The sequence below is a fragment of the Streptococcus sp. HMSC065E03 genome (assembly GCF_001815045.1).
Lineage (GTDB): Bacteria > Bacillota > Bacilli > Lactobacillales > Streptococcaceae > Streptococcus > Streptococcus parasanguinis_AD.
On record NZ_KV818854.1, the window covers coordinates 75,029 to 121,832 of the forward strand.

At 42.4% G+C, this 46,804-nt stretch carries 59 protein-coding genes and 1 pseudogene; 51 read left to right on the forward strand and 9 right to left on the reverse strand.

Annotated features, from left to right (window positions below):
- Positions 1–176, forward strand: a 176-nt coding sequence (locus HMPREF3002_RS10235) for an SdpI family protein (protein ID WP_141754512.1), incomplete at its 5' end; no start/stop codon positions are given.
- A gap of 167 nt (positions 177–343) precedes the next feature.
- Here HMPREF3002_RS10235 and HMPREF3002_RS10240 read toward each other — a convergent pair.
- From HMPREF3002_RS10240 to HMPREF3002_RS10250, 3 genes are all read right to left on the reverse strand, one after another.
- The gene (locus HMPREF3002_RS10240) at positions 344–1,150 is read right to left on the reverse strand and encodes an Nmad3 family putative nucleotide modification protein (RefSeq protein WP_023920117.1); all 807 of its coding nucleotides are present in this window, start codon (positions 1,148–1,150) and stop codon (positions 344–346) included.
- Positions 1,147–1,836 (reverse strand): hypothetical protein, encoded by a 690-nt coding sequence (locus HMPREF3002_RS10245; protein ID WP_023920118.1) that lies wholly within the window; start codon positions 1,834–1,836, stop codon positions 1,147–1,149. The genes HMPREF3002_RS10240 and HMPREF3002_RS10245 overlap by 4 nt, the downstream gene beginning before the upstream one ends.
- Positions 1,837–1,944: 108 nt before the next feature.
- Positions 1,945–2,565, reverse strand: a complete 621-nt coding sequence (locus tag HMPREF3002_RS10250) for a 3'-5' exonuclease (RefSeq protein ID WP_023920119.1) — start codon at positions 2,563–2,565, stop codon at positions 1,945–1,947.
- A 193-nt stretch (positions 2,566–2,758) separates the two neighbouring features.
- Between HMPREF3002_RS10250 and HMPREF3002_RS10255 the strand changes: the two genes are divergently transcribed.
- A complete protein-coding gene (locus HMPREF3002_RS10255) occupies positions 2,759–3,712 on the forward strand; it encodes a helix-turn-helix transcriptional regulator (RefSeq protein WP_070666713.1) in 954 nt (317 codons plus the stop codon).
- 350 nt (positions 3,713–4,062) lie between these two features.
- On the opposite strand, the gene rpmG is transcribed toward HMPREF3002_RS10255, so the two are convergent.
- The 4 genes from rpmG to HMPREF3002_RS10280 form a co-directional block, all read right to left on the reverse strand.
- Complete coding sequence (rpmG, locus tag HMPREF3002_RS10265; protein WP_001265622.1) at positions 4,063–4,212, reverse strand: 50S ribosomal protein L33; 150 nt, start codon at positions 4,210–4,212, stop codon at positions 4,063–4,065.
- A 15-nt stretch (positions 4,213–4,227) separates the two neighbouring features.
- Positions 4,228–4,410: a 50S ribosomal protein L32 gene (gene rpmF, locus HMPREF3002_RS10270; RefSeq protein WP_003009516.1), complete on the reverse strand. Its 183-nt coding sequence runs from the start codon at positions 4,408–4,410 to the stop codon at positions 4,228–4,230.
- A gap of 150 nt (positions 4,411–4,560) precedes the next feature.
- The gene (locus HMPREF3002_RS10275; protein ID WP_003011522.1) at positions 4,561–4,761 is read right to left on the reverse strand and encodes a type II toxin-antitoxin system antitoxin; all 201 of its coding nucleotides are present in this window, start codon (positions 4,759–4,761) and stop codon (positions 4,561–4,563) included.
- A gap of 2 nt (positions 4,762–4,763) precedes the next feature.
- Complete coding sequence (locus tag HMPREF3002_RS10280; protein WP_070666718.1) at positions 4,764–5,786, reverse strand: SPFH domain-containing protein; 1,023 nt, start codon at positions 5,784–5,786, stop codon at positions 4,764–4,766.
- Between the two features lie 187 nt (positions 5,787–5,973).
- Between HMPREF3002_RS10280 and ilvD the strand changes: the two genes are divergently transcribed.
- Complete coding sequence (gene ilvD, locus HMPREF3002_RS10285) at positions 5,974–7,677, forward strand: dihydroxy-acid dehydratase (protein ID WP_070666721.1); 1,704 nt, start codon at positions 5,974–5,976, stop codon at positions 7,675–7,677.
- A gap of 585 nt (positions 7,678–8,262) precedes the next feature.
- Positions 8,263–9,537, forward strand: a complete 1,275-nt coding sequence (locus HMPREF3002_RS10290) for a uracil-xanthine permease family protein (protein WP_070666723.1) — start codon at positions 8,263–8,265, stop codon at positions 9,535–9,537.
- 158 nt (positions 9,538–9,695) lie between these two features.
- Here the strand turns inward: HMPREF3002_RS10290 and HMPREF3002_RS10295 are convergent, their stop codons facing one another.
- Positions 9,696–10,037 (reverse strand): metal-sulfur cluster assembly factor, encoded by a 342-nt coding sequence (locus tag HMPREF3002_RS10295; protein ID WP_013904437.1) that lies wholly within the window; start codon positions 10,035–10,037, stop codon positions 9,696–9,698.
- A gap of 170 nt (positions 10,038–10,207) precedes the next feature.
- On the opposite strand from HMPREF3002_RS10295, the gene hisS reads away from it, so the two are divergent.
- The 16 genes and pseudogenes from hisS to HMPREF3002_RS10370 all read left to right on the forward strand — a co-directional run bounded on the left by hisS (position 10,208) and on the right by HMPREF3002_RS10370 (position 28,035).
- Positions 10,208–11,491 carry a histidine--tRNA ligase gene (gene hisS, locus HMPREF3002_RS10300; RefSeq protein ID WP_070666754.1) on the forward strand — a complete coding sequence of 428 codons (1,284 nt, stop codon included), beginning with the start codon at positions 10,208–10,210 and terminating at the stop codon, positions 11,489–11,491.
- 180 nt (positions 11,492–11,671) lie between these two features.
- The gene (thrC, locus tag HMPREF3002_RS10305) at positions 11,672–13,156 is read left to right on the forward strand and encodes a threonine synthase (RefSeq protein WP_049472502.1); all 1,485 of its coding nucleotides are present in this window, start codon (positions 11,672–11,674) and stop codon (positions 13,154–13,156) included.
- A 50-nt stretch (positions 13,157–13,206) separates the two neighbouring features.
- Positions 13,207–14,484 carry an MATE family efflux transporter gene (locus HMPREF3002_RS10310; protein WP_070666725.1) on the forward strand — a complete coding sequence of 426 codons (1,278 nt, stop codon included), beginning with the start codon at positions 13,207–13,209 and terminating at the stop codon, positions 14,482–14,484.
- Positions 14,481–15,110 carry an HAD-IA family hydrolase gene (locus HMPREF3002_RS10315; RefSeq protein WP_049472504.1) on the forward strand — a complete coding sequence of 210 codons (630 nt, stop codon included), beginning with the start codon at positions 14,481–14,483 and terminating at the stop codon, positions 15,108–15,110. The genes HMPREF3002_RS10310 and HMPREF3002_RS10315 overlap by 4 nt, the downstream gene beginning before the upstream one ends.
- Positions 15,111–15,378: 268 nt before the next feature.
- Positions 15,379–15,807: a MarR family winged helix-turn-helix transcriptional regulator gene (locus HMPREF3002_RS10320; RefSeq protein WP_023920160.1), complete on the forward strand. Its 429-nt coding sequence runs from the start codon at positions 15,379–15,381 to the stop codon at positions 15,805–15,807.
- A 15-nt stretch (positions 15,808–15,822) separates the two neighbouring features.
- Complete coding sequence (locus tag HMPREF3002_RS10325) at positions 15,823–16,185, forward strand: DUF1304 domain-containing protein (RefSeq protein WP_023920162.1); 363 nt, start codon at positions 15,823–15,825, stop codon at positions 16,183–16,185.
- 514 nt (positions 16,186–16,699) lie between these two features.
- Positions 16,700–18,058 (forward strand): anthranilate synthase component I, encoded by a 1,359-nt coding sequence (gene trpE, locus HMPREF3002_RS10330; protein WP_070666727.1) that lies wholly within the window; start codon positions 16,700–16,702, stop codon positions 18,056–18,058.
- Positions 18,055–18,615: pseudogene (locus HMPREF3002_RS11375) on the forward strand (aminodeoxychorismate/anthranilate synthase component II); the annotation flags it as partial. The gene trpE and the pseudogene HMPREF3002_RS11375, both read left to right, overlap by 4 nt.
- Positions 18,616–18,624: 9 nt before the next feature.
- Positions 18,625–19,629, forward strand: a complete 1,005-nt coding sequence (gene trpD / locus HMPREF3002_RS11380; RefSeq protein ID WP_070666757.1) for an anthranilate phosphoribosyltransferase — start codon at positions 18,625–18,627, stop codon at positions 19,627–19,629.
- Positions 19,626–20,393 (forward strand): indole-3-glycerol phosphate synthase TrpC, encoded by a 768-nt coding sequence (trpC, locus tag HMPREF3002_RS10340; RefSeq protein ID WP_070666730.1) that lies wholly within the window; start codon positions 19,626–19,628, stop codon positions 20,391–20,393. Before trpD ends, trpC begins: the two co-directional genes overlap by 4 nt.
- Entirely contained in the window at positions 20,380–20,967 is a 588-nt protein-coding gene (locus HMPREF3002_RS10345) for a phosphoribosylanthranilate isomerase (RefSeq protein ID WP_049475265.1), read from the forward strand. The genes trpC and HMPREF3002_RS10345 overlap by 14 nt, the downstream gene beginning before the upstream one ends.
- Complete coding sequence (trpB, locus tag HMPREF3002_RS10350) at positions 20,957–22,162, forward strand: tryptophan synthase subunit beta (protein ID WP_049475266.1); 1,206 nt, start codon at positions 20,957–20,959, stop codon at positions 22,160–22,162. The genes HMPREF3002_RS10345 and trpB overlap by 11 nt, the downstream gene beginning before the upstream one ends.
- 1 nt (position 22,163) lies before the next feature.
- Positions 22,164–22,940: a tryptophan synthase subunit alpha gene (gene trpA, locus HMPREF3002_RS10355; RefSeq protein WP_070666733.1), complete on the forward strand. Its 777-nt coding sequence runs from the start codon at positions 22,164–22,166 to the stop codon at positions 22,938–22,940.
- Positions 22,941–23,081: 141 nt separating this feature from the next.
- On the forward strand, positions 23,082–24,545 hold the full coding sequence (locus HMPREF3002_RS10360; RefSeq protein ID WP_070666736.1) for an alpha-L-fucosidase: 1,464 nt from the start codon (positions 23,082–23,084) through the stop codon (positions 24,543–24,545).
- A 257-nt stretch (positions 24,546–24,802) separates the two neighbouring features.
- Complete coding sequence (gene polA / locus HMPREF3002_RS10365; RefSeq protein ID WP_070666739.1) at positions 24,803–27,448, forward strand: DNA polymerase I; 2,646 nt, start codon at positions 24,803–24,805, stop codon at positions 27,446–27,448.
- 134 nt (positions 27,449–27,582) lie between these two features.
- Positions 27,583–28,035 carry a CoA-binding protein gene (locus tag HMPREF3002_RS10370; protein ID WP_070666742.1) on the forward strand — a complete coding sequence of 151 codons (453 nt, stop codon included), beginning with the start codon at positions 27,583–27,585 and terminating at the stop codon, positions 28,033–28,035.
- 58 nt (positions 28,036–28,093) lie between these two features.
- On the opposite strand, the gene HMPREF3002_RS10375 is transcribed toward HMPREF3002_RS10370, so the two are convergent.
- Positions 28,094–28,963: a DUF975 family protein gene (locus HMPREF3002_RS10375; protein ID WP_070449173.1), complete on the reverse strand. Its 870-nt coding sequence runs from the start codon at positions 28,961–28,963 to the stop codon at positions 28,094–28,096.
- Positions 28,964–29,113: 150 nt separating this feature from the next.
- On the opposite strand from HMPREF3002_RS10375, the gene tgt reads away from it, so the two are divergent.
- From tgt to HMPREF3002_RS10525, 31 genes are all read left to right on the forward strand, one after another.
- Positions 29,114–30,256 (forward strand): tRNA guanosine(34) transglycosylase Tgt, encoded by a 1,143-nt coding sequence (gene tgt / locus HMPREF3002_RS10380; RefSeq protein WP_003010858.1) that lies wholly within the window; start codon positions 29,114–29,116, stop codon positions 30,254–30,256.
- A gap of 431 nt (positions 30,257–30,687) precedes the next feature.
- The gene (rpsJ, locus tag HMPREF3002_RS10385) at positions 30,688–30,996 is read left to right on the forward strand and encodes a 30S ribosomal protein S10 (RefSeq protein WP_003009585.1); all 309 of its coding nucleotides are present in this window, start codon (positions 30,688–30,690) and stop codon (positions 30,994–30,996) included.
- A gap of 81 nt (positions 30,997–31,077) precedes the next feature.
- Entirely contained in the window at positions 31,078–31,704 is a 627-nt protein-coding gene (rplC, locus tag HMPREF3002_RS10390; RefSeq protein ID WP_003010846.1) for a 50S ribosomal protein L3, read from the forward strand.
- A gap of 24 nt (positions 31,705–31,728) precedes the next feature.
- Entirely contained in the window at positions 31,729–32,352 is a 624-nt protein-coding gene (rplD, locus tag HMPREF3002_RS10395; RefSeq protein ID WP_003009591.1) for a 50S ribosomal protein L4, read from the forward strand.
- Positions 32,352–32,648, forward strand: a complete 297-nt coding sequence (locus tag HMPREF3002_RS10400; protein ID WP_003009593.1) for a 50S ribosomal protein L23 — start codon at positions 32,352–32,354, stop codon at positions 32,646–32,648. The genes rplD and HMPREF3002_RS10400 overlap by 1 nt, the downstream gene beginning before the upstream one ends.
- Positions 32,649–32,665: 17 nt before the next feature.
- Positions 32,666–33,499, forward strand: coding sequence for a 50S ribosomal protein L2 (rplB, locus tag HMPREF3002_RS10405; protein WP_000512900.1), 834 nt, complete (start codon positions 32,666–32,668; stop codon positions 33,497–33,499).
- Between the two features lie 96 nt (positions 33,500–33,595).
- Positions 33,596–33,877, forward strand: coding sequence for a 30S ribosomal protein S19 (gene rpsS / locus HMPREF3002_RS10410; RefSeq protein ID WP_000533766.1), 282 nt, complete (start codon positions 33,596–33,598; stop codon positions 33,875–33,877).
- Positions 33,878–33,888: 11 nt separating this feature from the next.
- Positions 33,889–34,233 carry a 50S ribosomal protein L22 gene (gene rplV / locus HMPREF3002_RS10415; RefSeq protein WP_000818139.1) on the forward strand — a complete coding sequence of 115 codons (345 nt, stop codon included), beginning with the start codon at positions 33,889–33,891 and terminating at the stop codon, positions 34,231–34,233.
- Between the two features lie 12 nt (positions 34,234–34,245).
- Positions 34,246–34,899, forward strand: coding sequence for a 30S ribosomal protein S3 (gene rpsC / locus HMPREF3002_RS10420; protein ID WP_003002336.1), 654 nt, complete (start codon positions 34,246–34,248; stop codon positions 34,897–34,899).
- Between the two features lie 3 nt (positions 34,900–34,902).
- Positions 34,903–35,316: a 50S ribosomal protein L16 gene (rplP, locus tag HMPREF3002_RS10425; protein ID WP_000960947.1), complete on the forward strand. Its 414-nt coding sequence runs from the start codon at positions 34,903–34,905 to the stop codon at positions 35,314–35,316.
- A gap of 9 nt (positions 35,317–35,325) precedes the next feature.
- Positions 35,326–35,532 (forward strand): 50S ribosomal protein L29, encoded by a 207-nt coding sequence (gene rpmC, locus HMPREF3002_RS10430; RefSeq protein WP_003002350.1) that lies wholly within the window; start codon positions 35,326–35,328, stop codon positions 35,530–35,532.
- Between the two features lie 23 nt (positions 35,533–35,555).
- A complete protein-coding gene (rpsQ, locus tag HMPREF3002_RS10435; protein WP_003009600.1) occupies positions 35,556–35,816 on the forward strand; it encodes a 30S ribosomal protein S17 in 261 nt (86 codons plus the stop codon).
- A 25-nt stretch (positions 35,817–35,841) separates the two neighbouring features.
- Positions 35,842–36,210, forward strand: a complete 369-nt coding sequence (gene rplN / locus HMPREF3002_RS10440) for a 50S ribosomal protein L14 (protein WP_003002384.1) — start codon at positions 35,842–35,844, stop codon at positions 36,208–36,210.
- A gap of 73 nt (positions 36,211–36,283) precedes the next feature.
- The gene (rplX, locus tag HMPREF3002_RS10445) at positions 36,284–36,589 is read left to right on the forward strand and encodes a 50S ribosomal protein L24 (protein ID WP_003002315.1); all 306 of its coding nucleotides are present in this window, start codon (positions 36,284–36,286) and stop codon (positions 36,587–36,589) included.
- Positions 36,590–36,612: 23 nt separating this feature from the next.
- The gene (gene rplE / locus HMPREF3002_RS10450; RefSeq protein ID WP_003009606.1) at positions 36,613–37,155 is read left to right on the forward strand and encodes a 50S ribosomal protein L5; all 543 of its coding nucleotides are present in this window, start codon (positions 36,613–36,615) and stop codon (positions 37,153–37,155) included.
- A 17-nt stretch (positions 37,156–37,172) separates the two neighbouring features.
- Positions 37,173–37,358, forward strand: a complete 186-nt coding sequence (locus tag HMPREF3002_RS10455; RefSeq protein WP_001085699.1) for a type Z 30S ribosomal protein S14 — start codon at positions 37,173–37,175, stop codon at positions 37,356–37,358.
- A gap of 283 nt (positions 37,359–37,641) precedes the next feature.
- Entirely contained in the window at positions 37,642–38,040 is a 399-nt protein-coding gene (gene rpsH, locus HMPREF3002_RS10460) for a 30S ribosomal protein S8 (protein ID WP_003010897.1), read from the forward strand.
- 190 nt (positions 38,041–38,230) lie between these two features.
- Positions 38,231–38,767, forward strand: a complete 537-nt coding sequence (gene rplF / locus HMPREF3002_RS10465) for a 50S ribosomal protein L6 (RefSeq protein WP_003010839.1) — start codon at positions 38,231–38,233, stop codon at positions 38,765–38,767.
- Positions 38,768–38,850: 83 nt separating this feature from the next.
- Entirely contained in the window at positions 38,851–39,207 is a 357-nt protein-coding gene (gene rplR / locus HMPREF3002_RS10470; protein WP_003010871.1) for a 50S ribosomal protein L18, read from the forward strand.
- Positions 39,208–39,224: 17 nt separating this feature from the next.
- Entirely contained in the window at positions 39,225–39,719 is a 495-nt protein-coding gene (gene rpsE / locus HMPREF3002_RS10475) for a 30S ribosomal protein S5 (RefSeq protein ID WP_003009617.1), read from the forward strand.
- A gap of 14 nt (positions 39,720–39,733) precedes the next feature.
- Positions 39,734–39,916 (forward strand): 50S ribosomal protein L30, encoded by a 183-nt coding sequence (rpmD, locus tag HMPREF3002_RS10480; protein ID WP_002894509.1) that lies wholly within the window; start codon positions 39,734–39,736, stop codon positions 39,914–39,916.
- 145 nt (positions 39,917–40,061) lie between these two features.
- Positions 40,062–40,502 (forward strand): 50S ribosomal protein L15, encoded by a 441-nt coding sequence (rplO, locus tag HMPREF3002_RS10485; RefSeq protein ID WP_003002405.1) that lies wholly within the window; start codon positions 40,062–40,064, stop codon positions 40,500–40,502.
- A 12-nt stretch (positions 40,503–40,514) separates the two neighbouring features.
- On the forward strand, positions 40,515–41,825 hold the full coding sequence (gene secY, locus HMPREF3002_RS10490; RefSeq protein ID WP_023920186.1) for a preprotein translocase subunit SecY: 1,311 nt from the start codon (positions 40,515–40,517) through the stop codon (positions 41,823–41,825).
- Between the two features lie 96 nt (positions 41,826–41,921).
- On the forward strand, positions 41,922–42,560 hold the full coding sequence (locus HMPREF3002_RS10495; RefSeq protein WP_003009627.1) for an adenylate kinase: 639 nt from the start codon (positions 41,922–41,924) through the stop codon (positions 42,558–42,560).
- Positions 42,561–42,676: 116 nt separating this feature from the next.
- A complete protein-coding gene (gene infA, locus HMPREF3002_RS10500) occupies positions 42,677–42,895 on the forward strand; it encodes a translation initiation factor IF-1 (RefSeq protein ID WP_001029883.1) in 219 nt (72 codons plus the stop codon).
- A gap of 23 nt (positions 42,896–42,918) precedes the next feature.
- The gene (gene rpmJ, locus HMPREF3002_RS10770; RefSeq protein ID WP_001808836.1) at positions 42,919–43,035 is read left to right on the forward strand and encodes a 50S ribosomal protein L36; all 117 of its coding nucleotides are present in this window, start codon (positions 42,919–42,921) and stop codon (positions 43,033–43,035) included.
- Positions 43,036–43,052: 17 nt separating this feature from the next.
- Entirely contained in the window at positions 43,053–43,418 is a 366-nt protein-coding gene (gene rpsM, locus HMPREF3002_RS10505; RefSeq protein WP_003009631.1) for a 30S ribosomal protein S13, read from the forward strand.
- A 23-nt stretch (positions 43,419–43,441) separates the two neighbouring features.
- Positions 43,442–43,825 (forward strand): 30S ribosomal protein S11, encoded by a 384-nt coding sequence (rpsK, locus tag HMPREF3002_RS10510; RefSeq protein ID WP_003002390.1) that lies wholly within the window; start codon positions 43,442–43,444, stop codon positions 43,823–43,825.
- 45 nt (positions 43,826–43,870) lie between these two features.
- Positions 43,871–44,809: a DNA-directed RNA polymerase subunit alpha gene (locus HMPREF3002_RS10515; protein WP_003009635.1), complete on the forward strand. Its 939-nt coding sequence runs from the start codon at positions 43,871–43,873 to the stop codon at positions 44,807–44,809.
- Between the two features lie 11 nt (positions 44,810–44,820).
- Positions 44,821–45,207 (forward strand): 50S ribosomal protein L17, encoded by a 387-nt coding sequence (rplQ, locus tag HMPREF3002_RS10520; RefSeq protein WP_003002399.1) that lies wholly within the window; start codon positions 44,821–44,823, stop codon positions 45,205–45,207.
- Between the two features lie 253 nt (positions 45,208–45,460).
- Positions 45,461–46,732, forward strand: a complete 1,272-nt coding sequence (locus tag HMPREF3002_RS10525; protein WP_070666745.1) for a glutamate-cysteine ligase family protein — start codon at positions 45,461–45,463, stop codon at positions 46,730–46,732.
- Positions 46,733–46,804: the final 72 nt, after the last annotated feature.

The window sequence follows — 46,804 nt, forward strand, 5'->3', positions numbered from 1 at the left end:
ATAACTGGCACAAAACCCATCGCTTGGCAGGGAAGTTGTGGGTCCTCGGAGGTTTGATTCTTCTACTTGAAGCAGGCCTTCAATTCGCGCTTTCTTATGTATTGGTGCTGGTCATCCTCGCCATTGTGTTTATCCCTGTGATGTACTCTTATCAATTAAGTCGGAAAAATCGTTAGTATGAAAAACAACCAGAGAAGAACTAGTTGGGAACTGTTTCTTTTCCGGTTGTTTTTGCTTGTTTTCATAAGAATACGCTCTTATGCCGATAGCAATTCAGGTCAACAGTTTGGTAGATGTTTCCTCTTGCTGGAATGTCTAGAATATGCATTAATTTGCCTTCCAATTACGAAAATAGACTTTTTGCCCAATTAGTTGAGATTTTGTTCTCCACTAATACTTTTTCCTGCCATATTCCAGAATATTGTATTCCCTCGTTTTTAGCAGAATTTCTATGATTACCACATAGATTTTCAGGCCTTAATGCAGGGATTTCTTTCCAAACACTCCGGCTTTTTCCTCTCAAGGTTAATACCCTCTTCTCATCAAAATCAAATGTTCCATAACCTTTATAATTAGATGAAAATGCTAATTTATCACTGGGCATATACAACATATTTGATTTAGCATTGATCAGATGATTGTTAGAGTGAGGATGAAAAGAATAACTTTTTTTCAATATATCTTGATTATTTGTTAGATCACCAATTTGCAAATAACCATAAATAATATTTAAATCAGGTGAACCTTTTTTAAAATGTAGTGTTCCATTCTGAATATCTCCTTCGGTTTGTCTAAACCAACCAAAAAATAGGAAAAGATCCCCAACCGCAACATTTTGGTTTCGTAGTAAACCTTGCGAACTATTAATCTGTCCAAATGCAGGTTTCCAGTCAGAGACAGGCACATTTCTCAGACCTTCTCTTATATCAGGGTCAAGATGGCAGTTATAATGATTAGTCTTATCTTCAGTTCCTCTCAATTGTCTTAAAATATTTGAGAAACTAACCCCGTTATAGTTTAAGTCATCAAAAGATAAGTTATCAAACTTCCCAGGTATTGGTAATGATAATAAGGTTCCGTCAGGTAAGATTGGGCTTGGAATTCCTCCATTAGATGAATCAAACCCTTTTCTAGATAAAATAATTTTCATAGTTTATTTCCTTTTATGTAGAATGGATGGTATGGTAAATCAATAATTTTGTTTTGTGATCCTAGTAAATTCTCAGCAAAATTTGCTAACTCTAGAGTATCCATAAATCGATCATTTGAATTATAAAAACCATTTTTTGCATTCCATCGCGGAAATGGTTTGCCATTTAGTCTAGCTCGGCTTCCCATAGGAAAAAAGGAAAGGATTTCCTTAGGTATTTCAAGAGGAGATTTTCCAAAATAGCTAAAACGGTCTGCGAGAATAACCACCTCATTCATAAAATGAGTATTATGCAATCCATCATGCTCAATCATCCATTGATAAGTATACGAATCCCGCCGATTTTCTGACTTTGGAGATCTTAAATATTCTCCCATAGTCATAATTTCACTAATTTTAGCCACAAAAATTAAATGATTGTATTTGGGGGTAATAAAGGTGCCTTGGTCATCTTTCCACTGTTGACCATCTTTCGAATGGCCAGCTATCGCCATTATGTATGCATCCACTTCATTATTATTAATTTTATCGGCCCAGTTCTTCTTAATGTTTCTTCTTAACTGCTGCATACAACCACCTTCACTTAGAAGCTGAGGTGTTTTATCATAATTTTCAGTAAAAACACAAGGATTTATACCATAATCATGGGTCATCCTATAACAATAAACAATAGTTTGTTTTTTCATAATAATCTATTTTCTCCTAAATAAAATCTATAATTTACCTAGTGCAAGTATTGTCAATGTAGGGAATTTTTCAAAGACAAAAGATAAAAAACTCTAGAATTACATTTTTTATATAGATAGATTTTTTACGGGTAAATCATTTAGTTGTTCAATTTCTTTAAAATTATATTTGGCTAGGGTTTCGTTTAACATGATAGGAAACAGTTTGCAAAGCGCGTTTACACCTGCCAAACAACCTTGGCCACTATAGTCTTCACTGTTCAAAAAATCTCGGATCAGTGACACAAGCCCATACCTTTTTCTATCTGGATAAATACGGTGAGCGAGTTCCAGAGAATCGATATACGTATTTTCTAATGGCAGGTAATGAAAATTTTTTAGTTTTTCTTGAAGAAACTTCATTTCAAAAGTTATATTGTGAGCAATAAGTACACTATCTTGAACAAAATCTAAAAAGTCTTGTAGTACTTCTGGTAATGATTTTGAATTCATTATATCTTCATCTGTAATATTGGTAATTTTTTTTATAAAATCACTGAGAGGTTGAGAAGGAGTAATATACTCATTGAAACTATCAATTTTCTCTCCCTTTTCAATTTTTACGGCGCTAATTTGAATAAGTTCATCTTTAGTGGCATTTAATCCGGTTGTTTCTATATCGAATACAATATATGATAAAGATTCAAAAGATTGATGTTGTCCTTGATAAACAATTTGCATTTCTTCCATGATCCAAACTCCTTAAGTAAAGGTAAAATATTAATTAAATTTTTTCTAAAAGCATTAGTGAGAAACTCACTATGTGTTAATTATATCAGATCAGATAGACAATATTTGTCCTTTTTAATTGTCAAGATTGTAAAAAACAAATTTTGTAAGGTTTGTTAGTATGTTATAATTTTTAATATGTGGGGTAATCAATATGAATGATCAAGGAAGAATTCTTAATATATTTTTACGTTTGTTTTTTGGAGAGAAATTACAAAAGAAATCTCTAGCAGATGAATTTGAAGTTAATGAACGAACAATACAAAGAGATTTATCATTTTTGAGATATTTTGTGTCTGTTCATTCAAGTATTTTAGGTAATCTTGTTTACAATAGAGATATAAAAAAATATTCAATAGATCGACCATCAACTATAGAAAAGCAAGAAGTACTGTTTATATCTAAAATATTGTTGGAAAACAGAGCATTAAATAAAAATGAATTTAATAGAGTGATAAATAGTTTATTAAACACACTCTCAATAGATGATAAAAAATTAATCGAATCAGTTATAGCTAGCGAAAAATTAAATTACGAGCCAATCTCTGACAAGCAAGATCGTATAGTTAAAACATGGGAGCTCTCAGAAAAGATTATTTATGAACAAGTAATTGAATTAGAATATAAAAGTCCCTATACGGATGTTGTAAAAAAGCACATCGTTTTCCCAGTCTCAATGTATTATGATTTTCACTATTTCTATTTAGTTGCATATCACCTTAAGCATGAGACATATACAACGTTTAAAATTGATCGTATCAAAAGATGGAAATTAAGCGATAGTAAGAAACCAAACATACCCCATCGCAATAAGTTTCGTGATGGAGATGTGAGAAACATGAAAGTTGATGCATTTTCAGGATCTCTCATAAAAATCAGGCTCAAGTTTAATAATGATCCCTCTATTGTTCTGGATCAATTTCCCAATACAAAAATTTTAAGTCAAGAAGAAAATCAGACAGTTATGGAGATTGAAACGCAATATACTCCAGGTCTCAAAAGGTGGCTACTAAGTCAGGGAGATAGTTTGGTGATCACTAAACCTCAAAAATTAGTAGATGATTTAAAACAAACAATCAACAATATGTTAGATCAGTATAGAAAGTGAACTAATCATTAATATATATTAGATTTTTAAAAGAGTCATCCGGTTCTCTTTTTAGGAAAGTTTATTTTATGTATGATTTATAAAAAACAACCAGAGAAGAACTAGTTGGGAACTGTTTCTTTTCCGGTTGTTTTTGCATGTTCATCGTTTCAAATTCCAAATTTTCAGGGAAAGATTTATTTTCGGAAAGTCATAGGTCTCCATGTTCTTTCCATAATGTAGCTAGTATTTTCATTGAAACTTTTCCAAAAAAGGTAGAGAAAAAGGTAGTGATTGAGCTGAAATATACTGCATTTGGAAAAAAGAAAAAAGCCTTTGAAACGTTGATTTCAAAGGCTTTTTAAACTCAATTATTTAACTTCTGTAAACACAACGTGTTTGCGAAGTTTTGGTGAGTATTTCTTCAATTGAAGACGGTCTGGAGTGTTACGTTTGTTTTTAGAAGTAAGGTACAAGCGTTCACCAGATTCTTTGTGTTCAAGTGTAATATTTACGCGCATGGTATCTCCCTTCTATTATTCAGCTGATGCAGCTTTAGCGATCTTACGTCCTTTGTAGTATCCTTTAAGTGATACACGGTGTGAACGTGAGTAATCTCCAGTTGCTTCGTCAAAGTTTACAGATGGAGCTGTTACTTTGTAGTGCGTACGACGTTTGTTTTTCTTCGCTTTTGATGTGCGACGTGCAGGTACTGCCATTTCGTTTTTCTCCTTTTAAGATATAAATTCAATTAGGTTTGATTTTCATCAACTTTAACAGTATAACAAAACTTTTTTGTAAAGTAAAGTTACTTGACAAAAAATTGTTAAAAAAATCTCCCGCCCCATCAAATGGGACAGGAGTTCTCCTTAAAGGTCTATTTCAAATGGCTCATCAATCGTTTCCGAAACGTATTTGCCATCCTTTTTTCGTTGTTTGACACATTCTGTCAGCAGGTACTCGATCTGCCCATTGACCGATCGAAAGTCATCTTCTGCCCATGATGCGATAGCAGCATATAACTTGGCTGACAATCTAAGTGGAATCTGTTTTTTCTTTTGGTCAGCCATTCTTAATAGAGACTTCCCGTATTAACAATTGGTTGTGCATCATGATTGCCACAGAGAACGACAAGAAGGTTCGAAACCATGGCAGCCTTCCGTTCTTCGTCTAGCTCTACAATCTCTCCTTCGCTCAGGCGTTCAAGGGCCATTTCAACCATCCCAACTGCTCCGTCGACAATCATCTTCCGCGCATCGATAATGGCAGAAGCTTGTTGGCGTTGAAGCATGACAGCTGCGATTTCTGGAGCATAGGCCAAGTAGGTAATACGAGCTTCAAGAATTTCGAGCCCAGCTTCTTTTACACGTGCTTGAATCTCTTCTCGAATACGACTGGCCACAATTTCACTGGAACCTCTTAGACTACCCTCATCTGCCTGGCCGTCTCCTGTCGTATCGACATTAGGAGCTACATCATAAGGATAGATGCGGACAATATTACGAAGAGCACTATCACACTGCAATGAGAGATATTCTTTGTAGTTATCCACATTGAAGACTGCTTTAGCCGTATCCACTACACGCCAAGTGACTGCAATACCGATTTCTACAGGATTTCCCAAACAGTCATTAATCTTCTGACGAGAGTTATTCAAGGTCATCACTTTTAAGGAAATATTCTTTTTACCTGTCTCGATAGAAATATTGTTACCTTCTGCTGTTTTACTGACAGACATGGATGACTTGGTGGTGACATCACCACTTTGGCCCAAGCGGGTGTTATTGGCAGGATTGACAGCGACACAGAAGGGATTGACAAAGTAAATACCCGCTTCTCGAATGGTTCCAATATAGTTCCCAAACAAGGTCAAAACCAAGGCCTCTTGCGGTTTAATAATTTTGATCCCCGCATAGCACACCAGACTAGCAATAAAGAGAAAAATACAGGTAATAACTGCAATCGCAAGTGGAAAACCTTCTGGTAGACTAGCAATCGCACTAATAAAGGCTAAAACTAAGACAAGATCCCCAACTAGCAAGCCTATAAGGGCAGCTAAGCCGTTTTTCTTTTGGGTTAAAATTTTTTCTTCCATGGGACGAACCCTTCTTTCTTTGTGATATCTAAATGATATCACTTTGCTAACAAAAGTCAAGATATAACTGTAAATTATTTTAGCAAGAAAGCGAGCAAGCTGAATTGTCTGAAAATTCAAGAATTTTCTTCTGTCTTTGGGCCTTCTTTTATGCTATAATGGTAAAAAATGAAACGAGAGGAATGACATGACAGAATTAGACAAACGCCATCGTAGTAGTGTCTACGATAGCATGGTAAAATCTCCCAACCGTGCCATGCTTCGCGCGACGGGAATGACCGATGAAAGTTTTGAGAAACCGATTGTTGGAGTGATTTCGACATGGGCGGAAAATACCCCTTGTAACATCCACCTCCACGATTTTGGAAAATTGGCCAAAGATGGCGTGAAAGATGCAGGTGCTTGGCCAGTCCAATTTGGCACTATTACGGTTGCGGACGGGATCGCTATGGGGACTCCAGGAATGCGCTTCTCCTTAACTTCTCGCGATATCATTGCGGATTCTATCGAAGCGGCTATGGGCGGTCACAACGTCGACGCCTTTGTAGCCATCGGGGGCTGTGATAAGAACATGCCTGGTTCGATGATTGCCATTGCAAATATGGATATTCCAGCGATCTTTGCTTATGGTGGGACTATTGCTCCAGGGAATCTCGATGGGAAAGATATCGACTTGGTTTCTGTTTTCGAAGGAATTGGGAAATGGAATCACGGTGATATGACGGCTGAAGAAGTGAAGCAACTGGAATGTAACGCCTGCCCTGGCCCTGGTGGCTGTGGTGGGATGTATACGGCCAACACCATGGCGACAGCGATCGAGGTCCTTGGGATGAGCTTGCCAGGTTCGTCTTCTCACCCTGCTGAATCAGCGGATAAGAAGGCCGATATCGAAGAAGCAGGTCGTGCTGTTGTCAAGATGCTGGAAATGGGACTGAAACCATCTGACATCTTGACCCGTGAAGCCTTTGAAGATGCTATTACCGTGACCATGGCGCTAGGTGGTTCCACCAATGCCACTCTTCACTTGCTCGCGATTGCTCACGCAGCCAATGTGGACTTGACCCTTGAAGACTTCAATGATTTCCAAGAGCGCGTGCCTCACTTGGCAGACTTAAAACCTTCTGGTCAATACGTCTTCCAAGACCTTTACAATGTCGGTGGTGTGCCAGCCGTTATGAAATACCTTCTTAAGAATGGGTTCCTTCATGGGGATCGCATCACATGTACTGGTAAAACAGTAGCTGAAAACTTAGAAGCCTTTGCTGATTTGACACCAGGTCAAAAAGTTATCATGCCACTTGAAAATCCAAAACGTGCGGATGGTCCATTGATCATCTTGAAAGGGAACTTGGCTCCAGAAGGGGCAGTCGCCAAAGTATCAGGTGTGAAAGTTCGTAACATCACGGGTCCTGCTAAGGTCTTTGACTCCGAAGAAGCTGCCATTGAAGCGGTTCTTTCGGATGAAATCGTGGATGGCGACGTTGTTGTTGTTCGTTTTGTAGGACCTAAGGGTGGTCCTGGTATGCCGGAAATGCTGTCCTTGTCATCTATGATCGTTGGGAAAGGCCAAGGGGACAAGGTGGCCCTCTTGACAGACGGTCGTTTCTCAGGTGGGACTTACGGTCTCGTTGTTGGACATATCGCGCCTGAAGCTCAGGTCGGCGGTCCAATCGCCTACCTCCATACAGGGGATTTGGTAACAGTTGACCAAGATACTAAAGAAATCACCATGCACGTCTCAGACGAAGAGTTGGCGAAACGCAAGGCTGAAACAACCTTGCCACCACTGTATAGCCGTGGGGTTCTCGGTAAATACGCCCATATCGTTTCTTCCGCATCACGTGGTGCTGTGACCGACTTCTGGAATATGGAACAGTCTGGTAAACAGTAATTACAAGGACGACTTTGTCCAAAGAGAGAGTGGGACAGAAATCGGTAATTCGTTAGAATTCGATTTCATCGTCCCACATCCGCACAGTTGAGTAGGGCTGTAAAAGCTGATGAAATCAGCGTATTAGAGCCCACTCAACCACTGCATCTTGCTCGACATCCAAAAACAATTGAGAGGCTAGGACTTTTGTCCCAGCCCCTTTTTTGGCTCAAAGTCGCTATTTTTAACCCTGTCGCTGAAGCGTATGAATATTACTTTTTGGGGGATTTGAGTGTATCATCTGTCATTTTTCTTGTAAATCCGTCTATAATTTGCTATAATTGTGGCTAATCGAATCAATCCTTTAATACTGTCCAGAGAGGCAGGCAAGGAGCTATGGAAATGAAAGGCCTGGGAAGACCAGCCTATATTTTGTGTATCTCCTTGTTGTGGGGGATTTTTTTGTATATTGAAAAGTGGTTTGATAAAAAAGAAATCGTCGATGATGGAAGCAGGGAGTCCATCCTTACGATTTGGTCATCGAAGGTACACGTTTTTGTTCAGCCATAGCTTGTCGCATCTTAATTTTAGGAGGTTTTTACGATCGTGAATGACGTTAAATATGATGTGAATGATATGCCAAAACCTGGTTTATTGATTGGTTTATCTTTCCAGCATTTGTTTGCCATGTTTGGGGCGACAGTGCTGGTGCCGATTTTGGTTGGGATTGATCCTGCCATTGCTTTGTTCTCATCTGGTTTGGGGACCTTGGCTCACTTAACCGTGACCAAGTATAAGATTCCAGCCTACATGGGATCTAGTTTTGCTTATATTGCTGCTATGCAGATGTTGATGAAGACAGATGGAATCGCAGCGGTTGCCCAAGGTGCCATGGCGGGCGGTTTGGTCTACTTGTTTGTAGCTCTGATTGTTAAGCATGCGGGTAAAGATTGGATTAATAAGGTCCTTCCACCAATCGTGGTTGGTCCCATTATCATGGTAATTGGTTTGAGTCTTGCGAAGAATGCCGTCACTGATGCGACAACCTTAAATAATAGCTACAGCGGCTATGCTCTATTGATTTCGATGGTGACCCTCTTTGCGGTTATCCTATTTAACATGTATGGCAAGAAGATTGTCGGTGTCGTCCCAATTTTACTTGGATTAATTGTGGGCTATATTTTCTCATTGGCTCTTGGTTTGCTGACAGGACATAGTTTTGTCAATTTCTCAGAGGTAAGTGCGGCGCATTGGATTCAAGTTCCAAACTTTGACATTCCATTTGTAGATTATAGCTTTAAACTCTATCCAAGTGCGATTTTGACCATGGCTCCGATTGCCTTTGTGACCATGACGGAACATTTTGGTCACCTCATGGTTTTAAATAGTTTGACTGAGCGTGATTACTTCAAGGATCCAGGGCTTGACCATACGCTTACTGGAGATGGCTTGGCACAGATTATTGCTGGATTCTTTGGAGCTCCTCCGGTAACCTCTTATGGGGAAAACATTGGGGTTATGGCCCTTAGTAAGGTCTACTCAGTTTACGTTATTTCAGGCGCAGCAGTGATTGCGGTTGTCATGAGCTTTATTGGGAAGCTATCAGCACTCTTGCACTCCATTCCAACTCCTGTATTGGGAGGCTTGTCTATTGCCCTCTTTGGGGTTATCGCTGCTAGCGGTTTGAAAATTTTAGTTGAACATAAGATTGATTTTGATAATAAAAAGAATCTCTTGATTGCAAGTGTGATCCTAGTATCAGGGATCGGTGGTTTGATGATTGACCTCGGTGGTCTTCAAATCACGGGTGTGGCAACGTCAACCATTCTTGGAATTGTGTTGTATCAAATCCTTCCAGAACCAAAAGTTGACGAGGCTTAGTCCATTCTGGCAGTGAAAAAGTTTGAATGGATTCAAACATTATAAAAACGAGGAACAAACTCTGATGGCAGAGTTTGTTCCTCGTTTTTATTGTGGATCGGATTTCCAAAGAGGCCTTCCTTTATTAGTTGAATGCATTTTTTAAAAGGTAATGCTTATTATCGTGGTGGAAGACCAAGGGCGATGCGCCCGTATCGGCTGATTCGTGTAATTTTCCAAGCGGGTGACCAAGTCACTTCAACCTTGACATCTTCGATCCCCTCGATTTCTTTTAGGCGAGCGACGATTTCGATCGGAAGGCTCTCAGCACAGCTGCAAGCCGTATCGGTAAAGGTCATAACCACCTTGCAAGTGCCGGCTTCATCTAGATGGATCTCGTAGATCAGTCCCAGATTATAAACATCTAACTCGACATCGGTATCAAATACAAGCTCCAATTTTTCGATTAACGACTTCTCTAGTGCCAGGGCGCGGTCATTGATTTTGATATCCTCTCTCATCGCAAGATCCTTTCAGTGTAGTATGGCTTCCATTTTCTCATAATTCGGCTGATAAGGCAAGAAGAGAAAGAGGTTTTGAACGTGTCGAACGAATGAAATTCGGTCCAGTCTCCATTTCTCTTCGAATTTGTGGTAAAATAGAGGCAAAAGTAAGACAAAGGATGAAAGCTATGAAATTACAAAAACCAAAAGGGACCCAGGATATCCTTCCTGGCGATTCGGCGAAATGGCAATATGTAGAAGGCTTTGCACGCAAGGTCTTTGCGCGATACAATTATGATGAAATCCGCACACCGATCTTCGAACATTATGAAGTCATCAGCCGTTCAGTAGGGGATACGACAGATATCGTTACCAAAGAAATGTATGATTTCTATGACAAGGGAGACCGTCATATCACGCTTCGTCCAGAAGGAACAGCTCCTGTTGTCCGCTCCTATGTAGAAAATAAACTCTTTGCGCCTGAGGTACAAAAACCAAGTAAGTTCTATTACATAGGTCCAATGTTCCGCTACGAACGTCCTCAAGCAGGTCGTTTGCGTCAATTCCACCAAATTGGGGTAGAATGCTTTGGATCGAGCAATCCTGCAACGGATGTCGAAACCATTGCCATGGCAGCGCAATTCCTGAAAGAATTAGGAATTGACAATGTGACCTTGCACTTGAACACCTTGGGAAGCCCTGCTAGTCGTCAGGCTTATCGTCAAGCCTTGATTGATTATCTCTTGCCAATGAAGGACCAATTGTCTAAGGACAGCCAACGTCGCTTAGAAGAAAATCCGCTTCGTGTCTTGGATTCAAAAGAAAAAGAAGACAAGGCCGCGGTTGAACAGGCTCCTTCCATCTTAGACTATCTAGATGAAGAAAGCCAAGCGCATTTTGATGCGGTTCGTCGGATGTTAGAAGACTTAGGGGTAGCCTATGTCATCGATACCAATATGGTGCGTGGCTTGGATTACTACAACCACACGATTTTTGAGTTCATTACAGAAATTGAAGGTAATGAATTGACAGTCTGTGCGGGTGGTCGCTATGATGGTTTGGTTGAATACTTCGGCGGCCCTGCGACAGCTGGTTTTGGATTTGGTATCGGTGTGGAACGGATCCTTCTCGTTCTTGAAAAGAAAGGCATTGAATTACCGATCGAAACAGGTCTAGATGCCTATATCGCTGTCCTAGGAGATGAAGTCAATGATGCAGCGCTTAGCTTGGTTCAGGCCCTTCGAATCCAAGGCTTCAAGGCAGAACGTGACTATCTTGGACGCAAACTCAAGGCACAATTTAAGTCAGCAGATGTCTTTGCGGCCAAAGCCTTGATTACCTTAGGAAGTAGTGAAGTTGAGAGCGGTCAAGTTACTGTGAAAAATAACCAAACTCGTCAAGAAGTAACGGTAGCTCTTGAAAGCTTGAAGAAAGACTTCCCATCTGTTTTAGCAGAGTTGGGATTGGCTTGATCAAATCTTTCAGACACCTGTAAAAGAGATTCGCATGAGAGTAGGGGCAAAATCGTTGCGCCTGCTCTCTTTTATCTGGATTCTATTTGCCGACCTTTGCCAAGATTTGGCGAAAAGCCGTTAAATTTTCTGACATTTATGATATAATGAGAAGACTACTAGTAAAGGAATGAAACAGTCATGACATTAGTTTACCAATCAACACGAGATGAAAAAAATACTGTAACAGCTAGTCAAGCCATCCTTCAAGGATTGGCGACAGATGGCGGTTTGTTTACTCCAGTCTCTTATCCTCAAGTAGAGCTGGATTTTGATACCCTCAAAGACGCTTCTTACCAAGAAGTGGCCAAGCTTGTTTTGTCAGCCTTTTTGGACGACTTTACAGCAGAAGAGTTGGACTACTGTATTTCTCATGCTTATGACAGCAAGTTTGATACCCCAGCTATTGCTCCTCTTGTCAAACTCGATGGGCAATACAATTTGGAACTCTTCCACGGCTCCACCATTGCCTTTAAAGATATGGCTTTGTCGATCTTGCCTTACTTTATGACAACAGCAGCTAAAAAGCACGGTTTGGAAAATAAAATTGTCATCTTGACGGCGACTTCTGGAGATACAGGAAAAGCTGCGATGGCAGGTTTTGCCGATGTTCCAGGGACAGAGATCATTGTCTTTTATCCAAAAGATGGTGTCAGCAAGGTGCAAGAATTGCAAATGACGACTCAGACTGGGGACAATACCCATGTCATCGCCATCGATGGAAACTTTGACGATGCCCAAACCAATGTCAAACACATGTTCAATGATGTGGCGCTCCGTGAAAAATTAGCAGCCAACAAGATGCAATTCTCATCAGCCAACTCTATGAACATTGGTCGTTTGGTGCCTCAGGTTGTCTATTACGTATACGCCTATGCGCAATTGGTGAAGACAGGCCAAATCACAGCGGGAGAAAAAGTCAACTTTACCGTCCCAACAGGAAACTTTGGAAATATCTTGGCAGCTTTCTATGCCAAACAAATCGGTCTTCCAGTTGGAAAATTGATCTGTGCGTCAAATGAAAACAATGTCTTGACAGACTTCTTCAAAACACATGTCTATGATAAGAAACGTGAGTTCAAGGTGACCACCAGCCCATCAATGGATATCCTGGTCTCTTCAAACTTGGAACGCTTGATTTTCCACTTGGTAGGCAATGATGCCACAAAGACCAAAGAGTTGATGGAAAGCCTCGTTGCAACAGGTCAGTACCAATTGTCCAACTTTGATGCAGACATCTTAGATTTGTTTGCGGCTGCATACGCAGATGAAGCAGAAACTGCTGCAGAGATCAAGCGGGTCTATGAAGCGTCTGATTACATCGAAGACCCTCATACAGCCGTAGCATCAGCCGTTTATCAAAAATACCGGAGCCAAACAGGGGATACTGCTAAAACAGTCATTGCCTCTACAGCAAGTCCTTACAAATTCCCTGTTGTGGCAGTAGAAGCGGTGACAGGCGAGACAGGTCTAGGCGATTTCGAAGCCTTGGCTAAATTACACACACTCTCAGGTGTTCCTGTGCCACCGGCTGTAGACGGCCTTGAAACTGCACCGGTTCGCCATCGTACAAGCGTGGCAGCCAAAGACATGCAAGCAGCCGTAGAAGACTACTTGGGACTTTAATTCTCTGTATTAGAAAGATCAAAAGAGCCGTTTGGCTCTTTTATATACTCATGAATTCATACAAAAAAATCTTAAATATCGCTCTTCCTGCCATGGGTGAAAATTTCTTACAAATGCTGATGGGCATGGTGGACTCTTATTTAGTGGCTCACCTGGGCTTGATTGCCATTTCAGGTGTTTCCGTCGCAGGGAATATCATCACCATCTATCAAGCCATCTTTTTGGCACTGGGTGCGGCAGTTGCCAGTGTTATGTCCAAAAGCTTGGGTGAAAAAAATCAAGCCAACATTGCCTACCATGCGACAGAGTCACTGAAGGTGACCTTGTTGTTGAGTGCTCTCTTAGGAGGGGCTTCGCTGTTATTTGGACGCCAGATGATTTCGCTGTTGGGGACTGAAGCTGCAGTAGCCGAAAGCGGGGGGATTTACCTTTCCTTGGTCGGCGGGACCATAGTTCTCTTAGGCTTGATGACGACCTTGGGCTCCTTGGTTCGGGTGGCCAACAATCCACGTATTCCTATGTATGTGAGCCTGTTGACCAATGTTTTGAATGCTTTATTCTCCTCTGTGGCCATTTTCCTTTTTGGCTGGGGCATTGTTGGTGCGGCTTTGGGGACTGTGCTGGCCCGTCTGGTGGGCGTCATCCTCTTGTGGCAAAAGGTCCAGCTACCCTTTGCCCCCCTTCGTTGGGGATTGGATCGTAAGCTCTTGAACTTAGCACTTCCAGCTGCCGGAGAGCGGCTGATGATGCGGGCCGGAGATGTGGTGATCATTGCGATCGTGGTTGCTTTTGGGACCGAGGCAGTCGCAGGAAATGCCATCGGAGAGACCTTGACCCAGTTTAACTACATGCCTGTGTTTGGGGTGGCCACAGCGACGGTCATGCTCGTAGCACGGAGCTTGGGTGAAGGTGATCTTGAGCAGATTGCCCGCCTTCGAAAGCAGTCTTACTGCTTATCCTTTGTGTTGATGTTGCCCATTGCTCTGAGTATCTTTTTTGGTGGCACCCTTCTGACCCATCTCTACACACAAGATGTGAAAGCGGTAGAAGCTAGCCTGTCGGTTGTCCTCTTTTCTTTGTTGGGAACGCCCTTTACAGCAGGAACGGTCATCTATACAGCTGTTTGGCAAGGCTTGGGAAATGGGAAGCTTCCATTTTATGCAACGACGATTGGCATGTGGGTCATTCGAATTGGAGCCGGTTATCTGCTTGGAGTAACTCTTGGCTTTGCCCTTCCAGGGGTCTGGACTGGGACCTTGCTCGACAATGGCTTTCGTTGGCTATTTTTGAGTCAGCTATATAGACGAAAAGTAGGAGAGAAAAAATGACAAAACGAGCCTTTATTTGGGATTTGGATGGGACCTTGCTGGATTCCTATGATGCTATTCTGGCAGGTCTTGAGGAGACCTATGCAACTTATCAGCTTCCGTTTGACCGAGCCAGCATTAAAGATTTCATCTTGAAGCATTCGGTTCAAGATCTTTTAGTAGCCGTGGCGGAGGAGTATCATCTGGATGTGACTGACTTGAATCATCGCCGAGCTGAAAGTCTAGCAGAGAAAAATGCCCAGGTCCTTCTGATGGATGGGGCGCGTGATGTCCTATCCTGGGGACAAGAAGCTGGAATTGAGCAGTTTGTCTATACCCATAAGGGAGAGAATGCCTTTGTCATCCTACGGGACTTGGGTTTGGAATCTTTTTTTACAGAGATTTTGACCAGTCAAAGTGGTTTTGCCCGCAAGCCTGACCCAGAAGCTGCCATGTATCTGATGGAGAAGTACGGGTTGGAGCCAGAAAATACCTACTATATTGGGGATCGGAGCCTGGATATTGACTTTGCAAGAAATAGCCAGATTCAGAGTATCAATTTCTTGACGTCTGACTATCAAGGCAATCATCAGATGAACACCTTACTAGATATCCCAGCTATTTTAAACGCTGAAAAGAATCTGTAAAGAATTTGTTTTCATTTTGAAATAAAGTCGTAAGCTTTCTTTAAGAAATGTCCGCTATAATAGAAGCATAAACAAAGACCTCCTAACTTTGTTTAGAAAAATCCTAAAACTTTTCTTTTTCATAATAATCTCCCTAAGAGTCGCCAAATCAGGCGGCTTTTTTTGTGTGAAAGAATAGTGCAAGCTCTTTTTCTTGCCAGAGGATATGAAATGTTTTATAATTGATTAGTCAATTATTGATTTATCAAAAATGAATAGAGGAAGGGACATGGCAGAAATAAATGATTTGCTCTACCAACTACGCTTGGCAGATCAATCAACTACACAGTTATTTGAAAAGCGCCTAGGGATTAGCTTAACACGTTACCAAATCTTGCAGGATTTGTTAGAACAAGCGCCTTGCAATCAGATCGCGGTTCAGGAGCGCTTGCAGATTGATCCAGCGGCTTTAACCCGACATTTCAAAATATTAGAAAAGGAAGGATTTGTCCATCGGAGTCGAAATCCAAAGAATCAGCGGGAAATCTTAATTCATTTGACGGATACGGCCTATAATCGTTTGGTCAAACATCCCCCTCGCTATCATGTGGCGGTGAAAGAACAGATGAGTCGGATTTTGACTGCTCAAGAACAAGAGCAATTTTCTTACCTGCTGGACAAATTAGTATCTGGCATTGAACAAATAACAGTTGAATAAAAAGGGGAATCTACGATGTCATTACTGACGATTATTTTAGCAAGTCTTGCTGCACTGGAGCATTTGTATATTTTTTATTTGGAGAGCATCAGAACCACATCTGATACCACAAGTCGGGTTTTCAACATGGATAAAGAAGAACTCGCTCGCCCATCTGTGACCTCTTTATTTAAGAATCAAGGGATATACAATGCCTTGATTGGGGTGTTCCTCTTGTATGGATTGTTTGTCTCTAAAAATAGTGAAGTTGTTACGATTTTCGTGCTCTTTATTATTGGAGCTGCGGCCTACGGTGCGATGACAGCCAATAAAAAGATTATCTTGACCCAAGGTGGTCCTGCAATTTTGGCTTTGTTGAGTATCCTATTTTTGGGATAAAAAGGACAGGCCCCTAGGGCTCTTTGATCTGATTTTATTAAATAAGTGTAGAAAAAAGTATAAAAAAAGACTAAAAATTTTATTGACTTTCTAAGAAAAAGGGTTATAATGGTAGCAACAGAAAAGTAATGAGTCGGCTATTTTCAGGGAGCTTGTGGGAATTGTGAACAAGCAATAGCGACTGATGAAAATTGGACTGTTATGATCAATGAATTCTAACCCATGTGAATTCGGTTGGCACCCCTTACCGTGCAACTCCTTGATAGAGGAGATAGAGATGTAGGGAAAGACCAGCTATTTTTCCCTATAAAAGAGGTGGTACCGCGGACACTACGCCCTCACACAGTTTTTGTGTGAGGGCTTTTCTATGTGCCTTAGCAAGCGAAGCGAGCTTAGGCACATTGATCCCAAAGCGAGAATTGAGCGATGGGATAACCTTGATCGCCTTAGCAAGCGAAGTAGGGTACGGCTGAATTCCTTAGAATAAAAGAGTTCTAGAAGAGAGGTTTCTGATATGAAAAAAGTTTTATCTGCTGATGTGTTGAGTCCAATTTTGGCTTATATGCGTTTGGATGCGCCCCATAAAATGATCTTAGAGTCAATTCCTCGTGAAAAAGAGAATGCGCGTTTTTCAATTGTAGCCTATCGGCCAGTCAGTGAAGTCAAGTTTGAAAATGGCGTCCTCTATTACAATGATCAAATTGTTGAAGAGGATCCTTTGGACTTTTTGAATCGCATCACGGTCAAAACGAGAACTTCTGAAGAGCTTCCTTTTAACGGTGGGGCGATTGGATTTGTCGGCTATGACTTGATTGGCCTCTATGAGAACATTGGTTCCATTCCTGAAGATACGATCGGCACACCAGATCTTCACTTTTTCTTATATGAAAGCTATGTGATTTTTGATCACAAAAAGGAAAAGGTCTATGTGGTGGAAGAGAACCTCTATAGTGGACGGAGTGAAGCAGAGCAAGCGTCGAGCTTGGAGCAAGTGTTAGCACAATTGGCAAGACCTGCAAAAGAAGAGTTTCAGGACAAGGACCTGCATGTGCTTCATTTCCACAATCATTTGGAGCAAAAAGAGTTTGAGGAAATGGTGGCCCTAGCGCGGGACTATATTCGAAAAGGAGATATGTTCCAATGCGTGCTCAGTCAACGTTTTTCAGCTGATTTTTCGGGTAAACCATTGGATTATTACCGCAATTTGCGCGTGACCAACCCTTCGAATTATCTCTACTTTTATGATTTTGGGGAGTACCAAATTATCGGTGCCAGTCCAGAAAGTCTGGTATCGGTCAAGGACCGAGTGGTGACGACTAATCCCATTGCGGGCACGCGTCCAAGAGGGATCGATGAAGAGAGTGATCGGAAATTGGCAGCTGATTTGGCAGAGGATCCAAAAGAAGTCGCAGAACACCAGATGTTGGTGGATCTAGGGCGAAACGATATTGGACGTATCGCTCAAAATGGGTCGGTTGAAGTGACCAAATATATGGAAGTGGAATTCTTCCGTTATGTCATGCACCTGACGAGTGTGGTCAAGGGGCAAATACTTCCTGGACTAGCCTCCATTGAGGCTCTGAAGGCAACTCTTCCAGCGGGGACCGTTTCGGGTGCTCCCAAGATTCGAGCCATGAAGCGGATCTATGAAGCAGAGAAAGAGAAACGAGGCGTCTATGCGGGAGCTATTGGCTATCTCTCTGTGACGGGGGATCTTGATTTTGCTATTGCGATTCGAACCATGATCCTCAAAAATAAGAAGGCTTATGTGCAGGCCGGAGCAGGAATCGTTTATGATTCGATTGCTGAAAATGAATACCAAGAAACCGTCAATAAGGCAAAATCGATGACAAGGATTGGAGAAGAAGGATGATTTTATTAGTCGATAATTACGATTCATTTACTTACAATTTAGCACAGTATATCGGAAAATTTGATGAGGTCCAGGTGCTTCGAAATGATGATCCGGATCTGTACCAAGTTGCCCAAGAAGCAGATGCCTTGGTCTTTTCTCCAGGTCCAGGTTGGCCAAAGGATGCGGGCAAGATGGAGGAGATGATCCGAGATTTCGCAGGGATCAAACCAATCTTGGGGATCTGCTTGGGACATCAAGCGATTGCGGAAGTTTTTGGAGGGCGCTTGGGATTGGCGCCACAGGTCATGCATGGCAAACAAAGCCAGATCCAGCTAGAAGCTCCCTCTCCGCTATACGCGGGTGTCGCAAAAGAAGTCCCAGTCATGCGCTACCATTCGCTGACGATTGAAGACATGCCAGAGGATTTTGTCATTACCTCTCGGACGACGGATGATCAAGCCATTATGGGGATTCAGCATCGTAGCCTACCGATTTATGGCTTTCAATACCATCCAGAAAGTATAGGGACGCCAGATGGGCTTAAGACCATCGAAAATTTTGTCAAACTAGTCAAGGAGCGAAAAATGAAACAAGTGCTTGCAAAGGTAGCGGAAAGAATAGATCTAACCAGCGCAGAATTAGAAGCGGCCATGGAGGAAGTTGTCGCTGGTCGTGCTTCAGAAGCGCAGGTGACGGCCCTACTTCTAGGCCTCAAAATGAAGGGGGAAACTGTTGAAGAACGGACGGCTATTGCAAAAGTGATGCAGGCCCATGCGATCGCTATTCCTACAGGAGTTCAAGGAGCAATGGACAATTGTGGAACGGGGGGCGATCGTTCTTATAGTTTCAATATTTCAACAACAGCTGCCTTTGTTCTCGCTGGTGGTGGTGTCAAGATGGCGAAACACGGGAATCGCTCGATCTCTTCTAAATCCGGTTCTGCTGATGTCCTAGAAGCTCTAGGGATTAACCTTGATTTGGGTCCAGAAGATTTAGGACGAGTGTTTGAAAAAGCGGGCATTGTCTTTCTATTTGCCAAAAATCTGCATCCTGGCATGCGCTATATTATGCCAGCTCGCTTGGCGCTAGGAGTTCCAACGGTGATGAATTTGACCGGTCCTCTCATTAATCCGATTCCTCTAGAAACACAGCTATTGGGAACCAGTCGTCTGGATATGCTGGAAAGTACGGCAGAGATTCTAAAGAATTTGGGTCGGAAACGCGCAGTGGTGGTGAGTGGCCCACAAGGTTTGGACGAGGCAGGCCTTGATGGAGAAACCCAGCTCGCTATTTTGGAAAATGGACAGGTTACCTTATCCAGCTTTCAACCAGAAGATATGGGAATGGAGCGCATCGAAATTGATCAAGTACGTGGTGGAGACGCTAAACGCAATGCAGAAATTTTGCTCAGTGTCTTGAAGAATGAAGCGAGTCCCTTCTTAGAGGTGACTGTCTTGAATGCTGGCCTTGGTTTTTATGCCAACGGCAAAGTAGATTCTATCAAGGAGGGGATTGCCTTGGCACGTGAAGTGATTGCCAGTGGGGCCGCCCTTGAGAAATTGAGATTATTACAGGAGTATCAAAAATGAGTCAAGAATTCTTGCCAAAGATTCTAAAGGAAAAGGCGCGTGAAGTGGCTGCGATGAAAGAAGAGGAACTCCAACCTTTGCGCGAGACCTACCGCCTGTATGATTACCTAAAGAGTCATCCAGAAAAGCTTCAGGTCATTGCGGAAGTGAAAAAGGCTAGCCCGAGTCTGGGAGATATTCATGTCGATGTGGATATCGTCGCGCAGGCTAAGACTTACGAAGAAAATGGGGCCGTGATGATTTCTGTCTTGACCGATCAAGTTTTTTTCAAGGGCAGTATCGAGTATCTCCGGGAAATATCTAGTCAAGTGCGTATTCCCACCCTCAATAAAGATTTTATTGTGGATGAAAAGCAAATAATTCGGGCACGAAACGCAGGGGCGACCGTGATCTTGTTGATTGTTGCAGCCTTATCAGAGACTCGTCTGCAAGAGCTCTATGAGTTTGCGACCCATCTTGGCCTGGAGGTCTTGGTGGAGACCCATAATCTGACAGAACTAGAGGTAGCTCACCGGATTGGTGCTCAGATCATCGGGGTGAATAATCGCAACTTGGTGACCTTTGAGACTGATCTTCATACTAGCCTGGAATTGGCGACCAATTTTGAACAAGAACCGGTTTACATCTCTGAGTCTGCTATTTTCGCAGCAGCAGACGCGCGCATGCTGGCTCCTTATTTTAATGGCATTCTCGTTGGGACAGCCCTCATGAAGGCAGACAATGTGGCTGAAAAAGTAAAGGAGTTGCAGATTGACAAAGGTTAAAATTTGCGGATTGTCCACTCCGGAAGCTGTCCAGACAGCTGTTGAGGCCGGTGCGGACTACATTGGTTTTGTCTTTGCACCAAGCAAACGGCAAGTGACGCTGGAGCAAGCTCGGCAGTTGGCTACAGATATTCCAAAGAGGGTTCAAAAAGTCGGTGTTTTTGTATCACCACAAAGAGAAGAAGTGGAGCAAGCTTGCCAAGTTGTAGGGTTGGATCTGATACAAGTGCATGGGCCGATAGATGATACCATCTTGCAAGAGCTTCCCCAACAGACGATTCGTGCTGTTCAAGTGGGGAAAGATGCAGCTCTTCCTGAGACCAGTGCCGATTATCTGCTCTTTGATGCTCCTGTAGCAGGAAGTGGAGAGACTTTTAACTGGCAAGAACTCGAAAGTCAAAACGTTACAAAGCCCTTCTTTATTGCAGGAGGCTTGACGGAAGACAATGTAGCAGATGCCATTCGCTTCTTTCATCCTTATGCGGTGGATGTATCCAGTGGGGTCGAGACAAATGGAATAAAAGATCAAGAAAAGATAAAACGATTTATAGAAAGGGTCAAGCATGGCATATAAACAACCAGATAAAAACGGATTTTACGGGCGGTTCGGGGGACGATTTGTCCCTGAAACCTTGATGACAGCAGTTTTAGAATTAGAAGAAGCCTATAGAGAAAGTCAAGCAGATCCTTCTTTTCAAGCAGAATTGGATCACCTTTTGAAACAATATGTCGGTCGGGAAACACCGCTCTATTACGCTAAGAATCTTACCAAGTATGTCGGCGGAGCCAAGATTTTTCTTAAAAGAGAAGACCTCAACCACACAGGGGCTCATAAAATTAATAATGCCCTAGGACAGGTTTTGTTGGCACACCGGATGGGCAAAAAGAAGATCATCGCAGAAACAGGAGCTGGCCAGCACGGTGTTGCAACAGCAACAGCTGCTGCTTTATTTGATATGGAATGTACCATTTACATGGGGGAAGAAGATGTCAAACGCCAAGCCCTCAATGTCTTTCGGATGGAGTTATTGGGCGCTAAGGTTCAATCAGTAACAGATGGTTCACGTGTTCTCAAGGATGCGGTCAATGCTGCCCTTAGAGCCTGGGTAGCAAATGTGGAGGATACCCACTATATCATGGGTTCTGCTCTAGGACCTCATCCATTCCCAGAGATTGTCCGTGATTTTCAAAGTGTCATCGGTCGAGAAGCCAAACGCCAATTTGCAGAGCAAAATGATGGTGCATTACCAAATGCAGTTTTAGCCTGTGTAGGAGGCGGATCGAACGCCATTGGCCTCTTTTATCCTTTTGTTGAAGATACATCTGTTGCCATGTATGGGGCAGAAGCTGCTGGGCTTGGAGTAGATACAGACCAGCATGCAGCAACCTTGACCAAGGGGCGTCCGGGAGTCCTTCACGGTGCCTTGATGGATGTTTTACAGGATGCCCATGGACAGATTTTAGAAGCCTTCTCGATTTCAGCAGGTCTCGATTATCCTGGGATTGGGCCAGAGCATTCTTATTTCCATGATATCAAGCGGGCAACCTATGTGCCTGTGACAGACCAAGAAGCCCTAGAAGCCTTTCAATTGCTTTCAAAAGTAGAAGGAATCATTCCAGCTCTGGAATCGAGCCATGCTATCGCCTATGCAGTGAAATTGGCCAAGGAGATGGGGCCTGAAAAATCCATGATCGTTTGCTTATCAGGTCGTGGGGATAAAGATGTGGTACAAGTCAAAGACCGCCTAGAACAAGAGAGAGGAGAGTAAGATGGGAAAGACCTTAACAGAGCATTTACAAAAGCTGAAAGACCAGCAGCAAGGAATCTTTGTTCCTTATATTATGGCAGGAGATCATGAAAAAGGCTTAGCAGGTTTGCAGGAAACCATCCAATTTTTGGAGGAGCTTGGTGTCTCAGCTATTGAGGTTGGCATTCCTTTTTCAGATCCGGTGGCAGATGGCCCTGTGATTGAAGAGGCGGGGCTACGAAGTTTAGCCCATGGGACGACAACAGAGGAACTGGTGCAAACGATCCAGCGTCTGGAGACAAGTGTTCCTTTGGTCATCATGACCTATTTCAACCCCTTGTTCCAATATGGGCTCGAAAACTTCTTTAGAGATGTAGAAGGAACAGCGGTCAAGGGAGTGATTATTCCGGATCTTCCTCATGAGCATGCGGATCTGGTAGAGCCTCTATTAGTGGATAAAGACATCGCTTTGGTGCCGCTAGTGAGCTTAACCACAGGAATCGAGCGCCAGAAGAAATTGATCCAAGATGCAGAAGGATTTATCTATGCCGTTGCCGTCAATGGAGTGACGGGGAAAGCTGGTAGCTATCGAGATGATTTGGATCACCACTTGGCCCAATTACATGAAATAGCGTCTATTCCTGTTTTAACAGGTTTTGGAGTTTCCAGCATGGAGGATGTTCACCGTTTCAACAAGGTCTCAGATGGGGTTATTGTGGGGTCCAAAATCGTTAAGGCTCTCCACCAAGGGGAGACAGACGCCATTGCTCGTTTTATTTCTCAAGCAGTGAAGGGTTAGAAGCTTCATTCCATTCATCATCAGCTTGATTCTCCTAGATCAAGCTCTTTGTCTACTATTTTAAACATTCCCCTCGTTGGTCTTTACAAACGAGGCTTTCTCGTTACAATAGAGGTAGTAACAAGAAAAGAGGAGAAGAGAATGATAAGCCTTGAAGAGATTGATCAAGTCATCCAGTCAGGTCCTTTTGAACCCACCTGGGACTCTCTTAGCCATCAAGTCTGTCCGGATTGGTATCGGGATGCCAAATTTGGAATGTTTATCCACTGGGGTGTCTACAGTGTACCTGCCTTTGGTTCAGAATGGTATTCGCGAAATATGTATATACAAGGGAATCCTTGTTATGACTATCATCGAGAGCATTTTGGAGACCAGGCCGGCTTTGGCTACAAGGATCTCATTCCTCTTTTTACAGCCGATCGCTTTGATCCGGCATCTTGGCTAGATCTCTTTCAAAAAGCGGGAGCCCAGTATCTTTTTCCAGTTGCGGAGCACCACGATGGTTTTCAGATGTATGCCTCTACTCTCTCGCCTTATAATAGTTTAGAAATGGGGCCGAGACGAGATGTCTTAGGAGAGCTGAGGGAGGAAGCAGAAAAACGTGGCCTGCACTTCTGTACGTCCTCTCACCGGGCAGAACACCAGTTTTTCTTTTCACATGGCAAGGAATTCACTAGTGACATTCCGCAAGAAGTCCCAAGAGACAGCCTTTATTGGCCAGCGGAGCCAGAGCCCAAAGATCATTTTGATCTGACTTCCAAGCCTTATCCAAGCAAAGAATTCTTGGAAGATTGGCTTTTGCGAACCTGTGAACTGGTGCGGGACTACCAACCAGAGCTCCTATATTTTGACTGGTGGATCCAGCATGAGAGTTTCCGTCCCTACTTGATGCGCTTTTTGGCTTATTATTACAATCTAGCAGCACAAGAGGATCGCAAGGTGGCTGTTTGTTACAAACAGGATGCCCTCCCTTTCGGTTCAGGAATCGTTGAGATGGAGCGGGGAGGATACGGAGAGACGCAAGCCTTTCCGTGGCAAATGGATACCGCGATCGCCCGTAATTCTTGGTGCTATACCCAGGATCTAGCCTACAAGACCAGTAAGGAATTGCTACAAAATTTAGTTGATGTTGTGGCAAAAAATGGCAATCTTCTGCTCAATATTGGACCCAAGGCAGATGGCACGATCCCTGAGCAAGACCAAGACATCCTCACAGAGATCGGGGACTGGCTGGTGGTAAATGGAGAAGCCATTTATCAGAGTCGGCCTTGGCGGGTGTCATCAGACGGACCGACCGAGGCCCAGGAAGGTTCCTTCTCAGATGGGCAAGCGCCACTCTATACCATCCAAGATTTCCGCTATACCATGCGTGATGGTTTTCTTTATGCTATCCAGCTGGAACCAAGTGGAAGGATAGAAGAGCTGACCTTACCGTCTCTCGCCTATGATCTCAAGCAACCGAGAATCCTTCATGCGCGCATTCAAAAGGTGGAACTCCTTGGAGAAAGTCAGCTCCTTTCTTGGAGCCAAGATGAGACAGGGCTCCATCTTCAGTTACCAGCTTGCAGCAAAAAACAACCGCGTGTTTTTCGCCTCAGCTTTTAGTTTTCTTGAAGCTTTCTATAAGGAATCGTTTAGGTTTCTCTTGTATACTGTACTCATCCAATAAGAAATGAGGTACAGAAAATGAAAATCTCAGTTAATTATCCAAAACGCTTTAAGAAATTGCCACAACAAGGTTCTTGTTACGGCGAATAAACACTTCTCTTCATTTTTCATAAGAAACTCCTAAAGAAGGCTCTACCCGAAAGGGTAGAGTTTTTATGTACCAGAGACCTTGTGATTCGTGGTATAATAGGCCTATGGAAAAAAAGAACAAATTACTACTCATCGACGGGTCTTCCGTCGCTTTTCGTGCCTTTTTCGCACTCTATCATCAAATTGATCGCTTCAAAAATGCCAATGGTCTGCATACAAACGCGGTCTATGGCTTTAATCTCATGTTGAGCCATCTCTTGGAGCGCATCCAACCAACCCATGTCCTCGTTGCTTTTGATGCAGGAAAGACGACCTTCCGGACAGAGATGTATGCCGACTACAAAGGGGGCCGTGCAAAAACTCCAGATGAGTTCCGTGAGCAGTTTCCTTTCATTCGTGAGCAATTAGATCATTTGGGAATCCGTCATTATGAGCTGGCCCAGTATGAAGCGGATGATATTATTGGAACACTAGATAAGATGGCAGAAGCTACCTCAGTACCCTTTGAAGTCACCATTGTCTCTGGGGATAAGGATTTGATCCAGCTGACAGATGACAATACGGTGGTTGAAATCTCTAAAAAAGGGGTAGCGGAGTTTGAGGAATTCACTCCAGCCTATCTGAAAGAAAAGATGGGGCTGACACCAGAGCAATTTATCGACCTCAAGGCCTTGATGGGAGATAAGTCGGATAATATCCCAGGTGTGACTAAGATCGGAGAAAAGACCGGGATCAAACTACTCCTAGAGTATGGCTCTCTCGATGGTATTTACGAGCATATCGATGAGATGAAGGCTTCTAAGATGAAGGAAAACCTCATCAACGACAAGGAGCAGGCCTATCTGTCTAAGACTCTCGCAACCATCGATACCAATGCGCCTATTGAAATTGGCCTGGACGATATCACTTATTCGGGTCCTCATCTAGAAAATCTCGCCAAGTTTTATGAGGAGATGGGCTTCAAGCAACTCCGTCAGGCCTTGGATCTCAGTGGAGAAGAGGCGGCTCCTGTAGCCATTGACTATACAGAAGTCGAGCAAGTCACTCCAGATATGCTTACGGAAGATAGTTTCTTCCATTTCGAGATTTTTGGGGACAACTACCATACGGAACCCATCATTGGTTTCGCATGGGGGACCAAAGGTCAGCTCTACGCAAGTACAGATACTGCTCTTTTACAAACACCGATTTTCAAAGAATTTCTCGAAAAAACACCCCTCAAGGTCTATGACTTTAAGCGGGCCAAGGTCTTGCTCAGCCACTTGGACATTACCTTGCAAAAGCCGGCTTTTGATAGTCGATTGGCCAAGTATCTCTTGTCGACCGTAGAGGACAATGAAATTTCAACCATTGCGAGTCTCTATAGTCAGATTGCGCTACCGCTGGACGAAGTCGTTTATGGCAAGGGAGCCAAAAAAGCTATCCCAGAAAAGACCGCCCTATTAGAGCATTTGGCCCGGAAAGTCGCTGTTCTACTGGATACCGAAGAGCCCATGGTAGAGCAGTTGCAGGCCCATGACCAACTAGATTTGCTCTATGATATGGAGCAACCGCTAGCAGCTGTTTTGGCCAAGATGGAAATCGCGGGGATCAAGGTAGAGCGTCAGACCCTAGAAGACATGCAGGTGGAAAACGAAGTGGTCTTGGAGCGCTTGACTCAAGAAATCTACGAGCTTGCAGGAGAAGAGTTTAATATCAATTCTCCAAAACAATTGGGGGTCATCCTCTTTGAAAAATTGGGACTCCCTCTTGAATATACTAAGAAGACAAAAACCGGCTATTCAACAGCCGTTGATGTCTTGGAACGCCTGGCTCCAATTGCACCGATTGTGTCTAAGATTCTTGAATACCGCCAAATTGCTAAGATCCAGTCGACCTATGTCATCGGTCTTCAAGATTGGATTTTGGAAGATGGGAAGATCCATACCCGCTATGTACAAGATTTGACGCAGACAGGCCGTTTGTCCAGTGTGGATCCCAACCTGCAAAACATTCCTGTCCGTTTGGAACAAGGTCGTCTTATTCGTAAGGCCTTTGTCCCAGAAGAGGAAAACAGTGTCTTGCTGAGTTCGGACTATTCACAAATCGAACTGCGCGTCTTGGCCCATATTTCGGGAGATGAGCATTTGATTGACGCCTTTAAACATGGGGCAGATATCCATACATCGACTGCTATGCGCGTCTTCAATATTGAAAAACCAGAAGATGTGACGCCGAATGACCGTCGCAATGCAAAAGCAGTAAACTTCGGTGTAGTTTATGGAATTTCCGACTTTGGACTGTCTAACAACTTAGGGATCAGTCGAAAAGAAGCCAAGGCCTACATTGAGACCTACTTCGAACGCTACCCTGGCATCAAGGACTATATGGAGAGAGTGGTACGGGAAGCGCGTGATAAAGGCTATGTAGAAACCCTCTTCAAGCGTCGTCGGGAGATTCCAGATATCAATTCTCGCAACTTCAATGTTCGAGGCTTTGCGGAGCGGACGGCTATCAACTCACCAATCCAAGGATCTGCAGCAGATATCTTGAAAATTGCCATGATCCACTTGGACCAAGCGCTAGAAAGAGGAGCATACAAGACCAAGATGCTCCTTCAAGTGCACGATGAAATCGTTCTGCAAGTGCCAAGTGATGAACTGGCAGCGATCAAAGAACTCGTCAAAGAGACCATGGAATCTGCTATTGAGCTTGCGGTACCACTAGAAGCCGATGAGAATGCAGGCAAAACATGGTATGAAGCCAAATAAGATTGAGTTTATTCAAAATAGAAAGCGGTAGGAGACTTTTTAGTTTCCTACCGCTTTTAATGACAAACACTTGCAATGCCTTCCGTATTGTTATACTATTTAAAGAAAGGAAACGCATACAAAAGGAGATTCTTATGGCTTATTCATTTCGCAATCCTAGTGATGGCATTATCAAACATTACCTAGAAACGAGCAAGATCATCGCTGTAGTTGGATTATCTGATCGTGAAGACACAACCAGTCATCGTGTCAGCAAAGAGATGCAAGAGCGGGGCTATCGGATTATTCCTGTCAACCCTCGTGCAGCTGGTGGCCAGATTCTTGGAGAAACGGTGTATGCTAGCTTGCAGGAGATTCCTTTCCCAGTAGATATCGTCGATGTATACCGACGCAGTGAGTTTTTACCAGATGTGGCACGTGATTTTATTGAGACGGATGCGAACATTTTCTGGGCACAATTGGAGCTGGAAAATCAAGAAGCAGAAGAAATCCTTCGTGGAGCTGGACGAGAAGATATCGTCATGAACCGCTGTATCAAACGGGAACACACCCGACTGATCTTAGGAGACTCCCTATACGGTTTATAAATGATAAACAATTGATCATAGAAGAAAACCCCAGCTTGCTGGGGTTTTCTTCTTACTCTTATTCAGTTTCATGGCTTGGATGGCCTGTAAAATGACGTGGCCCTTGTTTAATCTGCTTGATTTGATCATAAAAGGCAATTTGGCAGTTGATAAAGTAAGGCATGGTGTAAAAGCCGATGACATCGCGCGTGAAGTAATTCAGGAAGTACCAACCAATCAAGGTTAGATCGAGCACCAAGCGATTGCTGCGGAACCCTTTCATGGTTTCACGACTTTGGCGAAGGACTCCAAAGGCTCCCTTGTAGTCGCCGTCTCGTAATTGCTCATAGAGGATCAATTCGACCAGGCTGAGACTGTAGTATTGTGGCAGGTAAAAGAGGAGGCCGAGTAGGCCCAACACAACACCAGCAGTCATCAGAGGCATTTGTTGCATGAGAGATTGGAATTCAGGACTAGAAGCACTCAAAGTGCTTGGGTTGCTCACCTTATCGTAGATCGCCAAAAATCGAATGCTGGCGTAGGTGCTGATGAGACTCCCCACATAGAGGATGAGTCCCCATAAAAAGAGGACGGCTTGCTTCAAAATCAAGGTGGCAAATACAGAGGTAAAGCGATCTTGTTTAAAGATATCTAAGACGCGTGTTCGGTGTTCGATCTTGGGATTTATCGTATCTAAATAGCTAAAAGTCGCACCAACAACTAAAATGGAGATGACAAAGGAGACGACGGAAGGAAAGAGCTGTCGCTGGATCATGTAAATACTTGCTTGCTGCAAGGTCATGTCCGGTAGTAGATCGACCAGATCTTGCCCGCTTAAGAGAAAGTTAGCAAGAATGGTCAACAGGACCGGAAGAGCAAAAAGGATAGCTAAGCCCGGTTGCTGGACTTGCATGGTACGTGCCCGGAGGCGAATCAGTTTAAGGTTCATAGATGATACTCTCTTCATAGTAGTACTTTTTATTATAACATAAGTCCGTGACAGAGCCGGTAAAATTTGGTACAATCGTACAGGTGCTCACAGGAAAACTGTGACAGGAATAAGAAGGCTGGGACTGTTTTTCCCAGTACGGAGGTAACCATGACAGATTCACCGATTCAATATCGATTAATCAAAAAAGAAAAGCATACAGGTGCTCGTCTGGGAGAAATTATCACCCCTCACGGGACCTTCCCGACCCCAATGTTTATGCCTGTAGGGACTCAGGCAACCGTTAAGACCCAATCGCCAGAAGAACTCAAGGAAATGGGCTCCGGAATTATCTTGGCCAACACCTACCATCTCTGGCTTCGTCCGGGGGATGATCTAGTCGCAAAAGCAGGAGGACTGCACCAGTTCATGAACTGGGATCAGCCCATTTTAACAGATAGTGGAGGCTTCCAGGTCTATTCATTAGCGGATACCCGCAATATCACTGAAGAAGGGGTAACCTTTAAAAATCACCTCAACGGCTCGAAGATGTTCCTCTCTCCGGAAAAGGCCATCTCCATCCAAAACAATCTAGGGAGCGACATCATGATGTCCTTTGATGAATGCCCTCAGTTCTATCAGCCCTATGATTATGTGAAAAAATCAATCGAACGGACCAGTCGTTGGGCAGAACGTGGCCTGAAGGCTCACCGTCGTCCTCATGATCAAGGTCTTTTCGGGATTGTTCAAGGGGCTGGATTTGAAGACTTGCGCCGTCAGTCTGCTCAAGATTTGGTCAGCATGGACTTTCCAGGCTATTCCATCGGTGGCTTAGCTGTTGGGGAAAGCCATGAAGAGATGAATGCCGTGCTGGATTTCACAACTCCGCTCTTACCAGAGAACAAGCCACGCTATCTCATGGGAGTAGGAGCTCCAGACAGTCTGATTGATGGCGTTATTCGTGGAGTGGACATGTTTGACTGTGTCTTGCCGACGCGGATTGCGCGAAATGGTACCTGTATGACTAGTCAAGGACGCCTGGTAGTGAAAAATGCGCAATTTGCAGAAGATTTTACACCGCTGGATCCTGAATGTGATTGCTACACTTGTAAAAACTATACCCGAGCTTATCTTCGCCACCTCCTCAAGGCAGATGAGACCTTCGGTATTCGCTTGACCAGCTACCATAACCTCTATTTCTTGATCAACCTTATGAAGCAGGTCCGTCAAGCCATCATGGATGACAATCTCTTGGAATTCCGCGAGCATTTCGTCGAAAAATATGGCTATAACAAATCAGGACGGAATTTCTAGAAAGAGCTAAATAGCAAGAACAAAGATTGCAGCCATCTGAGAATAATAGGAATAACTGCGAGACGCAGTGGTTGATTGGTATCTTTGGAGCTTGTTAAGCTCCAAAGATAACCTAATCAACTGTGCGGGGGCGAGACGACGAACAAATTGGATATAAATTTGTTCTGTCTCGCTCCCTTTTTTCTATATAATAGCAACTTTTTTTGCGCTCTTTTCTTAACGAAAACACTTTCATTAAAAAAACGAAAAAAATCTTCTCAAATCCCTTGCATTGGGCCTTTGTTTGTGTTAAACTACTATGGTGCTGTGAAAAACAGCTATTAGCTTTGATGCAAGAGGTTGCGACACGCTCGGTTGCATTGCCACGCAACGCGCGTCGGTTTTCTTGTGGAGCTAGCCTATTATCTTAAATAGACGAAAAGGAGAAAAAGATGGCAAACAAAAAAATCCGCATCCGTTTGAAAGCATACGAACACCGTACACTTGACACAGCGGCTGCAAAAATCGTAGAATCAGCTACTCGTACAGGTGCACAAGTTGCGGGTCCAATCCCACTTCCAACTGAACGTAGCCTCTACACAATCATTCGTGCGACTCACAAATACAAAGATTCTCGCGAACAATTCGAAATGCGTACACACAAACGTTTGATCGATATCATCAACCCAACTCAAAAAACAGTTGACGCTTTGATGAAATTGGATCTTCCAAGTGGTGTAAACGTAGAAATCAAACTTTAATCTAAAGCTTGATCAAGAGCATGAAAAACGCTCGTTAAAAACTTTTTGAATAAAAAACTATAGAAAAGGAACTATTTTCTCATGACAAAAGGAATCTTAGGGAAAAAAGTGGGAATGACTCAAATCTTCACTGAAGCTGGCGAATTGATCCCTGTAACAGTTATCGAAGCAACTCCAAACGTTGTTCTTCAAGTTAAAACTGTTGAAACAGATGGTTACAACGCTATCCAAGTTGGTTTCGATGACAAACGCGAAGTATTGAGCAACAAACCTGCTAAAGGACATGTAGCAAAAGCTAACACGGCTCCTAAGCGCTTCATTCGTGAATTCAAAAACGTTGAAGGCTTGGAAGTTGGTGCTGAAATCACAGTTGACACTTTCGAAGCTGGAGACATTGTTGATGTAACTGGTACTTCTAAAGGTAAAGGTTTCCAAGGTGTTATCAAACGCCACGGACAATCACGTGGACCTATGGCTCACGGTTCTCGTTACCACCGTCGTCCAGGTTCTATGGGACCTGTTGCACCTAACCGCGTATTCAAAGGTAAAAACCTTGCAGGACGTATGGGTGGCGATCGTGTAACTATTCAAAACCTTGAAGTTGTACAAGTTGTTCCAGAAAAGAACGTTATCCTTATCAAAGGTAACGTGCCAGGTGCTAAGAAATCTCTTATCACTATCAAGTCAGCAGTTAAAGCTGGTAAATAATAAGGAAAGGGGAATACAGTCAAAATGGCAAATGTAACATTATTCGACCAAACTGGTAAACAAGCGGGCGAAGTTGTTCTTAACGATGCGATCTTTGGTATCGAACCAAACCAAGCAGTTGTATTTGATGTGATCATCAGCCAACGTGCTAGCCTTCGTCAAGGGACTCACGCAGTTAAAAACCGCTCAGCCGTTTCAGGTGGCGGACGCAAACCATGGCGTCAAAAAGGAACTGGACGTGCTCGTCAAGGTTCTATCCGCTCTCCACAATGGCGTGGTGGTGGAATCGTCTTCGGACCAACTCCACGTAGCTATGCGTACAAACTTCCTCAAAAAGTTCGTCGCCTTGCACTTAAATCTGTTTACTCAGAAAAAGTTGCTGAAAACAAATTTGTAGCCGTTGATTCTCTTGAATTTACAGCTCCAAAAACTGCTGAATTTGCAAAAGTTCTTGCAGCTTTGAGCATCGATTCTAAAGTCCTTGTTATTCTTGAAGAAGGAAACGAATTCGCAGCTCTTTCAGCTCGTAACCTTCCAAACGTGAAAGTTGCGACTGCTACAACTGCAAGTGTTCTTGACATCGCAAATAGTGACAAACTTCTTGTTACTCAAGCAGCTATCTCTAAAATCGAGGAGGTTCTTGCATAATGAATTTGTATGATGTTATCAAAAAACCTGTTATCACTGAAAAGTCAATGGCTCAACTTGAAGCAGGCAAATATGTATTCGAAGTTGACACTCGCGCTCACAAACTTTTGATCAAACAAGCTGTTGAAGCTGCGTTTGAAGGTGTAAAAGTTGCGAATGTGAACACTGTAAACGTAAAACCTAAAGCAAAACGCGTTGGACGTTACACTGGTTTTACTTCAAAAACTAAAAAAGCTATCATCACGCTTGCAGCTGATTCTAAAGCAATCGAGTTGTTTGCTACTGAAGCTGAATAATCTAAGGAGGAAATATCGTGGGAATTCGTGTTTATAAACCAACAACAAACGGTCGCCGTAATATGACTTCTTTGGATTTCGCTGAAATCACAACAAACACACCTGAGAAAACTTTGCTTGTTTCTCTTAAAAACAAAGCAGGTCGTAACAACAACGGTCGTATCACAGTTCGTCACCAAGGTGGTGGACACAAACGTCATTACCGTTTGATCGATTTCAAACGTAACAAAGATGGAGTTGAAGCAGTCGTTAAAACGATCGAATACGATCCAAACCGCTCAGCTAACATCGCGCTTGTACACTACACTGACGGTGTGAAAGCTTACATCATTGCCCCTAAAGGTCTTGAAGTAGGTCAACGCATCGTATCAGGACCAGAAGCAGATATCAAAGTCGGAAACGCTCTTCCACTTGCTAACATCCCAGTTGGTACTTTGATCCACAACATCGAATTGAAACCTGGTAAAGGTGGAGAATTGGTACGTGCTGCTGGAGCTTCTGCTCAAGTATTGGGTTCTGAAGGTAAATATGTACTTGTTCGTCTTCAATCAGGCGAAGTTCGTATGATTCTTGGAACTTGCCGTGCTACAGTTGGTGTTGTCGGAAACGAACAACATGGACTTGTAAATCTTGGTAAAGCGGGACGTAACCGCTGGAAAGGTGTTCGCCCTACAGTTCGTGGTTCTGTAATGAACCCGAATGATCACCCACACGGTGGTGGTGAAGGTAAAGCACCAGTTGGACGTAAAGCGCCATCTACTCCTTGGGGTAAACCTGCGCTTGGTCTTAAAACTCGTAACAAGAAAGCGAAATCTGACAAACTTATCGTTCGTCGTCGCAACCAAAAATAATCATAAGCAACTAGCTTACACTTTCCGCCAGCTCGGTAGCGCTGCATAGCAGCGCAAGCCGCTGTGGTACTAAATTTTAAAGGAGAAAATTACAAAATGGGACGTAGTCTTAAAAAAGGACCTTTCGTCGATGAGCATTTGATGAAAAAAGTTGAAGCTCAAGCAAACGACGAAAAGAAAAAAGTAATTAAAACTTGGTCACGTCGTTCAACGATCTTCCCAAGTTTCATCGGATACACTATCGCAGTTTATGATGGACGTAAACATGTACCTGTTTACATCCAAGAAGACATGGTAGGTCACAAGCTTGGTGAATTTGCACCAACTCGTACTTACAAAGGTCACGCGGCAGACGACAAGAAGACACGTAGAAAATAAGGAGAACATAAATGGCAGAAATTACTTCAGCTAAAGCAATGGCTCGTACAGTGCGTGTTTCACCTCGTAAATCACGTCTTGTTCTTGACAACATCCGTGGTAAAAGCGTAGCCGATGCCATCGCTATTTTGACATTCACACCAAACAAAGCTGCAGGGATCATCCTTAAAGTGTTGAACTCAGCAGTAGCAAACGCTGAAAACAACTTTGGTTTGGAAAAAGCTAACTTGGTAGTATCTGAAGCATTCGCAAACGAAGGACCAACAATGAAACGTTTCCGTCCACGTGCGAAAGGTTCAGCTTCACCAATCAACAAACGTACAGCTCACATCACAGTAGCTGTTGCAGAAAAATAAGGAGGTAAACTCGTGGGTCAAAAAGTACATCCAATTGGTATGCGTGTTGGTATCATCCGTGATTGGGATGCCAAATGGTATGCTGAAAAAGAATACGCGGATTACCTTCATGAAGATCTTGCAATCCGTAAATTCATTCAAAAAGAATTGGCTGACGCAGCCGTTTCAACTATTGAAATCGAACGCGCAGTAAACAAAGTTAACGTTTCTCTTCACACTGCTAAACCAGGTATGGTTATCGGTAAAGGTGGAGCAAACGTTGATGCACTTCGTGCAGCTCTTAACAAATTGACTGGTAAACAAGTACACATCAACATCATTGAGATCAAACGTCCTGACTTGGACGCTCACCTTGTTGGTGAAGGAATCGCTCGTCAATTGGAACAACGTGTTGCTTTCCGTCGTGCACAAAAACAAGCAATCCAACGTGCTATGCGTGCTGGAGCTAAAGGAATCAAAACTCAAGTATCAGGTCGTTTGAACGGTGCAGATATTGCCCGTGCAGAAGGATACTCTGAAGGAACTGTTCCACTTCACACACTTCGCGCTGATATCGATTACGCTTGGGAAGAAGCAGACACTACTTACGGTAAACTTGGTGTTAAAGTATGGATCTACCGTGGTGAAGTTCTTCCAGCTCGTAAAGACGCTAAAGGAGGTAAATAACCAATGTTAGTACCTAAACGTGTAAAACACCGTCGCGAATTCCGTGGTAAAATGCGCGGTGAAGCAAAAGGTGGAAAAGAAGTAGCATTCGGTGAATACGGTCTTCAAGCTACAACCAGCCACTGGATCACAAACCGTCAAATCGAAGCTGCTCGTATCGCCATGACTCGTTACATGAAACGTGGTGGTAAAGTTTGGATTAAGATTTTCCCACACAAATCATACACCGCTAAAGCTATCGGGGTACGTATGGGATCTGGTAAAGGGGCTCCTGAAGGTTGGGTAGCACCAGTTAAACGTGGTAAAGTGATGTTCGAAATCGCTGGTGTATCTGAAGAGATCGCACGCGAAGCGCTTCGTCTTGCTAGCCACAAATTGCCAGTTAAAACTAAATTTGTGAAACGTGAAGCAGAATAAGGAGAGGTCATGAAACTTACAGAAGTAAAAGAATTTGTTAAAGAACTTCGTGGTCTTTCTCAAGAAGAACTCGCGAAGCGTGAAAATGAATTGAAGAAAGAATTGTTTGAACTTCGTTTCCAAGCAGCCGCTGGTCAATTGGAACAAACTGGACGTTTGAAAGAAGTGAAAAAACAAATCGCTCGCATCAAAACTGTTCAATCAGAAGCTAAATAATAGACTAGGGAAGGAGAATTTCAATGGAACGCAATAATCGTAAAGTTCTTGTTGGACGCGTTGTGTCTGACAAAATGGACAAAACAATCACAGTTGTAGTTGAAACTAAACGTAACCACCCAGTCTATGGTAAACGTATCAACTATTCTAAAAAATACAAAGCTCATGATGAAAACAATGTTGCTAAAGAAGGCGATATCGTTCGTATCATGGAAACTCGTCCGCTTTCAGCTACAAAACGCTTCCGTCTTGTAGAAGTCGTTGAAAAAGCGGTCATCATCTAATCATACCTGAAAGGAGAAAACGTAAATGATTCAAACAGAAACTCGTTTGAAAGTCGCTGACAACAGTGGCGCACGCGAAATCTTGACAATCAAAGTTCTTGGTGGTTCAAAACGTAAATTCGCGAGCATCGGTGATGTAATCGTTGCATCTGTAAAACAAGCTACTCCTGGTGGTGCGGTTAAGAAAGGTGACGTTGTAAAAGCTGTTATCGTTCGTACTAAATCAGGTGCTCGTCGTAAAGATGGTTCGTACATCAAGTTCGACGAAAATGCAGCAGTGATCATCCGTGACGACAAAACTCCTCGCGGAACTCGTATCTTTGGCCCAGTTGCACGTGAATTGCGTGACGGTGGATTCATGAAGATCGTATCACTTGCTCCAGAAGTACTTTAATCAATCAAAAACAAACACAGTCCCCTGGCTCAGCCAGGGTGCCCATCGGGCGTAAGAATAAAAGGAGAATAAAATGTTTGTAAAAAAAGGCGACAAAGTTCGCGTTATCGCTGGTAAAGACAAAGGCGTAGAAGCTGTTGTTCTTACTGCTCTTCCAAAAGTAAATAAAGTTGTTGTAGAAGGTGTAAACATCATCAAGAAACACCAACGTCCAAATAACGAAAACCCTCAAGGTGCAATCGTTGAAAAAGAAGCTCCAATCCATGCTTCTAACGTTCAAGTTTTGGACAAAAACGGTGTTGCTGGACGTGTTGGCTACAAATTTGTAGACGGCAAAAAAGTTCGCTACAACAAAAAATCAGGCGAAGTGCTTGACTAATCACGAAGGAAAGGAGAAGTATAATGGCTAATCGTTTAAAAGAAAAATACCTTAATGAAGTAGTACCATCATTGACTGAACAGTTCAACTATTCATCAGTTATGGCTGTGCCAAAAGTTGATAAAATCGTTTTGAACATGGGTGTTGGTGATGCAGTATCAAATGCTAAAAACCTTGAAAAAGCTGCTGAAGAGCTTGCTTTGATCTCAGGTCAAAAACCATTGATCACTAAGGCTAAAAAATCAATCGCCGGCTTCCGTCTTCGTGAAGGTGTTGCGATCGGTGCAAAAGTTACCCTTCGTGGTGAACGTATGTACGAATTCTTAGATAAATTGGTAACAGTTTCACTTCCACGTGTACGTGACTTCCATGGTGTTCCAACAAAATCATTTGATGGACGCGGAAACTACACACTTGGTGTGAAAGAACAATTGATCTTCCCAGAAATCAACTTTGATGATGTTGATAAAACTCGTGGTTTGGATATCGTAATCGTAACTACAGCGAACACAGACGAAGAATCACGTGCATTGCTTACTGGCCTCGGTATGCCGTTTGCAAAATAATATAGGAGGTAAAACTAATGGCTAAAAAATCTATGATTGCTAAGAACAAACGCCCAGCGAAGTTCTCTACTCAAGCATACACTCGCTGTGAACGTTGTGGACGTCCACACTCAGTTTACCGCAAGTTTAAACTTTGCCGTGTTTGCTTCCGTGAATTGGCATACAAAGGTCAAATCCCAGGTGTCACAAAAGCATCTTGGTAATTTAAGATATCAAGGGCGTTAAAACTCCAAGTGAAAATAGGAAACTTGACGAAGAAACTTTAGTTTCTAGGAAAGTTTATCTTTTTCACACAGAGTTTAGCCCGGGTTCAGTTGGGCTTGCCAATTTGAACACGAGCTACAGCTTTGGCAAAAAAGACCAATTTTCTTTGGAGCATCGCTCCTGCATCAAATTGCCTATTTTTGCTCTCGCTGTTACGCTCTCTGTATCATGTATTAACTAGCAAGTGCAACTTGCAAACTACTAGTAAGAGGAGAAATTATAATGGTTATGACTGACCCAATCGCAGACTTCCTTACACGTATTCGTAACGCTAACCAAGCAAAACACGAAGTACTTGAAGTACCTGCATCAAACATCAAAAAAGGGATTGCTGAAATCCTTAAACGCGAAGGTTTTGTAAAAAACGTTGAATTCATCGAAGATGACAAACAAGGCATCATCCGTGTATTCTTGAAATACGGACAAAACGGTGAAAAAGTTATCACAAACTTGAAACGTGTATCTAAACCAGGTTTGCGTGTTTACAAAAAACGTGAAGATCTTCCAAAAGTTCTTAACGGACTTGGAATTGCTATCCTTTCAACTTCTGAAGGTTTGCTTACTGATAAAGAGGCACGCCAAAAGAACGTTGGTGGAGAAGTTATCGCTTACGTTTGGTAATATTTAGCTCCCAATTTCGTTGTGACTCTTCGTTATTGTCTCTTGCCTAACCCAAAGTTATGTCTGCGAGACGATGCCTTGATTCACTTAGAAATTGAGACCTAAACATTAACTTTTAAATCAAAAAAGATTTAAACCCCGTGAAAACTGGCCCGCAAAGGCCTGACAATTTAACAGGAGAATAGAAAACATGTCACGTATTGGTAATAAAGTTATCGTGTTGCCTGCTGGTGTTGAAATCACTAACAATGACAACGTTGTAACTGTAAAAGGACCTAAAGGAGAACTTACTCGTACGTTCTCAAAAGATATTGAAATCCGTGTGGAAGGTACTGAAGTAACTCTTCACCGTCCAAACGATTCAAAAGAAATGAAAACAATCCACGGAACAACTCGTGCCCTTTTGAACAACATGGTTACTGGTGTATCAGAAGGATTCAAGAAAGAACTTGAAATGCGCGGGGTTGGATACCGTGCACAACTTCAAGGATCAAAACTTGTTTTGGCTGTTGGTAAATCACACCCAGATGAAGTTGAAGCTCCAGAAGGAATTACTTTTGAACTTCCAAACCCAACAACAATCGTTGTTAGCGGAATTTCAAAAGAAGTAGTTGGTCAAACAGCTGCTTATGTACGTAGCCTTCGTTCACCTGAACCATACAAAGGTAAAGGGATCCGTTATGTTGGTGAATACGTTCGCCGCAAAGAAGGTAAAACAGGTAAATAATGTAGTTTGGTTGTTTTTCAACCAACCTTCATCTTACCAACTCAGTGCTTAGCACATGATTTTAAAATTAAGAGGTGAAAATTGTGATTTCGAAACCAGATAAAAACAAAATCCGTCAAAAACGCCACCGTCGCGTTCGCGGAAAACTCTCTGGAACTGCTGATCGCCCACGTTTGAACGTATTCCGTTCTAATACAGGCATCTACGCTCAAGTGATTGATGACGTAGCGGGTGTAACGCTCGCAAGCGCTTCAACTCTTGACAAAGAAGTTTCAAAAGGAACTAAAACTGAACAAGCCGTTGTTGTCGGCAAACTTGTTGCTGAACGTGCAGTTGCTAAAGGTATTTCTGAAGTGGTGTTCGACCGCGGTGGATATCTATATCACGGACGTGTTAAAGCTTTGGCTGATGCAGCTCGTGAAAACGGATTGAAATTCTAATAGGAGGACACTAGAAAATGGCATTTAAAGATAATGCAGTTGAACTTGAAGAACGCGTAGTTGCCATCAACCGTGTAACAAAAGTTGTTAAAGGTGGACGTCGTCTTCGTTTTGCAGCTCTTGTAGTTGTTGGTGACCGTAATGGCCGTGTTGGATTTGGTACTGGTAAAGCTCAAGAAGTTCCAGAAGCAATCCGTAAGGCTGTTGAAGATGCTAAGAAAAACTTGATCGAAGTTCCTATGGTTGGAACAACAATTCCACACGAAGTAACATCAGTATTTGGTGGAGCTCGTGTATTGTTGAAACCAGCTATCGAAGGGGCTGGGGTTGCTGCAGGTGGAGCAGTTCGTGCCGTTGTCGAATTGGCAGGTATTGCAGATGTTACATCTAAATCACTTGGATCAAACACTCCAATCAACATCGTTCGTGCAACTGTTAACGGTTTGGCACAATTGAAACGCGCTGATGAAGTTGCTGCCCTTCGTGGTATTTCAGTTTCTGACTTGGCTTAAGAAAGGAGATTCAAATGGCTCAAATTAAAATTACTTTGACTAAGTCTCCAATCGGACGCATCCCGTCACAACGTAAAACTGTTGTAGCACTTGGACTTGGCAAATTGAACAGCTCTGTTATTAAAGAAGATAACCCAGCAGTACGTGGTATGATCACTGCTGTATCTCACTTGGTAACAGTTGAAGAAGTAAAATAATCTATTTAAGATAGAAACAAAGTTTTCAGGGGTATGAGAGGTTCTCATCCCCTAAAACTAAATATAAGTATAGGCGAGTTTGTAGTTAGGACACCTTTTCCTGATTACATGCGTTAGCAATTTACAAAAGAGGAGAAAATAAATAATGAAACTTCATGAATTACAACCTGCTACAGGTTCACGTAAAGTCCGCAACCGTGTTGGTCGTGGTACTTCATCTGGTAATGGTAAAACTTCTGGCCGTGGTCAAAAAGGTCAAAAAGCTCGTAGCGGTGGCGGTGTACGTCTTGGTTTTGAAGGTGGACAAACTCCATTGTTCCGTCGTCTTCCAAAACGTGGATTTACAAACATCAACGCTAAAGAATATGCTATTGTGAACCTTGATCAATTGAACGCCTTTGAAGATGGTGCTGAAGTAACTCCAGTAGTACTTGTAGAATCAGGAATTGTAAAAGCTGAAAAATCAGGTATCAAAATTCTTGGTAACGGAGAATTGACTAAGAAGTTGACTGTTAAAGCAGCTAAATTCTCTAAATCAGCTGAAGAAGCTATCACTGCTAAAGGTGGTTCAGTTGAAGTCATCTAAGTGAGGTGACCTATGTTTTTTAAATTATTAAAAGATGCATTTAAGGTGAAACAAGTACGGTCGAAGATTTTATTTACGATCTTCATCATTCTTGTTTTCCGCATTGGGACCACGATTACAGTGCCTGGTGTAAATGCGAAAATTCTGAACAACCTTCAAGATGTGTCCTTCTTGAACATGCTCAGTTTGGTTTCTGGGAATGCCATGAGGAACTTCTCAGTTTTCGCATTAGGGGTTAGCCCATACATCACAGCTTCGATCGTCGTACAACTTTTGCAAATGGATCTGTTACCTAAGTTTGTTGAATGGGGCAAACAAGGGGAAGTTGGTCGAAGAAAGCTCAACCAAGCAACACGCTATATTTCTTTGGTTCTAGCCTTTGTTCAATCCATCGGGATTACAGCAACCTTCCACACCTTGTCTCAGGCGAAATTAGTCGCAACTCCAAATACCAAAACCTATCTATTAATCGGTGCAATTCTGACGACCGGTTCCATGATTGTGACTTGGCTTGGAGAGCAAATCACAGATAAAGGGTATGGTAATGGTGTTTCAATGATTATCTTTGCAGGGATTGTGTCATCAATTCCTGAGATGATTAAAGAAATCTATGAAAATGCATTTGTGAACGTTCGTTCTGGTCAAATGACCAATTCCCTCATTTTTGTTGGGGTATTAATCCTTGCTGTCTTGGTTATTGTTTACTTTACAACCTTTGTAGAGCAAGCACAATACAAGATTCCAATCCAATATACAAAGATTGCACAAGGAGCTCCATCAAGTTCTTACCTTCCTTTGAAAGTAAACCCAGCAGGGGTTATTCCTGTCATCTTCGCTAGTTCGATTACAGCAGCGCCTGCTGCGATTTTCCAAGTGATTAGCGCTATGGGTTACAATGCAGGATGGGTGAAAACAGCTCAAGCCATGTTGGCTACAAACACACCAACTGGTGTGGCAATGTATGCCTTATTGATCATTCTCTTCACCTTCTTCTACACGTTTGTTCAGATCAATCCTGAAAAAACGGCAGAAAACCTTCAAAAGAGTGGTGCCTATATCCCAGGCGTCCGCCCTGGTAAGGGGACAGAAGAGTTTATGTCTCGTTTGCTACGTCGTTTAGCAAGCGTCGGATCAGTATTCCTTGGCTTTATTACCATCATTCCAATCCTAGCTCGAGATTTATTTGGTTTGACAGATGCAGTTGCTCTTGGAGGAACTAGTTTGTTAATCATTATTTCAACAGGTATTGAGGGAATGAAACAATTAGAAGGCTACTTATTAAAACGTAAGTATGTCGGATTTATGGACACAACAACAGAATAGAATAAGGTTGACTTTGTCAGCCTTCTATTTTGTTTTTAAATGGAAATAGGAATTCGCTCCTGCTTCCATTTAAAAACAAAATAAGGAGAATTCATCATGAATCTTTTAATTATGGGGTTGCCTGGAGCAGGTAAAGGAACTCAAGCAGCTAAAATCGTTGAAGAGTTTCACGTAGCGCACATCTCCACTGGAGATATGTTCCGCGCAGCAATGGCTAACCAAACTGAAATGGGTGTATTGGCAAAATCATTCATCGACAAAGGTGAATTGGTGCCCGATGATGTGACAAATGGGATTGTAAAAGAACGTTTGGCTCAAGACGACATTAAGGAAAAAGGATTCCTTTTGGACGGTTTTCCTCGCACGATTGAACAAGCTCATGCCTTGGATCAAATCTTGGTAGACCTTGGTTTGGAGCTTGAAGGAGTGATCAACATTGAAGTGGATCCATCATGTCTCCTCGAGCGCTTGAGTGGTCGCATCATCCATCGTGAAACAGGTGAAACCTTCCATAAAGTATTCAACCCACCAGCTGACTACAAGGAAGAAGACTATTACCAACGTGAAGATGACAAACCAGAAACAGTGAAACGCCGTCTGGATGTGAATATTGCTCAAGGTGAGCCAATTCTTGCTCATTACCGTGCAAAAGGATTGGTCCATGATATTGAAGGAAATCAAGACATCAACGACGTCTTCAAAGATATCCAAAAGGTCTTGGAGAATTTAAAATAAAAACGTTTTAGTCACTTGCAATATTTGACGACAAGTGATACAATTAGTTAGTCTGACTTATAATTGTTACCTCTGTGCTCAGAGGAATGAATCGAAATTTATGGAGGTACTTTTGCGTGGCAAAAGACGATGTGATTGAAGTAGAAGGTAAAGTAGTTGATACTATGCCGAATGCTATGTTTACGGTTGAACTTGAAAATGGACATCAGATTTTAGCAACAGTTTCTGGTAAAATTCGTAAAAACTATATTCGTATTTTAGCGGGAGATCGTGTTACAGTGGAGATGAGTCCGTACGATTTGACACGTGGACGTATCACATACCGCTTTAAATAATCGAAAAACTTGGAGGGATAAAAATGAAAGTAAGACCATCGGTCAAACCAATTTGCGAATACTGTAAAGTAATTCGTCGTAATGGTCGTGTTATGGTAATTTGCCCAGCAAATCCAAAACACAAACAACGTCAAGGATAAGATAGAAAGGAGAAAACATGGCTCGTATTGCTGGAGTTGACATTCCAAATGACAAACGTGTAGTAATTTCATTGACTTATGTGTACGGTATCGGACTTCCAACATCTAAGAAAATCCTTGCTGCTGCAGGCGTTTCTGAAGATATTCGTGTTCGCGATCTTACACCAGATCAAGAAGATGCTATCCGTCGTGAAGTTGACGCAATCAAAGTTGAAGGTGACCTTCGTCGTGAAGTAAACTTGAACATCAAACGCTTGATGGAAATCGGTTCATACCGCGGTATCCGTCACCGTCGTGGACTTCCAGTTCGTGGACAAAACACTAAAAACAATGCTCGCACTCGTAAAGGTAAAGCTGTTGCGATTGCAGGTAAGAAAAAATAAAATAAAATAAGGAGGTAAAAATCTTGGCTAAACCAACACGTAAACGTCGTGTGAAAAAGAATATCGAATCTGGTATTGCTCATATTCACGCTACATTTAACAACACAATTGTTATGATTACTGATGTGCATGGTAACGCAATCGCTTGGTCATCTGCAGGTGCACTTGGATTTAAAGGTTCTCGTAAATCTACACCATTTGCTGCTCAAATGGCATCAGAAGCTGCTGCAAAAGCTGCTCAAGAACACGGACTTAAATCTGTTGAAGTAACTGTTAAAGGTCCTGGTTCAGGTCGTGAGTCTGCTATTCGTGCACTTGCTGCTGCTGGTCTTGAAGTAACTGCAATCCGCGATGTAACTCCTGTACCACACAATGGTGCTCGTCCTCCAAAACGTCGCCGTGTATAATCATCAACAATTACACAGCTTTTCGTTTAAGAGGGAGTATAGCAAATGATTGAGTTTGAAAAACCAAATATAACAAAAATTGATGAAAACAAAGATTATGGCGTGTTTGTCGTAGAACCACTTGAACGTGGCTATGGTACAACACTTGGAAACTCACTTCGTCGTGTACTTCTGGCTTCACTTCCAGGTGCAGCTGTCACTTCAATCAACATTGAAGGTGTACTCCACGAATTTGATACCGTTCCAGGAGTCCGTGAAGACGTTATGCAAATTATTCTTAACGTTAAAGGAATCGCCGTTAAATCTTACGTCCAAGACGAAAAGATTATTGAACTTGATGTAGAAGGACCTGCAGAAGTAACTGCTGGAGATATTCTTACTGATAGTGACATCGAAATTGTAAACCCTGATCATTATCTATTTACAATCGGAGAAGGAGCATCTTTGAAAGCAACGCTTACTGTAAACAGTGGACGTGGCTATGTTCCAGCTGATCAAAACAAAAAAGATGATGCACCAGTGGGAACACTTGCTGTAGATTCAATCTATACGCCAGTGACTAAAGTCAATTACCAAGTTGAACCAGCACGCGTTGGTAGCAACGATGGCTTTGACAAGCTAACCCTTGAAATTTTGACAAATGGGACAATCATTCCAGAAGATGCCTTAGGTTTGTCTGCTCGTATTTTGACAGAACACCTAAATCTATTCACAAACTTAACTGAAATTGCTATTGCAACAGACGTTATGAAGGAAGTAGATACAACTTCTGATGATCGCATTTTAGAACGTACGATCGAAGAATTAGATCTTTCAGTTCGTTCATATAACTGTTTGAAACGTGCTGGCATTAATACTGTTTACGATTTGACTGAAAAATCAGAAGCAGAAATGATGAAAGTTCGTAACTTGGGACGTAAGAGTCTTGAAGAAGTTAAAATCAAACTTGCCGACTTAGGCCTTGGGTTAAAAAACGATAAATAGAGGAGGAATACATGGCTTACCGTAAACTAGGACGCACTAGCTCACAACGTAAAGCGATGCTTCGCGATTTGACTACAGATCTTATCATCAATGAAGCAATTGTAACAACTGAAGCACGTGCGAAAGAAATCCGTAAATCAGTTGAAAAAATGATTACTTTGGGTAAACGTGGTGATTTGCATGCACGTCGTCAAGCTGCTGCATTCGTACGTAACGAAGTTGCATCACAAAACTTTGATGAAGAAACAGGTAAATACTCAGAAACAACTGCACTTCAAAAATTGTTCTCTGAATTAGCACCTCGTTATGCTGAGCGCAATGGTGGATATACTCGTATCCTTAAAACTGAACCACGTCGTGGTGATGCTGCGCCAATGGCTATCATCGAATTGGTATAATATCATCAATTTTGTTGAGTGTTATGATGATGGAATACACTGTTATTCTTAGTCTAGCTCTGGTCTACCGCTGGGGATTTTCCCCAGCGGGAACACTCATCATATTGAATGAATGGTAGACGCTTGTTTACGAAATTGCTTTAATTTAAAACAATTTCGTAAGCAGGCGTTTTGTCTTGTTTTCGTGAGTAGTCGAGAATAGCAAAAAATGATATAATGGAACCCATATCTCCAATAGAAGAAAAAGGATTCAATGACAAAACAACAAGCAATTAAATTACTAAAAGAGAAGTACCTTAGTAATATGAAAGAGGATTCGGAACTCTTTGTCGGAGTTGAATTAGAGTTTCCGATTGTAGAAACAAATGGAAACAAAACAAATATAGAGGTGACGAAAAATCTTTTTCAAACCTTAGCCAACTTATCAGATTTTGAAGTCGAAAAAAGAGATGACAATCAAAATCCCATTCAATTGATTCACTGTTCTTCTAAAGATCGTATTCTATTCGAGTTGAGTTACAATACAATTGAATTTGCATTTGAGAGAGCTCATTCTATAAATGAGGTAGCCAAACGTTTTGAGGCTTATTTGAAGATCATTCAACCGATTTTGCAAGAAAATAATCACGAAATCCAAGGGCACGGAATCCATCCTTTGTGGAAAGAAAATGATAATAGCCCAGTGAAAATCGAACGATACAAGATGTTAATGGCTTTCCTTGCAATGAATGGTACAGGGATGAGGACACACTCCTATCCTTCATACGGAGCATTTATATGCGGAAATCAGGTTCAATTGGATGTAAGGCGCGATAACTATCTTCGCATCATTAATGCATTTAATAAAATTGAAGCAGCAAAAGCATATTTGTTTTCCAACTCAGAATTTTCTGCAGAAGCTTGGGATACAAAAATTGCCAGAGATATTTTCTGGGAAGAATCCTTACATGGTTATTATAAGGAGAATGTAGGGATTTATCCTAAGGACTACCAAAGCGAAGAAGAGTTTTTTAATAATCTCGCTAAAACGGCTATTTTTACGGCAACTAGAGGGGGCAAATCATATTATTTTAAACCAATTCGAGTGGAAGATTATCTAGATCAAAAAGAAATTACAGCCTATACGGCTGATGGAAATGAGAAGATCATTAAGCCTGTAAAAGAAGATCTAAAACAACATCGAAGTTACCAATTTCAAGATTTAACTGCTCGTGGGACTGTGGAATTTAGAAGTGTTTGTACGCAACCGTTAGAAACCACCTTTGCCCCGATTGCCTTTGAGTTGGGCTTATTTGTACAGTTAGAAAAACTAGAAGACTATTTAGAAGATTCTTCATTCATTAACAATGAAGAACTGGATTATCGAAAACTTAGAAAGAAATATTCAAAGAAAATTCTAAGTAAAGAAGAAAAAGAAGCGATCCAATCCTTTTCAAAAGATCTTCTAGACATAGCTGAAGCAGGTTTAATGAAAAGAGGCTACAAGGAAGAAAAATTTCTTATCATTACCAAAGAACTAGACTAATAGAAAAGCCTTTTTACAGGCTTTTCTTTATTACTTTCAAAAAAACTTTCAAAAAAATAAAATTTTTTGGAA

Coding starts and splice junctions, on each gene's coding strand:
- rpsM (WP_003009631.1), top strand. CDS start 43,053: ATGGCTCGTATTGCTGGAGTTGACATTCCAAATGACAAACGTGTAGTA.
- rpsS (WP_000533766.1), top strand. CDS start 33,596: ATGGGACGTAGTCTTAAAAAAGGACCTTTCGTCGATGAGCATTTGATG.
- polA (WP_070666739.1), top strand. CDS start 24,803: ATGGAAAAAAAGAACAAATTACTACTCATCGACGGGTCTTCCGTCGCT.
- rpsH (WP_003010897.1), top strand. CDS start 37,642: ATGGTTATGACTGACCCAATCGCAGACTTCCTTACACGTATTCGTAAC.
- HMPREF3002_RS10315 (WP_049472504.1), top strand. CDS start 14,481: ATGACAAAACGAGCCTTTATTTGGGATTTGGATGGGACCTTGCTGGAT.
- HMPREF3002_RS10455 (WP_001085699.1), top strand. CDS start 37,173: ATGGCTAAAAAATCTATGATTGCTAAGAACAAACGCCCAGCGAAGTTC.
- HMPREF3002_RS10310 (WP_070666725.1), top strand. CDS start 13,207: ATGAATTCATACAAAAAAATCTTAAATATCGCTCTTCCTGCCATGGGT.
- thrC (WP_049472502.1), top strand. CDS start 11,672: ATGACATTAGTTTACCAATCAACACGAGATGAAAAAAATACTGTAACA.
- rplN (WP_003002384.1), top strand. CDS start 35,842: ATGATTCAAACAGAAACTCGTTTGAAAGTCGCTGACAACAGTGGCGCA.
- rpmJ (WP_001808836.1), top strand. CDS start 42,919: ATGAAAGTAAGACCATCGGTCAAACCAATTTGCGAATACTGTAAAGTA.
- HMPREF3002_RS10360 (WP_070666736.1), top strand. CDS start 23,082: ATGATAAGCCTTGAAGAGATTGATCAAGTCATCCAGTCAGGTCCTTTT.
- rplQ (WP_003002399.1), top strand. CDS start 44,821: ATGGCTTACCGTAAACTAGGACGCACTAGCTCACAACGTAAAGCGATG.
- trpE (WP_070666727.1), top strand. CDS start 16,700: ATGAAAAAAGTTTTATCTGCTGATGTGTTGAGTCCAATTTTGGCTTAT.
- rpmF (WP_003009516.1), bottom strand. CDS start 4,410: ATGGCAGTACCTGCACGTCGCACATCAAAAGCGAAGAAAAACAAACGT.
- trpA (WP_070666733.1), top strand. CDS start 22,164: ATGGGAAAGACCTTAACAGAGCATTTACAAAAGCTGAAAGACCAGCAG.
- trpB (WP_049475266.1), top strand. CDS start 20,957: ATGGCATATAAACAACCAGATAAAAACGGATTTTACGGGCGGTTCGGG.
- HMPREF3002_RS10515 (WP_003009635.1), top strand. CDS start 43,871: ATGATTGAGTTTGAAAAACCAAATATAACAAAAATTGATGAAAACAAA.
- rplD (WP_003009591.1), top strand. CDS start 31,729: ATGGCAAATGTAACATTATTCGACCAAACTGGTAAACAAGCGGGCGAA.
- rpsJ (WP_003009585.1), top strand. CDS start 30,688: ATGGCAAACAAAAAAATCCGCATCCGTTTGAAAGCATACGAACACCGT.
- rplX (WP_003002315.1), top strand. CDS start 36,284: ATGTTTGTAAAAAAAGGCGACAAAGTTCGCGTTATCGCTGGTAAAGAC.
- rplP (WP_000960947.1), top strand. CDS start 34,903: ATGTTAGTACCTAAACGTGTAAAACACCGTCGCGAATTCCGTGGTAAA.
- rplV (WP_000818139.1), top strand. CDS start 33,889: ATGGCAGAAATTACTTCAGCTAAAGCAATGGCTCGTACAGTGCGTGTT.
- rpmG (WP_001265622.1), bottom strand. CDS start 4,212: ATGCGCGTAAATATTACACTTGAACACAAAGAATCTGGTGAACGCTTG.
- HMPREF3002_RS10255 (WP_070666713.1), top strand. CDS start 2,759: ATGAATGATCAAGGAAGAATTCTTAATATATTTTTACGTTTGTTTTTT.
- HMPREF3002_RS10280 (WP_070666718.1), bottom strand. CDS start 5,786: ATGGAAGAAAAAATTTTAACCCAAAAGAAAAACGGCTTAGCTGCCCTT.
- tgt (WP_003010858.1), top strand. CDS start 29,114: ATGACAGATTCACCGATTCAATATCGATTAATCAAAAAAGAAAAGCAT.
- trpD (WP_070666757.1), top strand. CDS start 18,625: ATGAAACAAGTGCTTGCAAAGGTAGCGGAAAGAATAGATCTAACCAGC.
- HMPREF3002_RS10240 (WP_023920117.1), bottom strand. CDS start 1,150: ATGAAAATTATTTTATCTAGAAAAGGGTTTGATTCATCTAATGGAGGA.
- HMPREF3002_RS10370 (WP_070666742.1), top strand. CDS start 27,583: ATGGCTTATTCATTTCGCAATCCTAGTGATGGCATTATCAAACATTAC.
- rplC (WP_003010846.1), top strand. CDS start 31,078: ATGACAAAAGGAATCTTAGGGAAAAAAGTGGGAATGACTCAAATCTTC.
- ilvD (WP_070666721.1), top strand. CDS start 5,974: ATGACAGAATTAGACAAACGCCATCGTAGTAGTGTCTACGATAGCATG.
- HMPREF3002_RS10525 (WP_070666745.1), top strand. CDS start 45,461: ATGACAAAACAACAAGCAATTAAATTACTAAAAGAGAAGTACCTTAGT.
- HMPREF3002_RS10245 (WP_023920118.1), bottom strand. CDS start 1,836: ATGAAAAAACAAACTATTGTTTATTGTTATAGGATGACCCATGATTAT.
- HMPREF3002_RS10275 (WP_003011522.1), bottom strand. CDS start 4,761: ATGGCTGACCAAAAGAAAAAACAGATTCCACTTAGATTGTCAGCCAAG.
- rpsQ (WP_003009600.1), top strand. CDS start 35,556: ATGGAACGCAATAATCGTAAAGTTCTTGTTGGACGCGTTGTGTCTGAC.
- HMPREF3002_RS10250 (WP_023920119.1), bottom strand. CDS start 2,565: ATGGAAGAAATGCAAATTGTTTATCAAGGACAACATCAATCTTTTGAA.
- secY (WP_023920186.1), top strand. CDS start 40,515: ATGTTTTTTAAATTATTAAAAGATGCATTTAAGGTGAAACAAGTACGG.
- rplF (WP_003010839.1), top strand. CDS start 38,231: ATGTCACGTATTGGTAATAAAGTTATCGTGTTGCCTGCTGGTGTTGAA.
- HMPREF3002_RS10495 (WP_003009627.1), top strand. CDS start 41,922: ATGAATCTTTTAATTATGGGGTTGCCTGGAGCAGGTAAAGGAACTCAA.
- HMPREF3002_RS10375 (WP_070449173.1), bottom strand. CDS start 28,963: ATGAACCTTAAACTGATTCGCCTCCGGGCACGTACCATGCAAGTCCAG.
- rpmD (WP_002894509.1), top strand. CDS start 39,734: ATGGCTCAAATTAAAATTACTTTGACTAAGTCTCCAATCGGACGCATC.
- HMPREF3002_RS10295 (WP_013904437.1), bottom strand. CDS start 10,037: ATGAGAGAGGATATCAAAATCAATGACCGCGCCCTGGCACTAGAGAAG.
- HMPREF3002_RS10400 (WP_003009593.1), top strand. CDS start 32,352: ATGAATTTGTATGATGTTATCAAAAAACCTGTTATCACTGAAAAGTCA.
- rpmC (WP_003002350.1), top strand. CDS start 35,326: ATGAAACTTACAGAAGTAAAAGAATTTGTTAAAGAACTTCGTGGTCTT.
- rpsE (WP_003009617.1), top strand. CDS start 39,225: ATGGCATTTAAAGATAATGCAGTTGAACTTGAAGAACGCGTAGTTGCC.
- hisS (WP_070666754.1), top strand. CDS start 10,208: ATGAAATTACAAAAACCAAAAGGGACCCAGGATATCCTTCCTGGCGAT.
- HMPREF3002_RS10325 (WP_023920162.1), top strand. CDS start 15,823: ATGTCATTACTGACGATTATTTTAGCAAGTCTTGCTGCACTGGAGCAT.
- rplE (WP_003009606.1), top strand. CDS start 36,613: ATGGCTAATCGTTTAAAAGAAAAATACCTTAATGAAGTAGTACCATCA.
- trpC (WP_070666730.1), top strand. CDS start 19,626: ATGAGTCAAGAATTCTTGCCAAAGATTCTAAAGGAAAAGGCGCGTGAA.
- HMPREF3002_RS10320 (WP_023920160.1), top strand. CDS start 15,379: ATGGCAGAAATAAATGATTTGCTCTACCAACTACGCTTGGCAGATCAA.
- rplO (WP_003002405.1), top strand. CDS start 40,062: ATGAAACTTCATGAATTACAACCTGCTACAGGTTCACGTAAAGTCCGC.